69 protein-coding genes and 1 pseudogene (1 of these 70 running past the window's edge) are annotated in these 54,929 nt (G+C 45.6%); 26 read left to right on the top strand and 44 right to left on the bottom strand.

The features are described from left to right. Positions 1–287 precede the first annotated feature (287 nt). Complete coding sequence (locus tag AC0VXY_RS05020) at positions 288–941, bottom strand: hypothetical protein (RefSeq protein WP_475527141.1); 654 nt, start codon at positions 939–941, stop codon at positions 288–290. 374 nt (positions 942–1,315) lie between these two features. Between AC0VXY_RS05020 and AC0VXY_RS05015 the strand changes: the two genes are divergently transcribed. Beyond that, complete coding sequence (locus tag AC0VXY_RS05015) at positions 1,316–1,507, top strand: hypothetical protein (protein ID WP_435992800.1); 192 nt, start codon at positions 1,316–1,318, stop codon at positions 1,505–1,507. A gap of 42 nt (positions 1,508–1,549) precedes the next feature. On the opposite strand, the gene AC0VXY_RS05010 is transcribed toward AC0VXY_RS05015, so the two are convergent. The 9 genes from AC0VXY_RS05010 to AC0VXY_RS04970 all read right to left on the bottom strand — a co-directional run bounded on the left by AC0VXY_RS05010 (position 1,550) and on the right by AC0VXY_RS04970 (position 7,270). Further along, positions 1,550–2,188: a hypothetical protein gene (locus tag AC0VXY_RS05010; protein WP_435992802.1), complete on the bottom strand. Its 639-nt coding sequence runs from the start codon at positions 2,186–2,188 to the stop codon at positions 1,550–1,552. After that, complete coding sequence (locus tag AC0VXY_RS05005; protein WP_435992804.1) at positions 2,181–2,756, bottom strand: sigma-70 family RNA polymerase sigma factor; 576 nt, start codon at positions 2,754–2,756, stop codon at positions 2,181–2,183. The genes AC0VXY_RS05010 and AC0VXY_RS05005 overlap by 8 nt, the downstream gene beginning before the upstream one ends. A gap of 408 nt (positions 2,757–3,164) precedes the next feature. Then, positions 3,165–3,344 carry a hypothetical protein gene (locus AC0VXY_RS05000; RefSeq protein WP_475527140.1) on the bottom strand — a complete coding sequence of 60 codons (180 nt, stop codon included), beginning with the start codon at positions 3,342–3,344 and terminating at the stop codon, positions 3,165–3,167. 19 nt (positions 3,345–3,363) lie between these two features. Next, on the bottom strand, positions 3,364–3,771 hold the full coding sequence (locus tag AC0VXY_RS04995) for a YbaN family protein (protein WP_435992806.1): 408 nt from the start codon (positions 3,769–3,771) through the stop codon (positions 3,364–3,366). Positions 3,772–3,866: 95 nt separating this feature from the next. Next, positions 3,867–4,889, bottom strand: a complete 1,023-nt coding sequence (locus tag AC0VXY_RS04990) for an ABC transporter permease (RefSeq protein ID WP_475527139.1) — start codon at positions 4,887–4,889, stop codon at positions 3,867–3,869. Further along, positions 4,886–5,752: an ABC transporter permease subunit gene (locus AC0VXY_RS04985; RefSeq protein WP_475527138.1), complete on the bottom strand. Its 867-nt coding sequence runs from the start codon at positions 5,750–5,752 to the stop codon at positions 4,886–4,888. The genes AC0VXY_RS04990 and AC0VXY_RS04985 overlap by 4 nt, the downstream gene beginning before the upstream one ends. A 433-nt stretch (positions 5,753–6,185) precedes the next feature. After that, the gene (locus tag AC0VXY_RS04980; RefSeq protein ID WP_201712882.1) at positions 6,186–6,755 is read right to left on the bottom strand and encodes a manganese catalase family protein; all 570 of its coding nucleotides are present in this window, start codon (positions 6,753–6,755) and stop codon (positions 6,186–6,188) included. A gap of 27 nt (positions 6,756–6,782) precedes the next feature. After that, a complete protein-coding gene (locus tag AC0VXY_RS04975) occupies positions 6,783–7,043 on the bottom strand; it encodes a spore coat protein CotJB (protein WP_475527137.1) in 261 nt (86 codons plus the stop codon). Continuing rightward, on the bottom strand, positions 7,043–7,270 hold the full coding sequence (locus AC0VXY_RS04970; protein ID WP_475527136.1) for a spore coat associated protein CotJA: 228 nt from the start codon (positions 7,268–7,270) through the stop codon (positions 7,043–7,045). Before AC0VXY_RS04970 ends, AC0VXY_RS04975 begins: the two co-directional genes overlap by 1 nt. A gap of 157 nt (positions 7,271–7,427) precedes the next feature. On the opposite strand from AC0VXY_RS04970, the gene AC0VXY_RS04965 reads away from it, so the two are divergent. Further along, positions 7,428–8,132 carry a YetF domain-containing protein gene (locus AC0VXY_RS04965; protein ID WP_475527135.1) on the top strand — a complete coding sequence of 235 codons (705 nt, stop codon included), beginning with the start codon at positions 7,428–7,430 and terminating at the stop codon, positions 8,130–8,132. A gap of 168 nt (positions 8,133–8,300) precedes the next feature. Beyond that, positions 8,301–8,816 (top strand): DUF3231 family protein, encoded by a 516-nt coding sequence (locus tag AC0VXY_RS04960; RefSeq protein ID WP_430337955.1) that lies wholly within the window; start codon positions 8,301–8,303, stop codon positions 8,814–8,816. 111 nt (positions 8,817–8,927) lie between these two features. Here AC0VXY_RS04960 and AC0VXY_RS04955 read toward each other — a convergent pair. The 6 genes and pseudogenes from AC0VXY_RS04955 to AC0VXY_RS04930 form a co-directional block, all read right to left on the bottom strand. Further along, positions 8,928–9,766 (bottom strand): annotated as a pseudogene (locus AC0VXY_RS04955) (MBL fold metallo-hydrolase). After that, complete coding sequence (locus AC0VXY_RS04950; RefSeq protein ID WP_475527809.1) at positions 9,763–10,956, bottom strand: MFS transporter; 1,194 nt, start codon at positions 10,954–10,956, stop codon at positions 9,763–9,765. The pseudogene AC0VXY_RS04955 and the gene AC0VXY_RS04950 overlap by 4 nt, the downstream one beginning before the upstream one ends. Positions 10,957–11,187: 231 nt before the next feature. Beyond that, on the bottom strand, positions 11,188–11,577 hold the full coding sequence (locus AC0VXY_RS04945; protein ID WP_435992821.1) for a VOC family protein: 390 nt from the start codon (positions 11,575–11,577) through the stop codon (positions 11,188–11,190). A 190-nt stretch (positions 11,578–11,767) separates the two neighbouring features. Continuing rightward, positions 11,768–11,932: a hypothetical protein gene (locus AC0VXY_RS04940; RefSeq protein ID WP_475527134.1), complete on the bottom strand. Its 165-nt coding sequence runs from the start codon at positions 11,930–11,932 to the stop codon at positions 11,768–11,770. A 56-nt stretch (positions 11,933–11,988) separates the two neighbouring features. Then, positions 11,989–12,201 carry a hypothetical protein gene (locus tag AC0VXY_RS04935; protein WP_475527133.1) on the bottom strand — a complete coding sequence of 71 codons (213 nt, stop codon included), beginning with the start codon at positions 12,199–12,201 and terminating at the stop codon, positions 11,989–11,991. A 186-nt stretch (positions 12,202–12,387) separates the two neighbouring features. Beyond that, complete coding sequence (locus AC0VXY_RS04930) at positions 12,388–13,710, bottom strand: ATP-binding protein (protein ID WP_475527132.1); 1,323 nt, start codon at positions 13,708–13,710, stop codon at positions 12,388–12,390. A 182-nt stretch (positions 13,711–13,892) separates the two neighbouring features. Here AC0VXY_RS04930 and AC0VXY_RS04925 point away from each other — a divergent pair, with 182 nt between their 5' ends. Then, entirely contained in the window at positions 13,893–14,606 is a 714-nt protein-coding gene (locus AC0VXY_RS04925; RefSeq protein WP_435992829.1) for a DUF421 domain-containing protein, read from the top strand. A 54-nt stretch (positions 14,607–14,660) separates the two neighbouring features. Then, positions 14,661–14,861: a hypothetical protein gene (locus AC0VXY_RS04920; RefSeq protein ID WP_475527131.1), complete on the top strand. Its 201-nt coding sequence runs from the start codon at positions 14,661–14,663 to the stop codon at positions 14,859–14,861. Between the two features lie 78 nt (positions 14,862–14,939). On the opposite strand, the gene AC0VXY_RS04915 is transcribed toward AC0VXY_RS04920, so the two are convergent. The 4 genes from AC0VXY_RS04915 to AC0VXY_RS04900 form a co-directional block, all read right to left on the bottom strand. Continuing rightward, positions 14,940–16,343 (bottom strand): sensor histidine kinase, encoded by a 1,404-nt coding sequence (locus AC0VXY_RS04915; protein ID WP_475527130.1) that lies wholly within the window; start codon positions 16,341–16,343, stop codon positions 14,940–14,942. Further along, complete coding sequence (locus AC0VXY_RS04910) at positions 16,333–17,040, bottom strand: winged helix-turn-helix domain-containing protein (RefSeq protein ID WP_435992835.1); 708 nt, start codon at positions 17,038–17,040, stop codon at positions 16,333–16,335. Before AC0VXY_RS04910 ends, AC0VXY_RS04915 begins: the two co-directional genes overlap by 11 nt. A gap of 226 nt (positions 17,041–17,266) precedes the next feature. Beyond that, on the bottom strand, positions 17,267–18,154 hold the full coding sequence (locus tag AC0VXY_RS04905) for a peptidylprolyl isomerase (protein ID WP_475527129.1): 888 nt from the start codon (positions 18,152–18,154) through the stop codon (positions 17,267–17,269). 299 nt (positions 18,155–18,453) lie between these two features. Next, positions 18,454–19,725, bottom strand: coding sequence for a S1C family serine protease (locus AC0VXY_RS04900; RefSeq protein WP_475527128.1), 1,272 nt, complete (start codon positions 19,723–19,725; stop codon positions 18,454–18,456). 125 nt (positions 19,726–19,850) lie between these two features. Here AC0VXY_RS04900 and AC0VXY_RS04895 point away from each other — a divergent pair, with 125 nt between their 5' ends. After that, positions 19,851–22,049: a peptidoglycan D,D-transpeptidase FtsI family protein gene (locus AC0VXY_RS04895; RefSeq protein WP_475527127.1), complete on the top strand. Its 2,199-nt coding sequence runs from the start codon at positions 19,851–19,853 to the stop codon at positions 22,047–22,049. Between the two features lie 78 nt (positions 22,050–22,127). Here AC0VXY_RS04895 and AC0VXY_RS04890 read toward each other — a convergent pair whose 3' ends face one another. Beyond that, positions 22,128–23,042, bottom strand: coding sequence for an aminoglycoside phosphotransferase family protein (locus AC0VXY_RS04890; RefSeq protein WP_475527126.1), 915 nt, complete (start codon positions 23,040–23,042; stop codon positions 22,128–22,130). A 111-nt stretch (positions 23,043–23,153) separates the two neighbouring features. After that, on the bottom strand, positions 23,154–23,513 hold the full coding sequence (locus AC0VXY_RS04885) for a DUF3862 domain-containing protein (protein ID WP_475527125.1): 360 nt from the start codon (positions 23,511–23,513) through the stop codon (positions 23,154–23,156). A gap of 143 nt (positions 23,514–23,656) precedes the next feature. Here AC0VXY_RS04885 and AC0VXY_RS04880 point away from each other — a divergent pair, with 143 nt between their 5' ends. From AC0VXY_RS04880 to AC0VXY_RS04845, 8 genes are all read left to right on the top strand, one after another. Then, the gene (locus AC0VXY_RS04880; protein ID WP_475527124.1) at positions 23,657–24,286 is read left to right on the top strand and encodes a lysozyme inhibitor LprI family protein; all 630 of its coding nucleotides are present in this window, start codon (positions 23,657–23,659) and stop codon (positions 24,284–24,286) included. 164 nt (positions 24,287–24,450) lie between these two features. Beyond that, a complete protein-coding gene (locus AC0VXY_RS04875; protein WP_435992849.1) occupies positions 24,451–24,774 on the top strand; it encodes a hypothetical protein in 324 nt (107 codons plus the stop codon). A 158-nt stretch (positions 24,775–24,932) separates the two neighbouring features. Beyond that, a complete protein-coding gene (locus AC0VXY_RS04870; protein ID WP_475527123.1) occupies positions 24,933–25,070 on the top strand; it encodes a hypothetical protein in 138 nt (45 codons plus the stop codon). Between the two features lie 34 nt (positions 25,071–25,104). Next, positions 25,105–25,989 (top strand): YitT family protein, encoded by an 885-nt coding sequence (locus AC0VXY_RS04865; protein ID WP_475527808.1) that lies wholly within the window; start codon positions 25,105–25,107, stop codon positions 25,987–25,989. 181 nt (positions 25,990–26,170) lie between these two features. Beyond that, on the top strand, positions 26,171–26,467 hold the full coding sequence (locus AC0VXY_RS04860) for a spore germination protein (RefSeq protein ID WP_435994641.1): 297 nt from the start codon (positions 26,171–26,173) through the stop codon (positions 26,465–26,467). Beyond that, positions 26,442–26,684, top strand: a complete 243-nt coding sequence (locus AC0VXY_RS04855) for a spore germination protein (RefSeq protein WP_224520951.1) — start codon at positions 26,442–26,444, stop codon at positions 26,682–26,684. Before AC0VXY_RS04860 ends, AC0VXY_RS04855 begins: the two co-directional genes overlap by 26 nt. A gap of 24 nt (positions 26,685–26,708) precedes the next feature. Continuing rightward, positions 26,709–27,143: an Hsp20/alpha crystallin family protein gene (locus AC0VXY_RS04850; protein WP_475527122.1), complete on the top strand. Its 435-nt coding sequence runs from the start codon at positions 26,709–26,711 to the stop codon at positions 27,141–27,143. Positions 27,144–27,220: 77 nt separating this feature from the next. Continuing rightward, positions 27,221–27,580 (top strand): hypothetical protein, encoded by a 360-nt coding sequence (locus tag AC0VXY_RS04845; RefSeq protein ID WP_475527121.1) that lies wholly within the window; start codon positions 27,221–27,223, stop codon positions 27,578–27,580. A gap of 107 nt (positions 27,581–27,687) precedes the next feature. Here the strand turns inward: AC0VXY_RS04845 and AC0VXY_RS04840 are convergent, their stop codons facing one another. Then, entirely contained in the window at positions 27,688–28,929 is a 1,242-nt protein-coding gene (locus AC0VXY_RS04840) for an ATP-binding protein (RefSeq protein ID WP_475527120.1), read from the bottom strand. 217 nt (positions 28,930–29,146) lie between these two features. On the opposite strand from AC0VXY_RS04840, the gene AC0VXY_RS04835 reads away from it, so the two are divergent. Beyond that, positions 29,147–29,977 carry an STAS domain-containing protein gene (locus AC0VXY_RS04835; RefSeq protein WP_435992859.1) on the top strand — a complete coding sequence of 277 codons (831 nt, stop codon included), beginning with the start codon at positions 29,147–29,149 and terminating at the stop codon, positions 29,975–29,977. Between the two features lie 122 nt (positions 29,978–30,099). On the opposite strand, the gene AC0VXY_RS04830 is transcribed toward AC0VXY_RS04835, so the two are convergent. From AC0VXY_RS04830 to AC0VXY_RS04810, 5 genes are all read right to left on the bottom strand, one after another. After that, positions 30,100–30,924: an STAS domain-containing protein gene (locus AC0VXY_RS04830; RefSeq protein WP_475527119.1), complete on the bottom strand. Its 825-nt coding sequence runs from the start codon at positions 30,922–30,924 to the stop codon at positions 30,100–30,102. A 151-nt stretch (positions 30,925–31,075) separates the two neighbouring features. Next, a complete protein-coding gene (locus AC0VXY_RS04825) occupies positions 31,076–32,449 on the bottom strand; it encodes an MDR family MFS transporter (RefSeq protein ID WP_475527118.1) in 1,374 nt (457 codons plus the stop codon). A gap of 383 nt (positions 32,450–32,832) precedes the next feature. Then, positions 32,833–34,692, bottom strand: coding sequence for an ABC transporter ATP-binding protein (locus AC0VXY_RS04820; RefSeq protein WP_475527117.1), 1,860 nt, complete (start codon positions 34,690–34,692; stop codon positions 32,833–32,835). Further along, positions 34,689–36,413, bottom strand: coding sequence for an ABC transporter ATP-binding protein (locus tag AC0VXY_RS04815; RefSeq protein WP_475527116.1), 1,725 nt, complete (start codon positions 36,411–36,413; stop codon positions 34,689–34,691). The genes AC0VXY_RS04820 and AC0VXY_RS04815 overlap by 4 nt, the downstream gene beginning before the upstream one ends. Beyond that, a complete protein-coding gene (locus tag AC0VXY_RS04810) occupies positions 36,410–36,880 on the bottom strand; it encodes a MarR family winged helix-turn-helix transcriptional regulator (protein WP_475527115.1) in 471 nt (156 codons plus the stop codon). Before AC0VXY_RS04810 ends, AC0VXY_RS04815 begins: the two co-directional genes overlap by 4 nt. Positions 36,881–37,063: 183 nt before the next feature. Here AC0VXY_RS04810 and AC0VXY_RS04805 point away from each other — a divergent pair, with 183 nt between their 5' ends. Next, positions 37,064–37,354 carry a DUF4190 domain-containing protein gene (locus tag AC0VXY_RS04805; RefSeq protein WP_475527114.1) on the top strand — a complete coding sequence of 97 codons (291 nt, stop codon included), beginning with the start codon at positions 37,064–37,066 and terminating at the stop codon, positions 37,352–37,354. Between the two features lie 297 nt (positions 37,355–37,651). Here the strand turns inward: AC0VXY_RS04805 and AC0VXY_RS04800 are convergent, their stop codons facing one another. The 6 genes from AC0VXY_RS04800 to AC0VXY_RS04775 form a co-directional block, all read right to left on the bottom strand. Next, positions 37,652–38,044, bottom strand: coding sequence for a DUF3021 family protein (locus tag AC0VXY_RS04800; RefSeq protein ID WP_475527113.1), 393 nt, complete (start codon positions 38,042–38,044; stop codon positions 37,652–37,654). A gap of 113 nt (positions 38,045–38,157) precedes the next feature. Further along, entirely contained in the window at positions 38,158–38,604 is a 447-nt protein-coding gene (locus tag AC0VXY_RS04795; protein ID WP_475527112.1) for a DUF1648 domain-containing protein, read from the bottom strand. Between the two features lie 41 nt (positions 38,605–38,645). Next, positions 38,646–38,957: a hypothetical protein gene (locus AC0VXY_RS04790; RefSeq protein ID WP_475527111.1), complete on the bottom strand. Its 312-nt coding sequence runs from the start codon at positions 38,955–38,957 to the stop codon at positions 38,646–38,648. Beyond that, complete coding sequence (locus tag AC0VXY_RS04785; protein ID WP_475527110.1) at positions 38,938–39,534, bottom strand: hypothetical protein; 597 nt, start codon at positions 39,532–39,534, stop codon at positions 38,938–38,940. Before AC0VXY_RS04785 ends, AC0VXY_RS04790 begins: the two co-directional genes overlap by 20 nt. Continuing rightward, positions 39,531–40,070, bottom strand: a complete 540-nt coding sequence (locus AC0VXY_RS04780; RefSeq protein WP_475527109.1) for a GrpB family protein — start codon at positions 40,068–40,070, stop codon at positions 39,531–39,533. The genes AC0VXY_RS04785 and AC0VXY_RS04780 overlap by 4 nt, the downstream gene beginning before the upstream one ends. Next, positions 40,060–40,551, bottom strand: a complete 492-nt coding sequence (locus AC0VXY_RS04775) for a GNAT family N-acetyltransferase (protein WP_475527108.1) — start codon at positions 40,549–40,551, stop codon at positions 40,060–40,062. The genes AC0VXY_RS04780 and AC0VXY_RS04775 overlap by 11 nt, the downstream gene beginning before the upstream one ends. A 120-nt stretch (positions 40,552–40,671) precedes the next feature. Between AC0VXY_RS04775 and AC0VXY_RS04770 the strand changes: the two genes are divergently transcribed. Then, positions 40,672–41,166, top strand: coding sequence for a hypothetical protein (locus AC0VXY_RS04770; RefSeq protein ID WP_475527107.1), 495 nt, complete (start codon positions 40,672–40,674; stop codon positions 41,164–41,166). A 167-nt stretch (positions 41,167–41,333) separates the two neighbouring features. Here AC0VXY_RS04770 and AC0VXY_RS04765 read toward each other — a convergent pair whose 3' ends face one another. After that, the gene (locus AC0VXY_RS04765) at positions 41,334–41,507 is read right to left on the bottom strand and encodes a hypothetical protein (protein ID WP_475527106.1); all 174 of its coding nucleotides are present in this window, start codon (positions 41,505–41,507) and stop codon (positions 41,334–41,336) included. A gap of 146 nt (positions 41,508–41,653) precedes the next feature. Here AC0VXY_RS04765 and AC0VXY_RS04760 point away from each other — a divergent pair, with 146 nt between their 5' ends. Together AC0VXY_RS04760 and AC0VXY_RS04755 are read left to right on the top strand one after the other, a co-directional pair. After that, on the top strand, positions 41,654–42,166 hold the full coding sequence (locus AC0VXY_RS04760; RefSeq protein ID WP_475527105.1) for a hypothetical protein: 513 nt from the start codon (positions 41,654–41,656) through the stop codon (positions 42,164–42,166). Between the two features lie 13 nt (positions 42,167–42,179). After that, positions 42,180–42,650, top strand: a complete 471-nt coding sequence (locus tag AC0VXY_RS04755; protein ID WP_475527104.1) for a GNAT family N-acetyltransferase — start codon at positions 42,180–42,182, stop codon at positions 42,648–42,650. A 235-nt stretch (positions 42,651–42,885) separates the two neighbouring features. Here AC0VXY_RS04755 and AC0VXY_RS04750 read toward each other — a convergent pair whose 3' ends face one another. From AC0VXY_RS04750 to AC0VXY_RS04730, 5 genes are all read right to left on the bottom strand, one after another. Further along, a complete protein-coding gene (locus AC0VXY_RS04750) occupies positions 42,886–43,575 on the bottom strand; it encodes an alpha/beta fold hydrolase (protein ID WP_475527103.1) in 690 nt (229 codons plus the stop codon). Positions 43,576–43,923: 348 nt separating this feature from the next. Further along, a complete protein-coding gene (locus AC0VXY_RS04745) occupies positions 43,924–44,880 on the bottom strand; it encodes a hypothetical protein (RefSeq protein WP_475527102.1) in 957 nt (318 codons plus the stop codon). Between the two features lie 268 nt (positions 44,881–45,148). Beyond that, on the bottom strand, positions 45,149–45,652 hold the full coding sequence (locus AC0VXY_RS04740) for a DUF3995 domain-containing protein (protein WP_435992897.1): 504 nt from the start codon (positions 45,650–45,652) through the stop codon (positions 45,149–45,151). A gap of 596 nt (positions 45,653–46,248) precedes the next feature. Then, entirely contained in the window at positions 46,249–46,425 is a 177-nt protein-coding gene (locus tag AC0VXY_RS04735) for a hypothetical protein (RefSeq protein WP_475527101.1), read from the bottom strand. 295 nt (positions 46,426–46,720) lie between these two features. Next, entirely contained in the window at positions 46,721–47,974 is a 1,254-nt protein-coding gene (locus AC0VXY_RS04730) for an MDR family MFS transporter (protein WP_475527100.1), read from the bottom strand. Positions 47,975–48,073: 99 nt separating this feature from the next. Here AC0VXY_RS04730 and AC0VXY_RS04725 point away from each other — a divergent pair, with 99 nt between their 5' ends. The 4 genes from AC0VXY_RS04725 (at position 48,074) to AC0VXY_RS04710 (ending at position 51,202) form a co-directional block, all read left to right on the top strand. Further along, positions 48,074–49,726: an ABC transporter substrate-binding protein gene (locus tag AC0VXY_RS04725; protein ID WP_475527099.1), complete on the top strand. Its 1,653-nt coding sequence runs from the start codon at positions 48,074–48,076 to the stop codon at positions 49,724–49,726. Positions 49,727–49,858: 132 nt separating this feature from the next. After that, a complete protein-coding gene (locus AC0VXY_RS04720) occupies positions 49,859–50,416 on the top strand; it encodes a DJ-1/PfpI family protein (protein WP_475527098.1) in 558 nt (185 codons plus the stop codon). 133 nt (positions 50,417–50,549) lie between these two features. Beyond that, entirely contained in the window at positions 50,550–50,900 is a 351-nt protein-coding gene (locus AC0VXY_RS04715) for a potassium channel family protein (RefSeq protein ID WP_475527097.1), read from the top strand. A 20-nt stretch (positions 50,901–50,920) separates the two neighbouring features. After that, on the top strand, positions 50,921–51,202 hold the full coding sequence (locus AC0VXY_RS04710; protein WP_475527096.1) for a YkvA family protein: 282 nt from the start codon (positions 50,921–50,923) through the stop codon (positions 51,200–51,202). 136 nt (positions 51,203–51,338) lie between these two features. Here AC0VXY_RS04710 and AC0VXY_RS04705 read toward each other — a convergent pair whose 3' ends face one another. Together AC0VXY_RS04705 and AC0VXY_RS04700 are read right to left on the bottom strand one after the other, a co-directional pair. Continuing rightward, on the bottom strand, positions 51,339–51,845 hold the full coding sequence (locus tag AC0VXY_RS04705; RefSeq protein ID WP_475527095.1) for a GNAT family N-acetyltransferase: 507 nt from the start codon (positions 51,843–51,845) through the stop codon (positions 51,339–51,341). A gap of 17 nt (positions 51,846–51,862) precedes the next feature. Next, positions 51,863–52,255 carry a hypothetical protein gene (locus AC0VXY_RS04700; protein WP_475527094.1) on the bottom strand — a complete coding sequence of 131 codons (393 nt, stop codon included), beginning with the start codon at positions 52,253–52,255 and terminating at the stop codon, positions 51,863–51,865. 379 nt (positions 52,256–52,634) lie between these two features. Between AC0VXY_RS04700 and AC0VXY_RS04695 the strand changes: the two genes are divergently transcribed. Next, positions 52,635–53,258, top strand: coding sequence for an HNH endonuclease family protein (locus tag AC0VXY_RS04695; RefSeq protein WP_475527093.1), 624 nt, complete (start codon positions 52,635–52,637; stop codon positions 53,256–53,258). A 94-nt stretch (positions 53,259–53,352) separates the two neighbouring features. Further along, positions 53,353–53,595, top strand: a complete 243-nt coding sequence (locus AC0VXY_RS04690) for a hypothetical protein (RefSeq protein ID WP_475527092.1) — start codon at positions 53,353–53,355, stop codon at positions 53,593–53,595. Between the two features lie 73 nt (positions 53,596–53,668). On the opposite strand, the gene AC0VXY_RS04685 is transcribed toward AC0VXY_RS04690, so the two are convergent. Further along, on the bottom strand, positions 53,669–54,049 hold the full coding sequence (locus AC0VXY_RS04685) for a VOC family protein (protein ID WP_435992916.1): 381 nt from the start codon (positions 54,047–54,049) through the stop codon (positions 53,669–53,671). A gap of 249 nt (positions 54,050–54,298) precedes the next feature. Between AC0VXY_RS04685 and AC0VXY_RS04680 the strand changes: the two genes are divergently transcribed. Next, on the top strand, positions 54,299–54,661 hold the full coding sequence (locus AC0VXY_RS04680) for a VOC family protein (protein ID WP_475527091.1): 363 nt from the start codon (positions 54,299–54,301) through the stop codon (positions 54,659–54,661). 40 nt (positions 54,662–54,701) lie between these two features. Here AC0VXY_RS04680 and AC0VXY_RS04675 read toward each other — a convergent pair whose 3' ends face one another. After that, positions 54,702–54,929 carry the 3' end of an HAAS signaling domain-containing protein gene (locus AC0VXY_RS04675; protein WP_475527090.1) on the bottom strand. It continues 786 nt past the right edge of the window, so the window shows 228 of its 1,014 coding nt (coding positions 787–1,014); its start codon lies off the right edge, out of view; the stop codon is at positions 54,702–54,704.

Raw genomic sequence — 54,929 nt, 5'->3', positions numbered from 1 at the left:
AGGATTAACACAAACCTCTGGCGGGAATAAACCCGGACATCCCTTTGGGGGGAGCTGGATTCGACATGAAAGACTGTTCTTTTGTTCCTTCTTTTTCACAATACAATACCTACTTCCTTATAACTTGTCAGAATAGTGTATGCTCACTAACATAGAAAGTTCGCGTATTATAGGAAGTTGAAGGAAAATTATGGGTTTCACCTAATTAAAAAGAGAATAAACCATGGATGAGATTGAAAGGAAATTTTTTGAATGGTGAAGCTGCTACAATAGAAGGTGTAGTTTCCTTATAAAACCCGTTCCCTCTCCCCATCCGTAATCTTGAAGTGGACGTTCATGAAACCTCCCCCATCCACGTGATAGGGGACATCTGATACGTCGAGTACCTCTTTGAACTCTACCGTTTTTTCATGATCGGCTTCGACCGTGATTCTATAAGGACCACCCTCATTCATCAAGGAGGTCCTACGGTGATCCTCGTTCGGAATGTATGAATCCAGGAATTCGATTTCAAATGTCACCGGAGCACCACTATGGTTGGTGATTAGCAGCCGACATTCCCCCTTTAATTCGTCCTCACTGACCCGCTCGAAATCACACGTCCCCGTCCCATCGTACGAAAGAGCAGCAATTCCTTCGGCAACCGTATCCTGGTAAACGGCCACAATTCCAAGAGGCAATAAGGTATAGGCGAATAACACGATGATCACTGTTCGAACATGGTATTTTGACATTCCCTTTACAAGTAAAATCATCGCAAAGATAAATAGGAAAGAACCAACGATGGCGAGTAGATTGTATCCGTCCTGGTCGATGATCGGAAAGGACATAAATGTTGCCCGCTCGAACATGGTCCGGTTATTGGGATACGGGAAATAGAGAGACATACAGATAATGAGGATCACGCCAGAGGCAATGAGGTATTTTTTATTTTTTATCATGGTTTTCAACTTCCTTTTATAAAAAATCTGTTTATGACACTACCAATTATTTCAAATAAAAGAATTTTATACAATCCTTTCAAACACAATTTCACCTCATCATGCGAGTTTCAGATTTATCGGGCGTGAATGGGAATAATCGTGCGGGATTATCAATATTCATGCCAACTTATCGAATTACCTATATTTCACCCATCCTCTATACATCTTTTATTAAAATATTAATATCTCGACAGGGTTTCGATAGCTATCCCGATTTTAACCGGTGATTTCCCCATCCCATAACCCTATAAATAGAAAATGTATCCAGCAGTTTTATAGTATGATAGTCATGTATTAAATTAATGGTATTAACTAACAAAAGGAGTTGGGCTATGATGAGTGACGGAACAAAAGTCATTGAAGACGGCGGAGGTCAAGGTGGCGTCACCTGGAAAGAAGCTTCCCGGAGTACTTCGGGGAGCTATACAATTGTCTTATATGTAAGTGCAAATGATGGAAGTCAGTGGAAAAAAGTCACTTATGACAAAAGTGGAAAAATCGTGAAAGTGGTCTACGGTAACTAATAGTAAAAGGATGATGGTGCAGGAAACCATCATCCTTTTCCCTTAACGGAAGGACTCCGCCATCTGGATCATGTCGTTTTTAGTGAGAGTGATGCCGGATCGTGTCGACATATATTTCAGTTCATACATAGCCTCACCCTCTATCCATGTCAGCCTGTTTGACTTTAATGGGCCCTCTGTTTCAGAATAGCTTCCTTTAGAAGAACCGACTGTCACCGGTTCCTCTGAGAAGGTCAAATCGGTCCCGGGCTCAAGGAGCTGAAAAGACATCGTAATCGTCTGTTTCTCTGATCCCATCAAAGTGACAATTTGCGTATGACCGAACGGGCCTTCCTTCTCTTCCGTGCTTACATTTTCTACCTTGAACGGCACCTTGGTGATGAACTTGAACTCTCTTCCAAGGAACTCCGGACGATCGCTTGCTTCATATAACGGGGCGCTCGCATTATTCCCGATGATGCCCAGCTGTGTTCCTCCGAAGTAAACAAAGACCGAAAGGCAGGCGGCGAAAAATAGGACAGACAGGATTGGGGCAAAAATCGGTTTCTTCGAGATAGAAAACGACTTGGATGGTTTAGAATGGACTTCATTCAGGATATTCTCTCTCATCTCATTGGTGAAACCCCGGCCTTTGAACGTTTCTTCTTTCATCAATCCACGCAAAGATTTCAGTTCATCCATTCTTATACACCTCCCTGCGTTTAATCGTGGAACCGAGCAGCGCCTTGCCCCTTGTCAGACGGGTCTTCACCGTATTCGTATTGATGTCGAGACTCGCTCCGATCTCGGCTAACTTCATTTCCTCAAAATAATAAAGAAAAATGACTTCCCGATATTTGAGGGGCAGGGCCAGGACGCTTTGGATCAACTCTGAATTCTGCTCATTTTTGATCACGGTCTGTTCCGGTGCCCCCATCTTCCCTTTCACCAAATCGTTGATCTTATTGGAGATACTGACCATCCTCGTATCCCATCTCCTTAAATAATCCTTGCAGTGGTTAATGGCAACAGAGATGATCCAAGTCTTGAGGGAGGAATCTTCCCTGAACGTATCCATTTTTTGATAAAACTTGATGAAGATCTCCTGTGTCAGATCCTCGGCCAGGCTATGCTCTTTTACATAGGAATACACAACATAATAGACATCATTCCCGTAATCAGTCATGGCTTCCTCAAGGAGTCGGTCTTTCTCGTATTTCGTCCGCTCTTCCATTTTAGAAAATTCACCTGCTTTGTATGTATCATTCATTAGACGCAGCTCAAATGATAAAAGTTTTATTATTTACATTTTTACCCAAAAATAAAAACCTGTCGAGTCTCCTCGGTCAGGCTTTCACCGGGCAGTGCCCGCTTTCATTATTACAGAACATTCCATATCATACAATTGTTTCTTTTATTTAGCCTACTAATCTAGGTTTCGAGCTTATATATTATTTTTCAGCATAAAAACCGCTCATCCTCACTTCATATATTCAAGTCATGTCACTTTCTCTTATGAATCATGCCGGTTTTTAAGACAATCATGCGGGAATGTAATAAATCTAGCGGGCTACAGAATAATCAAGCGGGATTCCTACTTTTCATGCCGTTTCTGACCATAGTCATGCCAGGTTATTCGGCAACAAAAAAAGCCTCGTCTTCTCGACGGGCCCTCCCTTTATGTCATCCGGACAAAATACTTCTCCATTTCTCTTTCAGAGATGATCATTCTCCTTGAGAAATCCTGCGTTCGTACCACATATTCCTTGATGCCGATATATTCGGATTCAACGACCAAATAGAAACAGGAGCCCTTTTTGACTCCTCTGAAATCACGTTTTAATTGATATCTCTTCATTTTGACTAAAGCCTGTCGCTCACTGGCTCTCCTCCACTTGATACGACTGCGGCGGAATCGTCTTGATCTTCTTGATAAAATAATAATGTTTATATAATGCCAGGCCGATGAGGATGATCCGGACAGCAAGGATGTCGACGTAAAGGACGGAAAGCAGGATAAAGAAGTCTGCTATCAGATTGATTCTGATCTTTTCTTTCATGGTCATGCCCTTTTTTTCGAGAAAGGAGACCACGTATTTTTTGTAAATATACGTGTTTTTAAACCAGGCATCCACGCGCTTTGAGCTCTTGGAGAAAAAATAAACCGCCAGCAGATAAAACGGTCCACCTGGCAGGACGGGCAGGACTGTGCCGGCAACCCCGCACACCAAGGCTATGAACCCGAGCAGCATGAACAGGATGCTTTTCATTTTTTTCAATGTCATGACTCATCTCCCCTACCCTCAACCGTTTTCCTTCATTGTACTATAAATATAGCAGAAAGTCGGGTGTGACGGGTTAGGAGATTATTGTTAATCCATCACCTGTTGTTATCAACACCCCGCTCCACCAAAACAAAATCACTCTCCACCAAAATCCCTTCCACTTTCCCTGAAGCAGACCCTACCTCAGTAGAACTTACCTTCACCTCATCCTCCTCCAACAATTTCTCAAGTCCCCTCGTAATCCCCGTCAAGGACAGGATCGTCAGGGCGAAGAAGAACATCGGGATCATGAAGATCCACCAGGCGTTGGTCAATTCGACAAAGCTCATGGACATGATGCTCGCCCATTCCTGGACGAAAGGCTGCGGCGGCGGGCACATGGGACCGTAACACACATCGGTTCCACCGAAGTACAGCTCGAAAAATCCGAGGTGGGCTATGATGAGAAGCGCCTGGATCATGATTTTCGGAAAAATGATAAAGAGCCGCGGCTTCAGATGTGGAAGTACATGCTTCTTGAACAGGAAGGATTTACTTCCGCCAAGGACCCGGGCACACGTCACGAACTCTTTGTCGAGAACCTGACGTGTTTCGTTGGAAAGGAGAATCGCCGTGGTCGGAGCCATGAGCACGGCCACGGCGATGGACTGCCAAATGACCCTTTCTGTGAAACTTGTCTCAAATCCTTGCCTGGGTTCCCATAGCAAGGGGTAGAGCATATTGTAGGCGATGATCGATTGCGGGATGAAGTAAAAGGACGTAAAGATCGATTGCGTCCATTTTTTTGCCCGGGATTTCGTAAACCCTCCCAGTACCCCGATGACGAAGGAAAGAAGGAAACTGAGAAGGGAGATTCCGATTGCCGCCCCAATGGTATACTGAGCTCCCTCCAAAACTTTATAAAACAGGTGATCTCCTTCCCGGTCCGTCCCGAACGGAAAGTCAGCTGAAGGGGGAAACGGCGCGTCCCCGATGATATTGGCTTCATCATCATAAAGGATATATGTATTCGGTATTTTCCCATCCCACAGATTAAAAATCATACTCCACCCAACCAGCACGACGATGAACAGTAAACAGATGCTAATGGTGACATGATGCCGATTCCACTTTCTCATAGACTCATCTCCCTGCCTATTTTTCTCGTGATCACGAGCTGCATGAATTTTAATAGAAGATAGAGTGGAACGAATAGCATGATCGACGTAATCGCGAATATCGCAGGCGTGTTATAGGAAAATAGAAACGACGTGACCCCGAACACATTGAATAAGTATTCCAAGATTAATAGATTCGACAGCATCATCCAGATGATCTGCTTGCCGTGATAGGTTAAACTGACGAGCACATTCCGCATCATATGGATGAACATGATCCGGAATCGGCCGAGTCCCTTTCCCTTCGCAAGCTCCACATAAGGAAGTCCCTCTTCTTCTTTCAAAAAAGACACCATCGATCCCAGAAAAAAGAACGTTGGCAGGATCGAGAGCGTGACCGCCGGGAACAGGATGACCTGATTTTCTCCGAGTGATGCGACGTCGACGACGAGAATGCCGGTCTGTTTAAAAAACCAGATCACAAGCATCTGAAGGCTCCCGATGACAAAAATATCAGGAAGCGAGGCGAGATAAAACGATACGGCTTCCATCCCTTTCCGAATCCTTTTCCCCACTGAAAAATAGAGGATCATCAGTAAGACTGAACATGTTAACGCCAACCCGATTGCCAGGAAAAAGATGCGCGCACTGCTCATGAAAGCCTTCAGGATGATGGGAAAGAGAGGACGTTCGATATGCGAGACAGGATTTGTATAGACGAGATGTTGAGGCTCGACTAATTCCCTGCATACAGCCATTAATTCCTGTCCATATGTAACGAGGGAAAGCATTTGTGTTTTGAACAGGCCGGATGTGGCACTGACCAAAATGATTCCAATGATAATAAGAACGGCTTCAAGGCCGGATTGTTTGAGTTGTTTCATCTTGTACCTCCAATAATGATTCCTGCTAATCATTACCAATATACCAGATTTGAAAATTCTGTCAATTAAACCCATTGCCCGATAGGTTGTTTCGGCAAAAATGATCGGGGATGCAATTATTTCTGTGCTATTTTCTTCTCGAGGAACTCAACCCTCCCTTTCAACGATTCTATCTCTCTTTTCATCTCTTCTTCATGAGTTCCATTGAATTTTGAGCGTTTATATATAGTTGTCAAACCCCAATAAATCATTAAAAAACATAGTCCCAATATAAAAAGAACAATAATGATTCCAACTGCAGTTTCTAAAATGATCGTTCATCCTTTCCTGCATGTGACAAATGGATGATGAGTGAGTTTTTTATTATCCATTTTTTGTAATGATACCATAAAAAAACCAACGGGAGCTTCCCCTGTTGGTTTTTTCACCTCATTTAAAAAATCACCTTCCGATCCCGCTCATCTTTCAATATCTCCACCGCTTCTCGGAAACGTTGCGAATGGATGATTTCCCGTTCCCGCAAAAATCGCAGTCCATCATTCAGGTCGGGGTCATCGCTCATATTGATGATCCATTGATACGTGGCCCTTGCTTTTTCTTCGGCGGCAATATCTTCATAGAGGTCTGCGATCGGGTCACCTTTTGCCTGGATATAGGAGGCTGTGAAGGGGACACCGGCTGCGTTTTGGTAAAAAATAGCATTGTCGTGATTTACATAGTTCGCATCGAGACCCGCGTCTTTCATTTGCTGAGGTGTGGCATCTTTGACGAGTTTATACACCATGGTGGCGATCATTTCCAAATGGGCGAATTCTTCGGTCCCGATGTCGGTCAATAAGCCGATGACTTTATCGGGAATCGTGTACCGCTGATTCAAATATCTCAGGGCTGCCGCAAGTTCTCCATCGGCGCCGCCGTATTGTTCGATCAGAAATTTAGCCAGTTTCGGATTACATGTACTGACCCGTACAGGATATTGAAGTTTTTTTTCATAAACCCACATAGTGTCGATCCTCTCCTTTATTCCGTATTAGACCTGCCATGGCCAAGGCGTATCTTTCCAGTCCCACGGATAGTTTGAGTAGCTGTATCCGAACCCGGTCAGGGGACCGAATTCCTTTTCGAATTTCTTTTTGATCTTTTTCCTCATCCGTACGTATTCGTTGTACTGTTTGATGGCTTCGTAATCTTCAGGATGAGTATCTAAGTATAAGGTCAGTTCTACGATGACGAAATCAACGGTCTGAAGTTCTTCCATCACCTCATAATAATGCGCCGGAAGCTGTTTCATCAGGAGTCACCATCCCCATTCAGTTCATAAGGGCTGTAGTAAGGATCGTAGAACGCCTTCCAGAGCGTCCCGTTCCGCAATGCCTCCCGAGGGGTGAACTGCTCGAGATTCGCAGGCTGGAATCCCATATAGAGATTAGGCGGTGTCGAATACACCTTCTTCGTGATCGGCGGACAAGGATCAAAGGGACTAACGTATGGATGATACACTTTATAGTTCGTATGCAAGGTACTCCCTCCTGATTTGGCAATATCTTTCTATTGTTATGCAGAAGATTCTTCACCCATGACGGGTAAATGGAAATGGAGTCCTTTTTAAATAAATTATTCTCTAACTGCACATCTTACAAAAGTAGCATGAAAATATGAGAAGAGGTGCAGAAATATGACCATCATCGAACTTTCCTTCAGGCTTATCCTTTCCTTCCTCCTGTTGCTTACCCTTACCCGCATCATGGGAAGAAAAGAGATTTCCCAGATGACCTTCTTCAACTTTGTATCAGCCATTGCCATCGGGACGTTGGGAGCTTCCCTTGCAATCGATTCATCGATCAGTGTACGGAATGGAGTGATCGCCTTGGCAGGTTGGACCATTTTCACGGTTTTCATGGGCTATGTGGACCTTAAGTCGAAAGCATTCCGGAAAGCAGTTGAGGGGGTGCCCCGGGTCGTCGTCCGAAAAGGGGAAATCATGGATGCTGAACTGAGTAAGGTGCGGCTGGATCTGGATGCGTTGAATGTCCTGTTGAGAAAGAAGAATGTTTTTTCCATCAAGGAAGTGGATTATGCCATCTTTGAAACCGATGGGACTCTCTCAGTCATGAAAAAGGAGAAGCATCAACCCTTCACAAAGGGGGATCAACAGGCTTTCAGGAGTCCGGGCTCCACCCATCAGGTGGCTATACCGACAGCCGTGATTGAAGATGGGAAAATTGTGATGAACAGCCTGCGCGAGCTTCATGTGGATGAAGACTGGGTGAAGAAACAATTAACTTCACAAGGCATCACTGACATGACAGATGTGTTCTATGCAGAAATTCAAAAAGACGGGACGCTTGCAGTAGATCGATACAATGATGTCCTAAACTGACTCATAAGAAGCGTGAACCACTTCCCGGGTTGTGCAATCTATTCAAAACGAATCAAATGAATCACCAACTGATACATACTTTCCTGCCTTTTTGAGAAAAATATTCCTTGTGCTCGTACAATCGTTTTCGAAAGGTGGCACACAAATATGACAATCAGGAGGATAATGATGGGTATTTTAAGTGGAAATCCACAGGAAGAACCATTGCATTACGGTGAAGTATTTGGAACGTGGAACTATTTATTGACGGCTAAAGCCACTGTGGCTGGGTATCAAATGCAGCTTAATCACGCAGGCGATGATGATCTGAAGAAATTACTGAAAGATAGCATTGAAGGCGGTCAGGAAGAAATCAAACAAGTGGAGAAACTGTTAAAGGAAAATGGGATCGGACTTCCTCCCACTCCACCTGAGCCTCCACATGCCTGCCTGGATGATATCCCGACTGGCGCCCGGATGCCGGATCCAGCCATTGCAGCAGGAATGTCGGCTAATATCGCTTCAGGCTTAGTGGCCTGCAGTACGGTCATGGGACAAAGCATCCGTGAAGATGTAGCGATGATGTTCGGCCAATTCCATATGCAAAAAGCCCAATTGGGTGCAAAAGTCTTGAAGCTCAATAAAGAAAAGGGATGGTTGATTCCTCCCCCGCTTCATAAAAACAAAAATGAACATTGTGAGTAATCTATGAAATAAAGAGATTCTCAGGTCTGATATCCAGTCAACCTGAGAATCTTTTTTCATTACTCATGAACATTTAAATTCGAGGGGAGAGTACCTTTTTCGAATGAAGGGTTAATGCGGGTTCCGGTCAGCAGGTAAAGCAATGTCGTCAAAGTGTTCCACCAAATATCGCAATGCCCCTGAAAGCTCTTCCCCCTCCATCCCTTCTCCATGTCCAGTGACTGCTGCTTCTGGATTCAGACAGGATAAGGTCACCACCGATTCCCTAGCCGCTCCCAATCCATCGTGAAGTATTTCGGAGGACCGCTGATTTCTTTCTTTTGAATCATGACCCTGTATAGGGATTCCTGCCTGACTGTGACAAATGCATCTCCAGCCATCAATATCCCATCGGACTCACGGTAAAAGGAGACATGTCCCGGTGTATGACCTGGTGTATGGACCCATTTCCACCCAGTCATAAAGGGGACCTCACCATTTGCCGGTAGCACGTGAAGTCTGTCAGAAACATCGATGCCGTGATGTGGATATAGTGGGGACAATTCGCTCACCAATCCCCCATCCACCGTTGGATCTCCTTTTGGGTAATTCTTTTTTCCGGTGAGGTAAGGAATTTCCAGTTCATGTGCATACACAGGTACATCCCATTCCTCAAGAAGAGGCTCCAGTGAACCGACATGATCGAAATGTCCATGAGTCAATACAATCGCCCTTGGTTTACCGGAATGTCCGAAGCGTTCTGTTGCCGCTTCCATGATTTTCTCCTTTGAATGAGGCATCCCACAATCAATCAGCACCCAGTCCCTGCTTCCCGGAGTCCCGTAGAAACAGACATTGACGATCTGATTGGTCCAATAATACAGGTCATTGCGCACTTCCTTCCCTTTCCCACTGTTTACACTGTAGAAAGGGAGATGGGAATCGGAAAAATCGCTATCTAAAGGTCTCATTTTTTACCTCCTTTTGCCGTTGAATCAGACTTTTCAGGCTTAATAAAAATCAACACAAGCAGAAACATCAGAATACCAAGGACTCCCGCTCCAATGAGACTTACATTCAGGAGGGATTTCATCAATACCGCCATCAACGGCGGACCGGCAGCCACCCCGATGAACCTGGATGAACTATAGAAAGAGGAAATCGTCCCCCTTTGTTCTTTCTCGATGTTTTCGGTGATCAACGCGTCCATCGTCGGCAGGAGAGCTCCAATCGAGAGGCCGAGGAAGCTTGTGACTGCGAGGAGCAGAACCAGTCGCTGATCGACAAATCCTATCAAGGCGACACTGATGCTCATCAGAATCAAACTCACCGTCATGATTACCTTCATGACCTTCAGCTCACCCATGATCTTCCTGCCTGTAATAAAGGAAGAAATGCAAAGGGCCAGTAACGGAATGGCGAGCACAAAGCCTTTTTTCACCCCATACAGTCCATGGGTTTTCTCCAATGAATCCGATAGGAAAAACAAGACCGCAAACAGGACGAGCATAATGTAGATCCCGACAAGAAAGACAGTAAAAATCCATTTTCCCTCCTGTTTGAAGATCTTCTTCGTACTCTGGATGAAGGCTGAAATGGCAACGGGTTCTTCCTTCTTCTTAGGAACTTTAATGAAAAAGAGGACAAGGACAATCGAAATGAGACTGAATACAGAAATAGAGAAGAATGGAAGATACCATAAATACGCAGCAAACAAAGCCCCCAATATGGGACTCAGCACCTTGCCGAATGTGTTGGATGTCTCGATCAACCCAAGACAGGAACTCGTCTTTTCATCGTCATCCTTATACAAATCGCCGACCAGGGGCAAGATGATCGGAGCCGCCCCGGCTGCCCCGATTCCCTGGAGAACACGGCCGATAATGATCCAGGTAAAGGGATCATCCATTTTCCAGGAGGCATACCCTGCAACCAATCCGCCAATTAACGCAATCAGCAAACTCGGCAAAATGACCACCTTCCTGCCGAAGCGATCCGACAAATATCCAGCCACTGGAATCAGAAAGATCGACGCAATCGAATAACTTGTAATAATCATACTGGTCTGAAAAGAAGTGATCCCCACCTCTTTTTCAAAAATCGGCAGTACAGGAATCAGCATGGAGTTCCCCAAGGTCATGACCAAAGGAATCGATGCCATGCTCACCACACACCAATTACTAATCTTCGTCGTGCTATTGCATTGTTCTTTCAACTAAACCACCCTTTTGGATTGATCTGCTATTTATTCAGTATTTGAAAAAGGGGGGAAGAACATTCACTGAAACGATTGGCAAATATGAAAGGTAATTGGATGATTAGAATCATGGCACAAAAAAAGAAACCAACAAGAGACCCCCTTTATTTAGGGGTATGCTCCTGTTGATTTCATCTACAACTCTTTTTGATCCACATTTAATTCAATCAGATTCCCATCCGGATCTGCACAGAAGATCTGGGCAAAACCGCTTTTAGAATGGGGTTTCTCGAGAACCTCCACGCAATTTTCCTTTAACCATCGAAGCGTATCATGGTAGTTTTCCACTCTGAGGGCAAAGTGACCTTCCCGGCTGGATAGATGTTTGTCTTCCCGGATCGTCTGGGAAGACGCGTCCGCGATCAAGTGAAGCTGCTGGCCCTCAATATCATACCAGGCTCCGGGAAAATCGAAATCCGGACGTGGGATTTCCTTTAAGCATAGGGTCTTTCCGTAAAACTCCTTCGCTTTCTCAAGATCCGTCACATTCAAACTTACATGATGAAGACATTCGTACTTAATCAATCGGCTCACTTCCTTCAACTTGTCTTTCTTTTATTCTACAGAAGAAGCGGCCGTTCGGCGAGAGGGACGGACCTCTTTAATTTAAATGAAAAGGCGGATTTTAATGGATTTCACCCGTAAAAAGGGCACAAAATTGAGGTCCGTCCCTTAACGTTATCTTTAGCCGGGGCGCGTTGCCGCGGACCATTCTTCAGGATCCTCCCGAATTCTTGTGCATATTGGCATTCTTATCCGCTTCATCGATTTTTATCGCGTGTTCTGTCAGATCAGGAGGTGTCATCCCTGACTTTTTCTCCAAGTAAATCGCTATGCCTGAAACGAAAATGATCGGACCCAGTATGAATAACCAAATCATGTGTGACCTCTCCTTTCTTTTTCGCTTGCCTCATTTCAAGAGACTCAACCCGCTGCCTAAAACGCTTCATAACATTCCCTGCAATGCTGCCCATTCATCTGACGCTCATTCTCCGCCCCGCAATTCGGACAAGTGATGATCGCTGACTGCTGATCAATTCCTTTTCGGTTGTGCATGTAGTGAGACAGTGCTTTATTCACAAGAAAGACCGTCCCCACGATGGCACAACCGATTGCTCCTAATATGATGACCAGTAAGATTCCATTCACAGGATCCATTCCTTTCTGGATTACTCTTACTTATCTATACGGTCGGACATGTAAAAAGTTTCAAATCGCGAGGGACGGACCTCTGAAAACCCACCCGAAATCCCCATTCCAATGGGTTTCACCCTCAAAACAACTAAAAAACAGAGGTCCGTCCCTCGCCCTTTTAACAAAAACAGAGGTCCGTCCCTATCGCAGTGAGGGACGGACCTTTGTTGTGTGGGCCGGGTTTGGGAGGGTGCCTTCTCCTTCTTCTTTGTAGATGGGGAAGGAGAGGATGACGGAGGTTCCTTTGCCGGGTTTGCTTAGGACGTTGATGGTGCCTTTCATGCCTTCTGTGAGTTGGTAGGCGGTCATCATGCCGAGGCCTGTCCCGTTTTTGCCTTTCATGGAGAAGTATGGTTCGCCGAGGCGCATGAGTTGTTCTTTCGTCATGCCGACTCCCGTATCGTTGATGACGATGAACACCTTTTCACCTTCCTGATAGCTGAAGACCCGGAGCGTTCCCCCGGCTTCCATGGCCTCCAGACCATTTTTCATGATATTGATGAGAATCTGTTGGAGCTTGTTGGGATCCCCCTTGATGGAGTGATGATGTAAAATGTTCACCTTCAGGATGATTCCTTTTTTCACCGCCAGGGGCATAATGATTTCCTTGGATCGGTTCATCTCATCCCGGATCTCCACTTCTATCTCAAGCTCCGGGTGAGGCCGGGCAAAGTCCAAGTATTGATTGATCACCTCTGTCGCCCGGTCGATCTCCCTGACGGCGACCTTCGACAGCTCACGATTCGTGCTGACGTTGGTTGGATCTTCATTGATCAGCTGAAGGAATCCCTTCACAGTCGTAAGCGGATTCCGCACTTCATGACTCATGCTCGCTGCCAGGTGACTGACCACCTGCATCTTCTCGTATTTGATCGCTTCCAGCTGAAGAATATAGATCGTCCGGATGATTTCACACAGATAAAAGACGAAGAACGTCGATCCACTGAGGACAGCCGAATAAATCAAGAACGAGTTGTCATACGTGAAGTGAAAGATCAGGGACGGGATCCATAATGAGAGGACCGAGTACCCGAACGCAAAGAGCGTATACCAGTACACCCTCGTCATCCAGGTTTTCCCCTCCCACCTCGGACGCATATACAGGATCAATAGCGTAAAGAGAACCGCCATGACCACGGTCACCCACAATCCAGGACCCATCATCGGGGCACGGACCGCGATCATGGTAACAGCAAGCCAGGGCAGGACCCGGTTCCCTCCATAGATTCCCCCGAGCAGAAACGGAATGAACCGCAGATCATACACAAATCCATCTTCCAATCGAACACTTAACGCAAGGCTGAGTAACAGAAGAAGCGAACTGGCCAAATAGATCGATAGCGGCTTAATGTGAAGTTTATGTACTTTATTTCGGGAAAGGTAATGAAAGCTTATCAGTAAAATGATGATCAATATGGCAAGGAGGTTAAGAAGGAGACCGGTCAATAACTCAAAGTGATTCATCGGTATTGCTTCCCTACTTTCAGTAATTTTAAAAGATTAAAAAAAATCAAACTTTACATTCTATTATAACTGAAATGAACAGATTGTGTTTTATTTTTATTGGACAGGATTTTGCATGCTCGTCTTCTTTCTCCATCCTTTGTCCATAATGGGAATGAATACTTTGAATAAGGAGATACCCTATGGATGGAGTTTTAATCGCTGTCGCAAGAACGATGATCAGTTTTCTATTATTGGTCATTGTCACGTTAGCTATTGGTAAACATATCAATTCACACAAAAATCATTACAGCTTTGCCCTGTCGATCACGGTGGGTTCCTGCATTGCCAATATGGGATTTGATACGAACATCGATTTTTTAAATATCTTCATTTCTTTTATAGTGCTGGTCTTATTATTTTATCTATTTCTGATACTGTCTTCGAAAAAACGGCTATTCAGACGATGGTTATCAGGGCGTCCCACGGTTCTAATGGAAGAGGGAAAAATTTTGGATGAGAATATGAAAAAACTAAAGTTCACGATGGATGACTTGAATCAGCACCTCCGGGAACTTGGTGTGTTTGACATAAACGAAGTGGAATATGCCCTGTTGGAAGTGAGCGGAGTACTGTCCATCAAAAAGAAAAATCGTTTCCTGCCCCTCACAAAGACAGACATGAATATGGACCCTTCCCCCTCTGCTTCCATTCCCATTGAGTTGGTCATGGAGGGCAAGGTCATTTCGAAAAACCTGATTCCTCCCTACTCATTACAATGGCTGGAAATTGAAGCGAACAAGAGAGGAATCACATTGGAAGACATCTATTATGCCGTGATCAACAGCAATGGCACCTTGTTCATCGACCTTTTTAAAGATCATCTCCCGGGCGACAGTGAACGAATGGACAGATGAAGGCATATAGTATCTCAACGTCCGAATATACCAATTAAATGGGAGAGTGACCGTATGTTCCAGTACCGAACACCGGGGAATCATGTTGTCTATCCGCCTGACCCCAGGTACCGTCCTTATCACAGACAATATACAGGAGGGTATGATACCCATGTGCATATGATCGAAGCACACTATTCCCAGTTGAATCGAAAAGTACAGCGACTTCTCGAAAGGGTCGAACATATTGAGAGGTATCTTGGGATCAAGCCGTAGTCAGCTGATGAAAAAAACAGGAACAGGTACCTCGTCTCAGGAAGGCCAAGGTGCCTGTCCCCGTGGCTTTACAACCCGTCAAAGCGGCAGCCGGATCACAAACCTCGTCCCCTCCCCCTTCTCACTGAACACATCAATCGATCCTTCATGCATAAGGACCAATTGCTTCACGATGGAGAGTCCGATGCCGAATTCACCATATGGATTATTCGTGCGGGACAGGTCCGCTTTATAAAAACGGCGCCAAATGGACTTGATTTCCTCAGGGTCCATGCCGATTCCGTTGTCTTCGATTTCAATGACCGATTCGTTTTCGGAAGAGGATCCCTTCAAGGTGATCGTTCCTCCCGTGGTGAACTGGATGCTGTTTTTTGTGATGTTGATCAGGATTTGGACGAGACGGTCGTAGTCGGCATGCACCACTGCATCTTCGTCTGCCAGAACCGTGATGGAGTTCCCTTTTTCCTCTGCCTGCAGGTCGAGCTGGTCCTTGATGACTTCGAATAGATCGAGTAACGGCAGGGTCACTTTCGAGAGGACCACCTGATTGGACCGGATTTTCTCATAATCCAGATTCTCGTTCACGAGGCGGATGAGCCGCTTCGTTTCCTGACTGACAAGACCGAAGCTTTTCTCTTTCTGTCCCTCGGGGATCATGTCGTTCCGGATCCCTTCGATGACACCCCTGATCGTCGTCAGCGGTGTTCTCAGTTCGTGGGAGACATCGGCCATGAACTGCCGTCTCCGGTTTTCCAGGGCGTCGATTTCTTCTTTTGATGCCCTGAGTTTCGTCACCATTCGATTGAAATCTTCGGCAAGGTCACCGATTTCATCGAAGTTCGAGCTCGGGACATGAACATCATAATCTCCCGACGATACCTTAGACGTGGCATCCCTCATCCGCTGAATCCGTTTCACGTGGAGCTTTGATAAGAACAAGCTGACAAGCACAGAAATGGCAAGCGCCAACAACACGATATACAGCAGGTAATGATTGATCTCACTCAGCATTTCCCTCGAACCGCTGATCGGGGAAATCAGGATCAGTCCGCCCGTTAGCTGCTCATTGACCACCCGGGGCATGATGACGAGTGAAACCGCTTGATCAAAGCGTCCGAAATCTTTTTTCAACGGAACGGTTTCACCGCTCTCGATTTTCTGCCACTCTTCTTTCGAAAGCTCGATCCGCGGATACACCCCGCCACTTGAAAAGGATACTTCCCCCTGACGATTGAATGTGATCACCTCAATATTCCGGGCATGCAGCAGGTTACTGTATTCATCCAAATAAAGGGGACGTCTCGGACTTGGCCTTTCAAGGTCTGATAAAATTTTATCCCCATACGTCCGCAGCTCCGTGACCTTATTTTCATACACCAGGTTTTCGACATAATGGGAAAACAGGAGGCCGAGGATCATGAAGGCGATGATGAGGACGCTCGTATGACTGAGGAGCAGCTGATACAGATACCTAAACTTCATCCCCGGCCGCCGCCTCATCGAATTTATATCCTACGCCCCACACCGTATGAAGATACGGCTTGTCCTTGCTGCCGATCTTATTGCGGAGCCGCTTGATATGTACATCCACCGTCCGCTCGTCCCCGTAAAAATCATAGCCCCATACACGCTCCAGAAGCTGTTCCCTCGAGAACACCTGCCGCGGATGCTTTGAAAGATAATAGAGAAGTTCAAACTCTTTCGGCGTCAGATTGGTAAGAGGAACGCCTTTCAGGAAAACTTCACGGGTTTCCTTGCTGATCCGGAAGTCGGACGTGTCGACATCCTGAGTTCCTGTACTATTTTTCTCCCCTTGACCTTGATAACGCCGGGTCACCGCCCGGATCCTCGCCATCAGGGCAAGGGGTGAAAAGGGCTTCGTCACATAATCATCGGCCCCGAGTTCAAGACCGAGCACCTGATCGGACTCACTGTCCTTCGCCGTCAGCATGATGACCGGAACCTGTGATCCTTCCTCCCTGATCTTCCGGCAAATCGTCACGCCGTCCATCCCGGGAAGCATCCAATCGAGAATGACAAGATCCCACTCGCCTTCCTGATAACGACGGTACCCCTCAGCGCCGTCATGGACAAACTCACCCTTTATATCTTCTTTAGAAAAAAACATCTCAAGCATGCTTGTGACGCTTTGATTGTCTTCTACGACCAACACGTTCATGACCATCGCTCCTTTTTGAATCAGGTGAGCCGCGGGGACAGGTCCCTTGGCCACCTCTCTCTACCTAAAGTATAGTCGTTTTACCCGATTCGTTCTATGTATTTCCCTTCATACAAAAACCCCCGCAATGTAAGCGGGGATTTCCTTCCTTATAATGATTCACTTTGAGTTTTCAGTTTGATAGGCGAGGTCCTTTTTCGACTGTACCGTGATGGCCATGACCGGTTTATGAATCTTTCAATGTATTTTCAATCTTATACTCTTTCTTCTTCTCAGAAAGCCACGTTCCATACTCCGTCTGAAGGGCCTGATCAAACAGGATGTCCTTGATTTCATCTTTATGATCGGCAAGGACCGCCTCTTTCGCTTCTTTCTTGCCCGTCACCTTGATGATATGGTAGCCGAATTCCGTCTTGACCGGCTCACTGATTTCGCCTTTCTTCATAGAAAACGCCTTATCATCAAACGCTTCCACCATTTCACCTTTGCCAAAATAACCAAGCTCCCCGCCTGAATCGGCATTCGACGTATCCGTGGAATACTCTTTCGCAAGCTCGGCAAAATCTCCGCCGTTATCGAGTTTCTTCTTCACTTCTTTTGCTGTTTTTTCATCGTCCACCAGGATATGACTGGCTTCAACCTGCTCTTTTTGTGCAAACGTATCCTTATTCGCTTCGAAATATTCCTTGATCTGATCATCCGTGATCTTGATCCGGTCCTTCAGCAGCTTCTCCGTCAACAGGTACGTCTTGATATTTTCTTTGACACTATCGAGATCCGCTCCGCTTGAAGCGAGAGCCTCATTGAATGCCTCTTCACTGTCATATTGCCCTTTGATACTCTCCAGTTCTTTCTTAATTTCACTATCTTTGACCGTTAAATCCTTCTTCTCACTCTCAAGCTTCACGATCTTCTCGGCAATCAGTGTGTCCAGGGCGCCATCCCCGTATTGATCCACAAGCGTCGTGTACAGATCCTCTTTACTGATGGACTCGCTTCCCACTTTGGCGACTGCATCCTCTTTGGAAAATCCAAACACCGCAAGCAGCGATCCAATGAGGACAACGCCTCCGATAAGACTCCATAATGTGATTGATTGTTTCTTCTTAGTCACTTATTCGTACTCCTTTATGTTCATTTATTTATAGTGTGGTTGTTTTGGTACCTGGTACATTTTGGTGTGTTTGTGCCTGGTACATTTTGCTCTAGTTGTACCTGGTACACTTTGCTCTGTTTGTACCTGGTACATTTCGCTCTAGTTGTACCTGGTACATTTCGCTCTGTTTGTACCTGGTACATTTCGCTCTAATTGTACCTGGTACACCTCACCAAGTTTGTACCAGGTACATTCCACTCGTTTTGTACCTGGTACATTCCACTCGTTTGGTACCAGGCACCCTACAACCTCAAGCCTCACCCATTCATCATCGCATTACTAGTAAGAGTCAAACTCACCGTCATTTTTTTACCGTCACGGTAGATGGTCAGGTCTATTTTATCCCCGACTTTCGGGCCGTCGTACAGCTGTCTTCTCAGGTCTGCGACATTTTCGACCGACTTGCCGTTCATCTCGGTGATCGCGTCCCCTTCTTTGATCCCGGCGTCCGCTGCTGCGGAGGTTGGATCGACATTGGCGATGACCACTCCGGATTCAACGGATTGAGGCAGATTCGGTAAGTACGAACGAGGGATATCTGCCAGGTTCTTCATCCCGATCCCAATATACGGGCGCTCCACTTTGCCTGTTTTGATGATTTTGCTGACGATCGGCATGAAGTCCTTGCTTGGAATCGCAAACCCGAGTCCCTCTACACCGGAGTTCGAGATCTTCGCGCTGTTGATCCCGATCAGTTCACCTTTTGAGTTCAGAAGCGCCCCTCCGCTGTTGCCAGGGTTGATCGCTGCGTCAGTCTGGATGACGTTCAGTTCAGATTTCCCTTCAGATGTCTGCACGGGAATCGTCCGATCGACTGCGCTGACTATTCCCTGTGTCACAGTCCGTGATAGGTCGAGTCCAAGGGGGTTCCCAATGGCGATGACCTTTTCACCGGCGCGCAGAGCACTCGAGTCGCCGACTTCCAACAGATTGTCTGCATATTTCCCGTCAATCTTCACGACTGCCAGATCCGTCAGCGGGTCCGCTCCGATGAGCTCACCCTCGGTCTTTTCCCCGTCGTAGAGAGAGACTTCAATTTTGGATGCACCTTCAATTACATGGTTGTTCGTAATGATGAAAGCACTGTCCCCTTCTTTTTTAAAAAGAACGCCGGAACCTGTCCCCGCAGGAGTCGCCTCTCCTGCTCCCATTCGGCTCTGATTCTGATAATTGACGATTCCGACGATGGATTCAGAAGCATCCTCCACAATATCCGCTATATCGCCGCTTGTCCCGGTTGAAACCGATGTGGGCGTGATTTCTGAATTCGCCTCCGAGTCTGCTTGTCCGTTATCTGCAGACTGCTCGACGCCCGGCTGAGCCAGGTCCTGATAGTAGTCCGTTTGAGGCAATACCGTCAGCGTCAGGACCGAACCGATGATACCCGCACCAACTGTGTTAAGCAATCCCCTTCCTTTGAACGGCTTCTTCTGCTTCGGAGTCCGTTGCACTTCTTCTTTTTGAGTGACTTCTGTATCGTTTGTTTCCGTATGTTTCATTTCTTCATTTTGATTGTCTTGTTCAAACATGTTTTTTCCTCCTCGATTGATTTTGTCAGTTAATCTTTGCTGTTGATTTCATCTTAGAGGGTAAATGTTACGAAACTATTAACAATGTGTGTACAGGATGGGAAGTTTTTTGGAAGAGGGACTGAATGAAACGATTTCGTGAACGATTCATCATATCCCTTGGGTTTTTGTCATGCCTTTGTTTTAATTGTAATAAGTCAAATATATTAAATGGTGATCTTATGAAAGAAAAAAACAAAACAGAACAAATAAAGAAAATGGTACTGCCGAAGCGAATGAAGATTCTCTTTGTCACCGTGTTTCTCTTATTCAGCACGCTGATTGTCAGGCTCGGGATGGTTCAGATCGCGAACGGACAATCTTATGAGAAGGTGGTTGAGAAGAAAGAAAGCCTGACGGTGAATTCACCCGTGCCGAGGGGCAGCATATATGACCGGAACGGGAAGTTGATTGTCGATAACAAACCAGAGAGGGCCATCACTTTCACCCGGACGTCGGATTCGAGTCAGGAAGAATTGATGAAGGTGTCCAGGAAGCTGGCCGATATGATTGACGTTGAGACCGATTCACTCACGACACGTGATAAAAAGGATTTCTGGATCTTGATGAATCCTTCAAAGGCGGATAAGAAGGTCTCCGCGTCCGAAGTCGATCGCATTCAGGGAGAGAAGGATCTCTCAACCAAAGAAGCCGATCAAAAGATTTATCAACTGAAGCTTGAGCGCATCGGTGAAAAGGAATGGTCTTCTTTTTCAGAAGAAGAATATGAAGTTCTCGCTATCTATCAAAGTATTTCCAAAGGTTACGCCCTTTCCCCTCAAATCGTGAAGAATAAAGGGGTGACCATCACGGAATATGCACAGGTGAGTGCACATCTCGATGATCTGCCCGGGGTGAACGTGACCACGGATTGGACCAGGTCTTATCCCCTTGACCACACTCTCCGTTCCGTGCTTGGAGACGTGTCGTCGACCAGGGAAGGGATCCCTAAAGATCTGCTCCAGGAATATCTGGCAGAAGGATATAACCGGAATGACCGCGTGGGAACCAGCTACCTGGAATTAAAGTATGAAGACCTGTTGAATGGTCAGAAAAAGAAAGTGAAAAACATCATAGAAGACGGGCAGGTCGTTGGCACGAAGGTCATCCAGCAGGGGCAAAGCGGAAAAGATCTCGTACTCGGCATTGATGTCGAATTGCAAAAAGCGATCGAGAAAATCGTCCAAGAAGAACTATCGAAGCACATCGGTACAAAGGGATCTCCTTATCTCGACCGTGCCTTTGTCGTCATGATGGACCCTCACACAGGGGAAGTCGAAGCGATGGTCGGTCAGAAAGTGAAGGAAATCCACCCAAACGGGGAAATCGAATTCGAAGATTATTCATTAGGGACATACACGTCGTCCTATGAATCGGGCTCCGTTGTCAAAGGGGCAACACTCCTGACCGGTTATATGACGGATCATATCGAACCGGGGGAAATGATTGTGGATGAACCCCTCTACATTAAAGGAACGCCTAAGAAAACGTCATGGTTCAATGTATGGGGAAATCAAACGAGACCGATCAGTGACCTCTATGCGCTCGAGAAATCCTCTAACTCGTATATGTGGAAAGTGGCTCTCCGGATTGCCGGGAACCGCTACGTCCCTCACGCACCGATTGAACTGAAAGGTGACGCATTCCGTACCTTCAGGGAGCATTTTGCCCAAATGGGACTGGGTGTGCCGACAGGAATCGATCTTCCCGGGGAATCTCCGGGATATCAAGGAACCGCTGAACATCCGGGACTGCTCCTTGACTTTGCGATTGGACAGTATGACACGTACACCCCCATGCAGCTGGCTCAATACGTATCGTCGATCGCAAACGGAGGAAAACGCGTAAAGCCCCATTTGTTAAAAGAAGTACGTGAACCTTCGAACCAGCCACACAGGTTAGGAAGTGTCGTGTACAAGAAGGAACCAGAGGTACTGAACCGGATCGATGCATCTCGTAAAGAAATCGAACACGTTCAGAAAGGGTTCTACCGGGTCTTTCACGGTCCAGAAGGTACGGCCAATCTATTTAAAGATGCCCCGTACAATGCAGCGGGGAAATCAGGAACAGCAGAAGCATTTTACAAAGGACCGGACATGGAGAGTGCACAACCAACCTACAACACGACTCTTATCGGATACGCACCATTCAACAATCCGGAAATCGCCTTTTCAACCGTCGTCCCATGGTCCCATCAGAAGCATGACCCTTACATCAATAAAGTCATTTCCAAACGGGTGATGGATAAATATTTTGAATTGAAAAAGGAAAGAGCGAATAAATGAAAAGAGAGGCCCCCGAGCGGAACGTGCTGCTTGGGGGCCTCTCTTTTTGAGAAAAGCCACGGGGACAGGTCCCGTGGCTCATCCATTATATTTTTTATAAAAGTCTTCCACATACCACGTCGGTACCGGATTCTTCATCCCGTCAAACCAGCCCAGCACTTCCTTCGCCTGCTTCTTCATGACGGCGAGTTCCTCTTCACCGAACTTCATCGCCCACGGAATGGACGAGAGCATATTACTGCTGATGTAAAAGGCCATGAGCTTGAAGAAATCCTCCGGCGGACGACCGTTGAAATAGCCGTTCAGCTGTCCCGTGGCAAAATGGGGACTCGCCGACGCACTGAAGGCGATGCGGTTGAACTCTTCCCACGGATCCCCGAAGTCATGGCGGTTGAAATCGATGACGGAAAGCTCCCCTTCATTTGAAATGACCATATTCCCCACGTGATAGTCACCGTGATGGAACGTTTGCGGGCGCCCCCGAAGAAGATGCCTGTTTGTCTCTATGTATTCTAAAATAAGATCGCCGGCTTCGATCTTGAGCGGACACTCATGGTACTGTTTGATCTTATTATCCACTTTACGATTGAACTTCGTTTCCCACTTTTCATGATCCGCGGGTGCAGGAGTGGAATGGATTTCCCGGAGATAACGCCCCGACTTCAGGCCGAGCTCATATTGCTCTGTATCCGTCAGCTTAGGCAGCACTTCAGCCGCGTCAGTCCCTTCACACCATGTAAAGAGCGAATACACTTGATCGCCGTTTTCACACAACCCGAACTCAAGTGGCACAGACATTAGAATCCCTTTGTCAGCCAATCGCTTCATTGCCGCGAACTCGCTCTTCTTACCCTCATACTCAGAACGATCCGCCGTACGGAGCAGCAGCCTTTCCCCGCTCTCCGTTTCCACAAAATATTTCTTATCACTCGACCAGCCCTTGTTGATCGGGTCGACTTTTTTAAACACGTAATCCGTTTGAATATCAAGCATGTGGCACCTCCAGTGAGCCATGGGTCCCCCGACTCCATTTAAGTTTACTAGATTCATAAACCTAATTTTACCAGAAAGAGGACCGAACTGAGAATGTTAAAAAATGATTCCCTACTGTAACCCTACCTGTTGTTTCGTTGACAACTTCCCTTTCAGGAAGGTAACAGTAATAAAGGATTTTGGCTGCTCCCCATCCCAGACATACGTTTTATTGTTACTGTCGCTACTCTCATCAGACATCGGATTCCCAGGAAAGCCTAAGATATCTGTTGCCTCCTCATAACTCATCCCTTTTTCCAGTTGGTTATACTTTTCAAGTGTCGCTTCAGGCGTTTCCTCCTGCTCTTCTTCTACGATGGTTTCTTTTGCTTCATTTGTTGGTCCCCCAATCCGGCAGCCACTCAGGATGACGGCAGATAAACCTACGACGAGTAACATGATGAAAAAGGTACTGACTTTTTTAATCTTCATACTCCACTCCCCTTTTTTAACATTTACGGTCTAAACTGGAAAAAGTTTCATTTTAGTTTAAAGGAAAGTAAGTTCGAAGGAAATATCTGCTTATGTTAAAATAATCCAAGTGAGCACTTTTATAATAGATTGGAGCTGTAAAAATGAAGAAAAGGAATTGGTTGACCGTCATGACTTTATCAGCGATGGTCTTCGTCGGAATCTCCGCCTGTAGTCAATCTTCTGATGAGGACGCCGCTGGTAAACCTGAATCCGAAGCGGCTGCAGCAAGTACTGATTCGGATGATTCACAGACAGAAGAGACCCCGGCAACAGAGGAAAACGAAAAGGCTCAGTCAGATGAGACATCCGTTGAAGAGAGCAGTCCTGATAGCCCGGTACAGCAACCTGCCGTCACAAAGGTGGAAGGAAAACAGGCATACATAGAAAAATTGGACAACCTCCAGAAAGAGCTGGATGCCATGCCGGATAAGAAGTATTCAGATGAAGGTGTCACGAACGCCATGAAAAACTACTACGGAGTATCTTACGAAAAATATGATGATGCGTTGAATGAGATCTATGCCCTTCTGAAAAAAGAGCTGTCTCCAGAAGTCATGGCTGAGTTAAAAGCGGAGCAAGTGAAATGGATTGAGGAAAAAGAAGCGAAGGCGGAGAAAGAAAGACTGAAGTATGAAGGCGGCACGTTCGAAAATGTGGCTTGGTACATTTCGTTGTATGAATCCACTAAAGATCGGTGTTATGAGTTGGTGGAGGAGTATATGACAGAATAAGAGTTAGAGATCGGGTGGGGTTTTACTTAGCCCCCCAGCCCTTCTAATTTTTCACAACCATCTCTTCCTCCCCATCAGGGATTTCAAAAACGAGTTACCAAAGGGCCTGTCCCCACGGCTCCTATGATATAATGAACATATACATGGAGAGGAGGTGGGGAAGGATGAAAAAAGCTTCAATATGGTTCTTACTATTGATTTTAATCGGTTTCCAGCATCCACACGGGTTGGAATATCACAATGGCAATATGGATGAGGATGTATTAAAAGCGGATGATTCACATCTGACAAGTATTGATGTTTTGCTTTCTCCCCCCTCTTCGCTCCCTCATCATGTTGATAGTGTGGTACCTCGTAAAATTTTCTTAAGTGAGAAGTTGAAATCTTTCGCCTCCCCACATGCAACGGGGTATTTAGCCATGGACATTTCTCCAGATTCTTTTGGTTTCATTAAAATTGTCATGTCTCAATCCAATTACCTCTCTTAAACTATGTTTCCCTTTCATTCACATACTCACTCGAAAACTCTATAAGAATAGGGTTTATTAAAATTGGCGTTTTTCGTCATAATCGTTTGGAGGGTCTTATGAAAAAGAACACATATGTTAGGGAATCATTAGCATGTTATCTTTTTTGTGCTGTGTTTTTGATTGTTTTTTTTGGCGTCATGTTTATAACGGCAGAGCTTTCAGGGAATTCCCTCTCTTCATTCATACCGGAATTTTCCTGGGATATGATCATTAAATGGGAAGATGTTACAGCCATTTTTGACTTTAAAGAATAAAAGGCAGGAGGAACATATTTTGACTGAAGAAACAATAGAACAACAGATCAAATCGGGTCTGCAACACCCGAAGCTAACGAGATTAAAGATTGCGAAAAGAGGCTTTTTCATCATCTTAGGGGCTATCATGATGGCCCTCGGGATCGAGGTCTTCCTTGTTCCGAATATGATTATGGACGGAGGAATCGTTGGTATTTCGATTATTCTCTATAACTTGACCGGCATCAGTCTCGGTGTCTTCATTTTCTTCCTGAACATTCCGTTTTTCTTTCTGGGATATAAACAGATTGGAAAGACCTTTACGATCTCCACGATACTCGGGATTTCGATCCTTTCACTAGCAACGAATTACCTTCACCATGTGGCCGCCTTCACACAGGATATGCTGCTTGCCACCGTGTTTGGCGGGATTGTCCTTGGTGCCGGAGTGGGACTTGTCATCCGGTATGGAGGGGCGCTTGATGGGAGTGAGATCCTCGCCATCCTTTTAAATAAAAAATTCCCCTTTTCCGTTGGGGAATTCATCATGCTGTTTAACGTATTCATCTTCACATGGGGAGGCTTCGTCCTCGGCTGGGATCGTGCCATGTACTCCGTTCTCGCTTATGTCATCGCCTTTAAAACCATCGATATCGTCATCGACGGCTTTGATGAATCGAAATCGGCATGGATCATCAGTGATAAAGACACAGAAATCGGTGAAGCGATACTTGCCCGCCTCGGACGCGGTGTCACCTATTTAAAAGGGGAAGGCGGATACTCCGGGGACGATAAAAAAGTCATCTTCTGCATCGTTACCCGACTGGAAGAAGCCAAATTAAAATCGATTGTGGAAGAATTGGATCCCACGGCTTTCCTTGCTGTCGCAGATATCAATGAAGTACGCGGGGGAAGATTTAAAAAGAAGGACATCCACTAAAAATAGTGGTGAGAAAGGGAGCGTCGACTTAGTGTCGGCGCTCCCTTCTTTCTTTCATGCCCTTATGTACACTCCCCGAATAAATTCATAAAGGGTCGAACGGATGGGCTGATGAAAGCATATAGTATCCCAAAGACAAAAGAGGTGGGAAACTGTGCAGACTGTAGTAAACCTATACTGTATGAAGGTAAATAGCGTCTCGGGCAATGGTTCGATCACCATTGGAGAAGCTGTCCATAACAGTCATACGTCGAATAATAAGTCCCAGGGAATCAACTCTTCCTATGGTGATACCTCCCCTACAGAATCAATGATGGAAAATGTATATATCGATCCTGATGTGAACGATCAATCAGATTTAGGCAATGCGGATTCAGTAAATGCTGGAGCACCTTTGCCGGTCCCTGTTCCTGTACCGATTGACCAAAGAGAAACCGAAGAGGAGGATCCACATGCCGTATCAGATCAACATATTTAATATCAAAGTCAATGGCGTTACGCAGAACGGGAATGTCGATATCGGTCCGACGGTTCACAACAGTCATACCGCCAACGCGAAATTATTCGGAGCCAACTTTTCATTCGGTGATTTCTCACCTACAGGCTCACAGATGAATACAGGGGTACTCGATCCGGACGTCAGCGACCAAGACCAAATCGCCAACCCGGCCATCCCTTATACCGTTCAAGTTTAGGCGTCCCATAAGAGGTGATAATCCATGGATATGGAAAAAATGAAAAAATGGCTGGAACTGACCAACCAATACAAAAGCGATAATTTCTGGAACAGCGTATTCGAAAACAATAACCCTTCCCAGTTCTTTTCTACAGATGACGAATTCCCCCGGTATGACGTGTATCAGAACGAGTCCCATGTGTGCATCATCCTGGATGCCCCGGGGATCACCCAAGATGATATTAAGTTTTCATTGAGTTCCAATACGAAGCTTCTCATAAAAGGGATGATCAGACCCGTATACCCGAAAGAAATGGAAGTCAAAGCAGAACGGTTCTCGGGGGAATTTGAACGAACGATTCCCCTCCCGGAACCGGCCGAGGCTAAGTCCATCAACATCCAATTTCTCAATGGCCTCATTCAAGTGGCCTACCCCCGGAAAATAGAAGACGTTTCATTACACGGAGGCTCACAGTGAAAAAATACTAAAAAGAATGTGAGAACATGTTGTATACTTACTTTCAGAAAAAACTAACTTCATACATTCAAAAAAGCATGAATGCTGAGCAAAATGAGATGAAAGATAAAATCCAGGCCCTCGAAAAGGAAATTCAATCCTTGAAAAAGGGCTTAGCAACAGACGCCAAAGACACGATCTCGTGCCAGCAGGAACCTGCAAAAATAGTGATTGAGCACTTATCCATTGAAAATGTAAACATTGATCACGCTGACCTGAGTAATAACTTTGGGAATCTTGGCATTAAAGACCTGAAGGGACAATTATACATCGGAACCACGTATGACAAGTTAAAACCTCCTGTCAGCAAAGAAGCATTGCCTTCCCATGTTAATCAGACGACACCATCCACACATCCCTCTCCCAAAGTAAATGTAACATCCAGAACAAATTCCTAAAGGGAGCACGGGGACGGTTCTTCTGCTTCCGTTGTCACTATTTTAGAAGCATGAGAACCGTCCCCATGCTTCCGGACCTTTGCTAAGAAGCAAGAGGTCCGTCCCTCTTATGTACTACCTGGAAAAAAGACCTTGAATGTCGTTCCCACACCAGGCTCACTTTCCACCTTGATCTCCCCCTTCATCCGCTTCACAATCTGATAACTCACCGTGAGTCCGAGTCCCGTTCCTTTTTCTTTCGTGGAATAATAGGGCCTCCCGAGTACCTTGAGCTGTTCCGGAGGCATGCCGGTTCCGTTGTCCTGAACGATGATCAGCATACGCCCGTCAGGATGGCGACTCGCAGCTGCCGTGATTTCCCCATTTTCCTTCACTGCCTCGATGGCATTTTTCAGAAGATTGAGGAGGACCTGCTTCACCTCTAACCTCATTCCCCTGATCATCAGGTCATTTTCAATATTTTTATTGATTTTTATGCTGTTCATCACCGCATACGTAGACATGACATCAACGGATTCATTCATGGTGTCACTCAGACTGAACACCTCGTATTCTTCCGTCTGGGGCTTTGCCAGGGAAAGGTATTGATTGATGACGTCCTGGGCGTGATCAAGTTCTTGAATGGAGATGTCGATGAAGCTCTTTTGCTGCTCCGTTAATGTTTCTCTCTGCAAGAGTTGCATGAACCCTCTGACGGTCGTCATGGGATTCCGGATTTCATGGGCAACAGATGCCGCCAACTCGCTGACGACGTTAAACTTTTCTGCTTTGATGAGCTCTTTTTTGACCCTGACCTGTTCCAGGTGATTTTCAATTAGATAAATCGACAGAATCAACGTGATCCATATGATGAAAGTGGAGCTTGCCATAAACAGAAGCTGCTCCGTTTCATGATGCGTGAGTAAATAAAGGGACCTGGTAACCGGAATGAACAAATAAAAACCGGAAACCAGGAGCATTTTGTTTTTCCGGGTTAACCTTCTATACCATTTAGATAAAGGGATCAGCAGCACACTGTAAATCGCATAATTCACAAGCAGAAAGGTCCAAACATGATTTGTGAACCAGCCGATGACGAGCATGGCGACAAACGTACTGATCCCCACTCTCTTCCCTCCATAGAGAAAGGCAAGAATCACGGGAATCACTTTAAAATCATATACATATCCGCTTGAATAAACCTCGGGGAATGCCATCGTAAACACTAGAACAAGTAGATTCATCAGAAAGAATGGAACGGGAAAACCTCTCGTATCGCTATCCGATTCACTCGTGAACATTTGAAAAAGAAGAATCGTAAACAGGATAAATACCACATGTAAAATTAAATGATGCACCGTCTCTACCATACAGAATCTCCTTCAGGAAAAAATATCTACTCTAATTTCTTCGACACTTTCCCGGGAAATCCTTTCCAAGACGAGGAGGTTCGACAAGATTTGTAACATAAAGGAAGATTCCACTCGTGTCAGTTCATGTTGCCAAATAGCCCCATTACGTCCCTGACACTCTTGCATGTGTTATGATAATAACGGTAAATAACCACAAAGGAGTGTATTGGACGAGATGAATGACCAAATGACCCTCGAATACACACATGCAATATCCAATAAAATAATGAGTAAAAAGCAAGAACTGATTCTTCAAAAAAACAACCTAAGATCCACCCAATACAAAAATATCGAATCTCAGCTTCATAGCTGGCGTGAAAATATCATTGACATTTATGCAAACTCAATCAAAATTGACCTGGATACAACCTTCGAACTCCTAAAAGAATGGGGAGCAGAGGCCGTCGACACACTGGTTAATTTCAATCTTCCATTGGAGATTGCTCTCAATGAAGTAAGAGACTACCGAAATCTGATCGGGCGGATCATCAAAGATGAAGCCTCGAGTCACCATTTAACATATGATCAATTTTATGACCTGCTCTCAAATTTTGATGCAGTGGTCGACCGGGCCGTGCATTGGCTAAGCATGTCTTATTCCAGAAAATTTTATACACGGATCAATGCGGCAGAAGCCACCGCGTTAGAATTGTCCATCCCTGTCATTAAAATATCAAAGCAAATAGGGGTACTTCCATTAATAGGGGATATCGACACCCAAAGAGCTAAAGAGCTAATGGACAAAGCACTCTCAAAAGGAAGTGACTTATCTCTGGAATACATGGTGATCGATTTATCAGGAGTGCCGATCATCGATACCATGGTAGCCGATCGTATTTTCAAAGTGGTGGACGCCTTATCCCTCATAGGAATTGAAACCATCCTATCCGGCATCAGACCCGAAATCGCCCAGACCATGACCCACCTGGGAATCGATTCCACCACCATAACGGTCACACCAAGCCTCCACATCGCACTGGAAAAATTCCTGAATATAAAAATCTAATAACAGATCAAAAACCCCCGGCTGCCATTATTGGACAGCCGGGGGTTTTTGGAGGGAAGGACCTCTATTTTCTGGTTTTGGATGTTGTTTTGGTGCTGGTGGGAGGTCCGTCCCCCGGCATTTTACAGATGTTCTTTCAGAGTTTGCTGTAATGTTCCCTTTATCTCTACCATATTGTCAATTTCCACGCCGGAATCCACAATATTTCTGACAAGTTCTACCCGCAGCCCTGTGAGGATCGCTTTGCACCCCATCATATTGATTCCGTATAGAATCTTTTTAAATTGAAAAATGACATCCAGTTCCATTTCGGCAGTACCCGATAGATCGATAATAAGGGTTTGAATCTTCATCGAACTGATTTCCATCAACACTTTTTCTTCTAATGCATTGACGCGGTAAGAATCGATCATTCCGATCAACGGCAATACTGCAATGGTGCTATTGACCGGGATGATCGGTGCTGATAGATTTTCCACCAGTTTTTTCTGCGACAACAGCTGTGCATCTTTGTAATCCGAGTAACGGATAAAGAAATTATTCAGGAATTGGTCCACGTTGTCATTAATTCTTTTTTCCAAGTCGAAGAATGTCTTTCGTTGAGATTCAATCTCTTCATTCTGCTTATCATATTGATAAAGGAAGTACCATAATGTTCTCCTGATGGCATGGACCCATTCCAACTTGAATGCAAGTGTAAGAGAATGCTGTGCCCAGGCAACTCCCTCCACTTTAGCAAATTCAATCAGCTCTTCTTCTCTATTTTCAACGATATAGTGAGCGACTATTTCTGCATTCTTTAACAGATCTATGTTTCCTTTTTCAAGAATATCATTGATTTTGCTGCTGACAGTTACAGCTTCAGATAATAGTTTCTGCTGAAAATCCTCTCTATTTTCCTTAAGGAAATCCGTTACACATTCCTTATTCAGGTAGTTGTTACTCATCTTGACTCGCTCCTTTTTTTATCTGAATATATCCCTTATTCGATTCTACTAATAAAAATCCTTCTATAAAAGGAAGGAAATTCAAAAAAGAAGCAGAGGGACGGTTCTGGTGCTTCCCCTTTGGAAGCAGGAGAACCGTCCCCATGCTTCCCTAATTCAATGAAAGTTGTTTCCCTTTTTCGCCTAGTAAGACTCCTGCTGTCACGATGGCGCATAGTGCTAATACTACGAGGAGCATGAAGACGGTGTGGAGGCTTGACTCCAATACGTGGCCGCTTAACTGATCACTCAGCCATAGGCCGGACACGGCAATCCCGATGGACTGGCCGAGGTTTCGCATTAAATTGAACGTCCCCATGGCGGCTCCCCGGACCTTCCATTCAACGGAGGATTGGACGGCCACAGTGAAGGCTGTAAGGGACAAACCGAAACCAAAGCCAATGACGGCGGTGACCACCATCATCAACGGAACGATCGTATGTTCCGTAAATAACACCAACCCGAGACATCCCGCTGTTATGACGGATATTCCCATAACGGTGATTCGTCCGATGGAGGTTTTCGCCATCAATTTACCTGACAGCACTGCAGCGATTGGCCAGGTAATCGACATCGGCAGCATCGTCACACCGGACATGGTGGCATTTAAACCGGTGACGCCCTGGACCCATAAAGGGATATAGAACGTAACGGCAACCAGAATGAAGCCAAGGAGGAAACCGGCAATCGTCGAGATGGTGATAAAGCGATTCTTGAACAGAGTCAGTGGAAGCATCGGTTCTTCCGCCTTGGTTTCAATCCAGAGAAACACACTGATCCCAATGGCAGCCACGATCAGTAACGTGAGGATTCCACCTGTCATGTGCTCTTTTTCCTTTAAAAGAGTCAAAGCATAAAGAAAAGCGGTAATACTGACGGCAAACGTAAAAATCCCGCTATAGTCTATTTTGTGTTTCTTCTTTTCAATGTTTTCCTTTAACGACGTCCATAATAGGAAGAGAGAGACGATACCAAACGGCAGATTCATATAGAAGATCCAATGCCATGAAATGGTATCAACGATAAAACCTCCGGCAAGGGGTCCCGTTATGCCGGCGATCCCCCAGACACTGCTCATCCAGCCCTGCATTTTGGCCCGCATTTCAAAGGTAAACACATCGCCGATGATGGTAAACGGCAGCGTGGTGAGCGCCCCTGCTCCAATCCCCTGAATCAATCGGAACAGAACCAGCTGTTCCATCGATTGGGACAATCCCGAAAGCATGGAACCGGCCAGAAAGATGCTGACACCGATGGTAAACATAATCTTTCTTCCGAATAAATCAGCCAGTTTCCCAAAGACGGGTGTACTGATGACAATGGCTAATAGGTAGACCGAAATGACCCATGTATATAGCTCACTTCCGCCCAGATCCTCTACAATCTTCGGCATGGCCGTACTGACGATCGTTCCTTCGATAGCCGTGAGGAACGTGGCGATTAATAGAGCAAATACAACGGATTTTTGTTTGGTTTCTTGATTCATTTTTCTTTTCCCTTTCTTTTATGTGAATTCATGAAAATGATAGAATAAGACCCGTTTTTATTGAAAAATATATGAGAATCTCACCTCCATCTTATCACTTACGAGAGTAAAAGACAGGAGATGGAGTTCCCAGGAGGCCTCCCTCTCATCGCTTCGCATCATTCATGCGGGAATCGGGCATCATCGTGCGGGATTTGAGATAATCATGCGAGATTCAAAACAATCGTGCGGGATTGACAAGAATCATGCGAGAAATACGATTTTCATGCCACCGTGTCGAATTTTCTTTATATGAGAGACCTGATCAAAAAAAGATGCCGGAACCCCGATAAGCTCATCAGAGGACCGACACCACCATTTTCTATCCTGAAAGAGGGTGACCCCTATCCAGCCACCTCACCAAACTGACTATTATACAGATCCGCATAAAAACCGTTCTCCCTGAGAAGTTCTGCATGCTTCCCCTGTTCAATCACAGATCCCTGATCCATGACAAGAATCAAATCCGCATCCTTGATCGTCGAAAGTCGGTGAGCGATGACAAAGCTCGTTCTGTCTTCCATCAAGCGGTTCATCGCCTGCTGGATCAATAGCTCTGTCCGGGTATCGACGCTTGACGTCGCTTCATCCAGGATCATGATCGGAGGATTGGCGAGGATCGCCCGTGCAATGGTGATCAGCTGCTTCTGTCCTTGTGAGATGTTCGATGCTTCCTCATTCAGGACCGTATCATAGCCTTCCGGAAGCGTCCGGATGAAATGATCCGCATGGGCCATCTCGGACGCCTGCATGATTTCCTCTTCCGCAGCACCCGTCTTCCCGTACGCAATATTTTCCCGGATCGTCCCCTTAAAGAGCCACGTATCCTGCAACACCATACCGAAGCTCCTTCTCAATTCACTTCGAGGGACGGACCTCGTATCGATGCCGTCGATCTTGATTTTCCCATCATTCAATTCGTAAAAACGCATGAGCAGATTGATCAGAGTCGTTTTCCCCGCTCCCGTCGGTCCAACAATCGCAACCGTCTGACCGGGCTTTACGTCAATATTCATATCGTTGATCAACAAATCTTCGCCATATCCGAAGTTTACATGTTCAAACGCCACCTCGCCTTTCGGACGGGATAAGTGCGCGACTGTTTCTTCTTTCATTTCTTCTTCCTCATCCAACAGCTCAAATACCCGTTCCGCCGCTGCCACGGTCGATTGGATGATGTTCGCGATGTTTGCCGTCTGGGTGATCGGCTGGGTGAACTGGCGTGTATATGTGATAAACGCCTGGATGTCCCCGATGGAAATCGCGCGGTTCGTAACAAGGATCCCCCCGACGACACTGATCAGCACATAGCTGATGTTTCCGATGAACATCATGATCGGCATGATGATCCCTGAGATGAACTGGGCTTTGCTTCCCGCTTCATACAATTCATCGTTCACCGAGTCGAACTGGACGCCTGCCTTTTTTTCATGTCCGAACGCTTTCACGACCTGGTGTCCGGTGAACATTTCTTCAATATGGCCATTCAACTGTCCAAGCGTCCGCTGCTGATCGGCAAAATGCTTCTGGGACCGCTTCAGTATCGGACGAATCGCAAACACGGAAACCGGCAAGCTCACGATCGAAATCAACGTCAACAGGGGACTGATCGATAGCATCATGATGATGATCCCGACAATCGTCACGATCGACGTGATGAACTGGGTGAGACTTTGCTGAAGCGTACTGCTGATCGTATCGATGTCATTCGTCATCCGGCTCAGAGTCTCCCCGTTCGCACGTCCATCATAATACTTCAATGGAAGCGTCTCGATCTTTTGATTCACATCTTCCCTCAAGTCATACGCCGTCAGCTGGGCGACGCTCGACATGATATATTGCTGGATAAAATTAAAAATACTGCTGAATACATAGAGTCCCGCTAACAACAACAGGATCTCACCGATTTTTTCAAAGTCGATCCCGGCACCGGGCACCCCTTTGAACTTCGCATAGGCGCCTTCAAATAATTCCGTGATGGCGTTCCCCATGATTTTCGGGCCGATGATGGCAAAGACGGTACTTAAGATCGCGGCAAATAGAACAGCGATCAATTGCCCACGGCGCGGCTTTAGATAACCAAGCAGCCGCTTCAAGGTGACCTTGAAATTCTTCGGCTTCTGCCCCATCATCATCATGTTGCCGCCACCCGGTCCGAATCCTCCATGTCCTCCGCCTCTTTGAGGTTTACGATCTTTACTCATGCCGATTCCTCCTCTGAAAGCTGTGATGCGACGATTTCCTGATACACTTCATTGGTGTCAAGCAGCTCCCGGTGAGTTCCGATCCCGGCCACTTCACCTTTGTCCAACACGATGATCCGGTCGGCATCGATCACCGTACTGACCCGCTGTGCGACGATGAGCACCGTTGCATCAACGGTTTCCTGTTTCAATGCGGCACGGAGCCTGGCATCGGTTTTGTAATCGAGGGCTGAGAAGCTGTCGTCAAATAAATAGATATCCGGCTTCCGGACCAGGGCTCTTGCAATCGACAATCGCTGTTTCTGACCTCCGGAGAGATTGGATCCGCCCTGTTCGATTTCTGCCTGGAATCCTCCGTCCATCCGGCTGACGAATTCTTCCGCTTGAGCGATCCGGGCCGCCTCCGCCACTTCTTCATCACTCGCATCTTCTTTTCCGAAGCGAATATTCTCCGCAATCGTTCCGGTAAAAAGAGTCGCCTTCTGCGGGACAAGTCCAAGCTTTGACCGGATTTCCTCCTGAGAAGCTTCCCTTATATCCACACCATTGACCCTGATCGTCCCGCTCGCGATCTCATAAAATCGGGGGATCAGGTTGATGAGGGTCGTTTTCCCAGAGCCGGTCCCGCCAATGATGGCCGTCGTTTCACCGGGATGTGCTGTGAAACTGATACCAGACAGGGCAGGCTCTTCGGCACCGGGGTAATGGAACGTGACAGAGTCGAATTCCAGCGTCCCCTGTTGAATGTTTGCTGCTTTCGTTCCTTTATCTTCAAAAGAAGGCTTCATTTCAAGCACCTTGTTGATCCGTTTCGCCGATACATCGGCACGCGGCACCATGACGAACATCATAGACGCCATCACTAAAGCAAACATGATTTGCATGACATATTGAATGAACGCCATCAAGTCTCCGATCTGCATCCCGCCGTTATCGATCCGGATCCCTCCGAACCAGATGACCGCGACAACAGTCATATTCATGACGAGCATCATCACAGGCATCATGAAGGCCATGATTTTATTCACCTTGATCGATACATCGGTCAGTTCATGATTCGTCCGCTTCAGGCGCTCCTTCTCTTCCGGTTCCCGGTTGAAGGCACGGATGACCCGGATACCGGTCAAGTTCTCACGGAGCACGAGATTCAATTGATCCAATTTTTTCTGGACGGTTTGAAATAATGGAATCCCTTTATACAAAATCAGCAGGATCGACCCGACCAATACCGGCATCGTCAGGATAATGACCAGGGATAATTTCGCATCCATCAACACCGCCATGATGATCCCGCCGACCAGCATGATCGGTGCACTGATGATCATTCGGAGCAGCATGATCACGACCTGCTGCACCTGGGTGATATCATTCGTCGTTCTCGTAATGAGGGATGCCGTCCCCACTTCATCAAATTCCTGCAGCGAGAACTTTTCAATATGATAGAAAAGCTTCCGGCGGACATCTCGTCCCAACCCGACGGCTGCTTTAGAAGAATAGTAGCTCGCAACGATGGAAGCCACCGCACCGAGAGCGGAAACGACGAGCATGAAACCGCCAATCTTCCATATATACGGGATGTCCCCGACGACGACCCCTTTGTCGATGATGTCCGCCATGAGGGTCGGTAAGTAAAGCGTCGACATGGATTGAATGAAGATCAGCGCGAAGATCCCCACGATCATCCATTTATACGCCGATAAGTGTTTCAGAAGTTTGATCATGTGGCATCCTCCTCTTTCTCTTTTTGATCAAAATAGTCGGCAATCTGCTCATGGGCCTGCAAGAGACCGGCAAACTGTTCTTCCGACAGCGTCGCCACCGCCCCGGCCGTCAGCTGGTGAATGCTGCCTTCCTGTTTGTGGATCCCTTTTAACATCGTCTCCCCCTGTGGACTGAGGGAAAGAAGCATTTCCCGGCGATTGTCTTCCACCTGTTGCCGGTGGAGGTACCCTGCCTGAACTAGCCCGTCGACGGCTTGACTGAGCGTGCTTTTCGGCAGGAGGGTCCTCTCCCCGATTGTCTTCTGAGTCAGCTCTCGCTCAGGGGCAATCGTCACCAATATCGTATATTGCGGGACCGATAATCCGTTGTCTGCAGCCGTCTTCTGGACGAACCGCATCATCGTCTTATTCACCCGTGAAAATGAACGCAATAATTGCAAAGCAGGAGTGATCTGCTGACTATCCATTGTTATGCCCTCATTTCTAATGGTTAATATAATGAACTGTTCATAATGGAACTATCTTATTCTATTCTTTTTGTGGGAGATAGTCAAAGGGATGATTTCGACAAGATATGGATAGGTATGGAGGTCCGTCCCTCACGTTTTACCATGGTGGAATCATATACTTTTCATAAGGAGGAGTGAGGAATGAATGATGGGAACGAGCTAGAGAGAAAAGGCTTGAATGGAAAAGCCGTGGCGTCTATCTTATTTGGGATCTTATCCATCGTGATGGTGATATTTCCCATTGTGGGGGCGATTCTCGGTCTGGTGGGTGTACTACTTGGAATGATCGGGCGGAGTGAAGTCAAACTGAGTGGCCTGGAGGGGAAGCATCTGGCCATTTTAGGGATCATTTTTAGTTTGGCCGGCATTGTGTTCTCGATCTGCTGGGTGGTCATGCCGTATATGACATTTTCGAGTATGATCTCTTCTTGAAAAGATAAGGGAACCTCTTTATTGGACGTTCCCTTTGTTATTTTCCTGGTGGGGCCGGTTCTTTTCTTCTCTTTTATTTAGCAGAATCAGGGTTTCTTCCTTTTAGGAAGCAGAGGAACTGTCCACGTGCTTCTATAAAATAAGGTTATATATGAATCATGCGGGAATGGGACTATTCGTGCGGGATAAAGCATAATCATGCAGCTCACAAAAAAATCATGCCGGATTCAGATTATTCATGCGGGAAATCCAATAATCATGCCGCCCTGTCGGATTTTCTTTATTAGATCTACTATTCTATTCGCCCTGCTTCCTTATATACAGCCGATTCCGCCATTTAAAAATAAAATATGTAGTCAAAAATAAGATCAGCCCCATTTCATTAAAAAGGAAATATACGCTCACTAAATCCCTAAATGAATCAATTGGATAAGTACCACCCAGGAGTAACGTCGGGAAAACAGTAAGCAGCATGACCACATAATGTACCGCAATCTGTTGGATGAAGCTCCATCGTTCCACTTCATAAATCACGCTTGCCACCCCGAGGAAAAAAGCGATCAGACCGTAAAATAAGAGACTCTTTGAAATCGCTGATCCCCCTTCGAATTGCGTCCATATCAGCGAAGTGACGGTGAAAAGAATAAACGGGATGAGACCTCTAATTAATCCTTTTTTTAGTAGATTCATCGATTTCCTCTCTCTTCTTAAAAGTATTGAAGCATAGTGAAGCATGGGGACGGTTCTCTTGCTTCCAAAACCACCGGGACAGGTACCGTGGCTCTTTATACTAATTTCATCTATTAATACTTCAACATTGCCGCCCAGAACAAATGATACATTGGTGCAAAAAAACATATAGCCATTAGCATGATTGCAATTGAATATGGCAAACCCGACTCCATTCCCACTGCATTTCTCAGAGTTGCTTCGTTAGCACATACAAAGACTAGAGAGCCAAGATACTGAATGACCGCCATTCCCTTTTCAGCCTTCACATATTGTATTTGTCTGTTTTCCTCTGTTAAATTCACATAGTTCAACTTCTCTGGCTTTTTGACTACTAAACCAATAAGAAACCAGATTACTAAACTTACAGCAGGCATGATAAACAGAAAGTATCTTGACCCCCAATGATCAGGCTTTCCTTTACTAAAATGAATAGGGATTGTATTCGGAATCTCTGACCACAGGGAAAACAAATGAAATACATGATAAATAAGAATAGTAGTTGAGATGATTACTAGCATCCATTTAAACGTCTCTGTTCTCCCCTCACCCGCCCCCAGCATTATTTATATAGAAAAAATTGAATTCCCTGCCAAACCAGGATACCCAACCCAGCAATGACAAAGACAATGTTAGCAATCATCGACTTCTTATTATCTTTCCTTCTATCTTCAACCGCATCAAACAAACCTTTAAAGGTCCAAAAAAGAATCATCACAGACCACCCAATGCGGTCATTAAAAGGATCTTCATCAAATAAATACCTTATAAAAATGAACAGGATGATAACCAAAGAGATGTCCCGAAGAGTATTCCATATTTTCACTGAAGCTTCTTTCTTCAATAAAATCCTTCTATCCACTAATCTTCCCAATCAATTCCACAACCTCTTGTTCATCCCCCGCATCAACCGAAACCTTCTCCGTATCATCCACAATCCCTTGCGTATACTCTTCCATCGACTCCTCTATCTGTTCACTGCTCGGCCAGTGTGATGGCACATCGTACACATTGATCGTGCCGTCTCCGTTGCCGCTATACGTGACGGTTCCATCTGCCATTGCTTTGCCGCTTAACACGATGACGTCTTCTGGATACGCGACGCTGGTGTCATCATAAGGATTCAGCTGCTCTCCGGCTGAAATCTGTCGGACGTTCAGTTCTTCAACGTCTCCATTCCCGATCACCTGCAGCCAGACGCGGGCGTATTCGATTTTTTCTGAAGGGTATGTAGAAAGTGGATCTTCCTTAGTATCCGATTGATCTTGGGACGTTGCTTCTACTAAATCTACTGTATCAACTTCTTCTTCCGTTTCTCCTGATGCAACTTCCCCGCTCTCGCTTTCCTGTTCGGGCTGTGCCTGTTCCACCACTTGTTGCTTTCCACCGCTGCAGGCCATTAAAAGGAATCCTATGGCGAGTATCATGATCATCAGTATGTTTTTCTTCATTTTCCTTCCCCCAATACTCTTTCTATAAATGTTGCTTTCCCTTCCGAATACGCTTCGCGGTCGTCAGGAAATTGGTTTGCCAGACTTTTTTTCAGTTCTGCGTATTTTTCCCTCAAAGTAGGGTGCCCGTTCAACTGGTCCCTGAATAACCGCTGCTGGTCCCACCTCAGTTCCCCTTCCAGCATGAGATGTAAATGGGCGGCACGCCTATCATTTTCAACCTTGATAAAAAATCTTCTCCACGGACGGTTATCAAGCTCCACCGGCACATAATGCCAATCATCCTCAGCAAGCTTTCCCGCGACCTCTTCCACTTCATCAAAGGACGGAATCTTCGCCATCACATCAATGATCGGTTTTGCCGGAAGGTCGCGGATCGACGTGCTTCCCACATGCTCGACTTCCTTGACACCAAAGGGACTTAAACGCTGCATGAGTTCCTGTACCTCTGCTCTTCCCGCATCGATCCAGTCCGGATTTGGAGGAACGACCTCTATCGATTCCACAGCCCATTTTGGCCAGTGACTATTTTTCATAACCCGTCACACCCTTCTCCAGTTCAATCTCATCCCGAATCGGAATCCCGTTATTCCCGATCATCGGAATCTCAGGCTTTAGCCGTCTCGCTTTCTCCACGGCATCCCGGTTGATAGTCGATATCCTGAAGCCTCTCTTTTGGTAAAATTTCAGCGCCAGCAGATTGTCATTCGTCGTAATCAGTGTGATGCGTCTACACCCGTTCTCCGCAGCCACCTTTTCTACTTCTTCCATAAGCGAGGTGCCAATCCCCTTTTTTTCTTCCAAACTATCAAGTGAAATAATCTCGCATTCGGCATCTTTAAACACATATGTAATCAAGCCAATGACTACCAGATTTCTATTCAAAACGGCAAAGCCATCTAAATCAGCACAGTCATAAACCCCGCTTGAAATAACCATCTTCGCACTTCCCCAATGCTGGTTAAAAAAAGCGGTGATCTTCTCTCTCGGTAATTTTTCTAGTGATAATATGTTCATTCGTTCTCTCCCCTTTTTCAGGCACTCTACTGCAAGATACCATAAATTTAATTGTAAAAAAAGGAAAATAAGAGATATTTTATGGTAAAATAGGGGTATTTCAAAGAGGCGGTGATATCGTTGAATCGTCTTGTTTTATCCTTCTTACTGATTACTTGTTTCGTATTGAGTGGATGCAGGGTGATTATTTTCGCCCCAACAGAAAAAGCCCAATTCAACTTCACGATGGACGCACACGTATACGTAAAGCGCGCCAAGCTCCTCGTCCGAACAGAAACCACCCTTCCACCAGAGACGCCTCTAACCATCACAATCCAACCATACTCGGACAATCATCTTTTGGGGAAAATACAATCCTATAAAGTAGACCCAGAGCATGAGAATGTCGCGGAAACAACCGTCTTCGTGGATAAAGATGGAAAGGTTAAACCCGCAGTAATCGACAGGCCAGACCCTACTAAGAGATATAGGATAAAAATCTCTGCAGACATGATGGTGAAGTACATGAATCTCATGAAAATCGAAGACCCTGATGGTATCGGAGCCAATCTTACCTTTTTGTCTATGGAAGAAATAAAGGAACGTTATCAGACGGCTGTTCGGGTGAAAAAATAGAAAAGGGTGCGTGCCCCCGGAACGACAAATGTTCCAGGGGTACGCACCACTAAACAGCTAACGATCTTTTGAGACTCCAACATGAACAGCCTCCAACAACAACTAGAGATTATTTAAAACCATATCTTAATGTACTGGTTTTGAAAATCTATAAAACTCACTGCCTGTTAAAAAGAAAGACTCTGAAACAGCGAAACCGTCAAAACCAGCGTGAGCAATGACCCTGACGCCGTTGAAATAATGATGATTCGGTTATTCTGATGTCGTTCAGGTTTTTGAAACTCGTGAATGGCGACAAGCCAGGTCACCGTCGTAAGTAAGGCGATGATTCCAGTGGACATAGGCATATCTCCTTTTCGATCACTATACTTGAAGATATCATAGATTTAATTGTAAAAAAAGGAAAATAAATGAATCAATATGATAAAATGGATGAGCATTGTTACCGCTTCCTCTATTTTAAAATATCTAAGGAGCAATGAGGCTATTGACAAAGTTACGATTCCTTATTTTAGTGATGAGCGCAGTCTTACTGGCAGGCTGTAATGACCAAGACCTGAATCTAACGGATGGCGGCAAACAGATCACACAGCAGATCGATGAGGCGATTTCTCATTATATTGTCCAAAAGTACGCCACCTCCTACAACGGCACAGAAAAGCAGTTTGAAGTCCATAAAGTCTATGGAACGAGCGAAAAGGATGGGTTCCTGAGTATCTATATGTGGTCGTATTACGGTGGATTCAACCAAGCCAACGGTTTAGAGGCCCAATCCGGACATTCACTGCCTGCCGTGATCCGCTTAAAACAAGATGGCGGCACCTATTCGGTCATCGACTATACAGAACCACAAGACGGCAGTATGTACCAGTCCTCCCTGGAAAAAATGTTCCCGGCGAAATACATCAAATCCGCTCAGCGGGACATTGGGAATGTCGGGGGACTAGAAAAAGAGATGAATAAAAAAGTGAAAGCATGGCTTAAAAAGCCGGAATCCTAAGGGGGAAATGAACATGGAACTGACCATCAGAAGACGGACACAGGAAGATATCCACGAATTCATCACGTGGACGTATGAAGGCATCTATTCGTTTTATAATAATAATAGCCAAAAAGAAAAAATCGAAGGATTGAAAGAGAGCGTCCATTTGGAAAGAGCCTTTTCCGTCGTTGACGAGAACGAAAATCTTGTAGGAAATTGTGAGTTTTATGATGTGGAAGAAGACGGGGAAACCATCCTGGTCCTCGGGGTTCAGATGAAGCCATCCATGACAGGAAAGGGACACGGCCAGGCCTTTGTACAAGCAATCATAGAACAAGGCAGGGAACGGCTGAAGTTCTCCCATTTGGAATTGGCCGTCGCGGATTTCAATGAACGGGCGATCAGAACGTATGAGAAAGAGGGATTCAGAAAACGGGGATCATTCGAAAATGAGATAAGGGGAGAAAACTATCAATTTAGTATTATGGCGAAGGATTTTTGAAAAAATAAGGGTCAGGCTTAAAGGCCAGACCCCCATCTCCTCAAGTAACAGTAGAATCTTCCTCATAAAGAAAAGGCGATCCACTTTGCTGCAATCGCCATGCTTAATACCAGTTATTTCAAAACGAAACATTTTTACACAATACTTGATAACATTAAATAAGACGCTATCCTTGTTTCAGATAAGCGCCCGTTTGTTTGTTATGAATTAGGCTAGCAGTGATAGCGTTGGAAATTCATGAATTAAGAAAACTTTTTACGGCGGCTAAGAAGGCTGGTAAATTATCATCATGCACAAAGTGCCCGGCATCTTCTATCGTCACCAGTTCGCAATTCGGTATAAGCTCAGAAACTTCCTGCAATTTGTTTTGAGCAATATGACTGGACCCACCGCCTATAATAAGAGTCGGCATAATAATGTCCGAAAGACGCTCCCACCATTCGGGATTAGGTTCATTAAGTTGCTGTAGAATTGAAGGCACTACCAGCCAATCAAACGGTAGGGGATCAGAAGGTTTGGAAGGAACTTCGAACGTCTTATCTGGAACAGGAGGAGGAGTGTCTTCAACAATCAACCTTTCTATTCTTGACGGATATGTTTCCGCGAAAAGATAGGATACTGTTCCTCCCATGGAATGACCAATTAGCGTAAACCGTTCCAATTTCATAGCATTCGCAAAATGAAGCAAGTCATCGGACATCAGTTCAAAAGTGTATGTACTAGTTCTCGCACTCCCACCGTGCCCCCGTTGATCTAAAGCTAAAACTCGGTATTTTTCTCCTAATACAGCAGCAACTTGATCCCATGTTTCTGCACTTGTCCCCAGCGCGTGAAGTGCAACAAGTGGTGGGGCAGAAGGTTCTCCACTCTCGCGATATTGAAAAGTGAGTCCATTCAGTTCAATTTGATACACCCGTGTTTCCATCTCTGATCATCTCCTAGGGTAGGTATTATTATATCAAACCCGATTTATTTAATCTCTGTACCTATATATTCAGCGAACGTGTGAATATTCCTTTTTAAACTCTTTTTCCCGTTAGTTAAATATTCTCTGCTCATCTTGAACTATATAGCCCATAAATTAAACTAGACGCATTTCTTATTAGAGAAATGCGCCCTTTAAAAGAAGACTCGATTTAAAGATAATCTTCACAGACATTAATAACGATCTTCAGTTATTGCCCTCTTACATATCCTAGTGACAGGGTTCTTGGTTTAACTATTTTTATGGGTAATTCATTTCCGTGGTTCTGTGTAACCAACTTCAGTTGGACTAATCTCGAAGGGCTCGACGGCGCTCGTGCAGCACCAGCAGGATAATCATCCCCATTATTACACCTAAGACGATGCCGGCCTGAGTGGTCAACAACCACGCCAAAGGATACTCTGGGGAGGGTGGCGCATCAAGTCGAACTGAAGATAAGGCGGAATAGAGGTTGTTGGAGAACAACGCTCCCGATGAAATCCATGCCGCTGCCATAGGCGGTAGAAACCACCTCGAACCACGACGCGATGCTACCACCAGTATGCCCCACGCACCTGCAAAGGACCACACACCTATACTCAATGACAGCACGTGCCACCACACATCGCGTTCACCCATGATTGCCGGGTCGATGCCGAAAGAGCCGCCTACCGCCCAAAACACCTTGATGACACCAAGCAGAATACAGCCGGCAGCGACGATCCTAGCCAAGATGATCTGTAGTTGTCGAGTATTTCCCGGCAACTCCTTGTAGTCGGTTGTGCCACTCAGCGCCTCTGGCCAACGTGCCTTTGCATACCCCGCCAAAGCAAGCGGCAGGAAGATGCCGATCCCGAAAAGTGAGATCATGACGAAGATCTGCTCGTATACCCAGAAGTCGGCGGCACCTGCCTCTTGATCCCGGATCATAGCTGCAGGGCCCAGAAATGGTGCAATCAACACCATGGGAACGAGGAAACCGGTACCAACCCAAATGGGTAGAGCAACCAACCACGCAGGTAGCCGCTCCCCCCACGGCCTGCAGAACGCCAGTGCAAGAAGGATACCAATAGCAGCGAGAACGGCGGTTACTGCGTTTACAATGCGCCAGCTGGCGTCACTCATTTGCTCGGTTGGAAGGAAGAGACCGAAAGTCCACACGATTTTGATCAGCAGGTAAGGTGTTACTGCTATTGCGGCACCATAACCGCAGATTCTACGCAACCTCATCAATCTTGTGGCCTGCCTCTCTGCACTAATAGTCACCTTCTCATCTCCTCTACAAGTTCTAACTCGCTTTGCTTCAAAATTATTTATTCACTCCTACCCTAATGCCTTTAACGCTTTTAAACCTTTCACATACAACTTTCAAGCACTTTATATTTCAAAGACTCATATTAGTGCCTTCCTTACATAACATAGTTACTCTAGATTATCGAATAAAATATCATAACTCTAAATTAACTTCGATTTTCGTTTGAGTAATCCCTTCCTTAATTCCATTAAATTGCCCTTTAATGGAATAACTGTAGGTTCACCTCATATTTATCTCATTCTGTATTATTTTTCTCCCATTATTGGAGGTATTAATGTAAAGAAAAGCAAGAAGTCCATACAAGATACCTCCTAACAAGAAAAACGGTTCAACTATTATTAATAGTAAAGAAAGTGGTTCTGCTTCCAACAAGCTTTGAATTATCCCTGCACCACCGCGCAAACCCAATACCACACACGCTCCCCATGCTGAAGTGAGCAATAACCAGGATGGAAACCTTCGTCCCCATGCTTGAACAAATGCAAGTGCAGTAAAAGCAGCAATTACACATAGGGCAATTGCAACCAGATTAATGATGAATAACACTTCGCTCATCGTCCTGCCTTCAAATCCTAAAGTGCCTCCTACAGCCCAGTAAATGTGGATTAACCCGAATAGAGTCGACCAAACAAACGCTGCATAACCAGTAAAAACCAACCAACTCCCTTTTTTGTCCAGAGGATGACGTTCATTATTTTTTTTGATTGTAATAACTCCTTTCATTATGAGGGATAACAGAACTCTCTTTAAAATACGTATAGTTTTTTATATTGTTTCATTCAATAATTTGTTAAGTTCAATTAAATTTTTCTGAATATCCAGATTATACTTGTGCATTTGTACAATCAGTTACTGCATTATATGGCCAGTTTGTTAAATAAGAAGATTATTTAAACTTAAAAAGCAAAAAAAAAATTCCGAGTTGGCACAAAGTTGGCACGACACTAATTTACACACAAAAAAGCCTCGGTATAAACCTTTGACGCTTCATTTCTGGTCCGTATTTTAATGGTATTGCATCTGGATTTACGGCTTTTTACTTATCAAATTTCTTGCCGTCGATGATTACACCAATATTTGGGATAGGCTCTGTTCCTTTGTCGTAGAACAGATGCTTAGAGCTCCCTCTCTTCCACAAAACACGTATTTGCAAAATCCTTAATTGCTTTGTTATTGGTAGGATTCTTCTTACCTAATCTAAATGAAGTTTAGTGGTTTTCTTTTGTGTCGTCATCTTGGAGTTGGGCATTGCGCATTTTCGAGAGCCCGAACCAAACTCCGCAGATAGCTAGTCCTATTATGGAAACCCATAAAGCCATTCAATACCCAAATCCATCGGCTATTCCCCCGCCTAGTGGACCTTCCAATCCCATGGCAAAACCGTAATGGAATTGACCTATCACAACCATTATCAGTGCATTTGTCTGCAGATTATCTTGGATAGCTGGTGTGCTAGGACAATCAGAATTATCGGTGGAATATACAGAATTCGTCAAAAAGTCAAGACTCCTCCAATACCCCATCGCTGACCTGCCCGAGTGGAGAGCGATCTTCCAAGTACAGCACCAATACCTGCGGCAGAGAATACAAGCCCAAGGATTTACCTGGATCCATATTTCAACTGGGCCGGTAACAGCGTTAGATTAAAATGCACATTGAAATCGTCTATAATCCGTGGGGACACACGGTACATCTTTCTTCGGTAGATCATTATGATTCCTCCTCTCCTTTATTGAGGGACGGACCTCCCTCACCTTATTTTGAATGAAACGATTTAGATGTCCGTCCCTCTTACTTCCCTCCACTCATACCCAATACCTTCGCCTTCACCCAGCTCCCGCCAAATAATCCCGTGTAAACAAGGACGGTGCCAAGCATGACGATGAATCCGATATAGACACTCATCATCGTTGGCATCAGGAAGGCACCGATGATGATGGTGGATCGTGCGACAAGGTCCGCTCCGCTGAAGGACAGGTTGGAGAATGCGGAGTAGGATCCCCGCTTGTCGCTCGGGATCATGTTCGCCTGCTCTGCATTGCGGATCGGCGAGTAGATGAGCTCTCCCATGGTCGCGATCAGATTGAAGGCGATCAGGACGTACCACGTGTTGGCGGATGTGACGGTCACATAGCCAATGCCGTACAGGATCAACCCGATCAATAAAGCGTGCTTTTTATTTAGCTTATCTGTATAACGATTGATGATGAACGTCAGGCACACAACGAGCAGCATGTTCTCGATGTTCAGGATACTGAGCATCCTCACCCCGACAATTTCGAAACTCCCGATGTTCACCGCCTTGAAGGTTTCTGCCAGCCTGATCCCGATATAGCTGTTCAGGGAAAATTCCGCTGCGAAAATGAAGGTGGACCCTGCCACCACTTTTACAAACGCGGAGTCCCTGAAGGCAATCCGGTAATTATTGACGAGATCGACGAACACATTTTCATGTTTTTTCTGAAGCTGATCTTTAAAATGGTCCTGAAGCCAGATTCCATACGCAATCGGAATCGTTGTCGACGTGAAGGTCAGCATCATGAATAATTCTGTTTGATGGTTCAAGTACAGCAGTCCCCCAAGGGCGGCCCCGATCGCCATACTCAAATTGACCAGCCAGTAATCCAGCGCGTAGACAGCTTTCCGGTTCTCCGGAGTCGTCGAGTCGATGATGATCGCATGCATCGCCGGGCGTCCCAGGCTGCTTGTGATGATGAATCCGATATACGCACCTGCGAACAGCAGGATCAAGTTATCTTCCGGAAAAAGACTCACCGTCATGATGAAAAAGAACAGTGCGTTCAGCCAGGACGTCGTCAGCAGGACTTTTTTCCGGGGAAAGCGGTCCGAAATGTATCCCCCGACGAGATTGACACAGAATCCGATCACCACGGTGACGATCAGGAAGATCCCTGCCCAGATTTTATTCAGTTCCTGTGCAAAGAACAGCGCCATGAACGGCATGACGGCGGATGAAACGGCACGATTGAAGAATGAGGTGATCATCCGTACTTTAATGTTTTGAGGTAATTCCTTCCACTTCATGTTGTTCCCCCTCCTCTATTTACTGTATAGTAAACTAGACGGAACATTATAAAAATAGACATTTTTCAAATTGATGTCCCCTTTTAGGAGGGAAAACATATGGAGAACAAATTACTCACCCTTTGGAGGTACTATCCCTCAGGCAGCATCCGCGTGGAAGAAATCTCCGAAACCCTGCAATTAAGCCATAAACAGACCTCCCGCTATTTGAAAAAATGGGATAAAGAAGGCTGGATCGCTTTCACCCCGGGACGCGGACGGGGAAATGTCTCGACACTCCAGTGGAAGAAAGATGTGGAGGATGCGTTCGAAGAAGAAGTCGAGAAGCTCATGGAAGAGGAACCGATCGAGCAGAGCAGCAAGTATCTCATGTACAACTGGTCCACCGATAGCAAGATGAGGCTGATGAATACTTTTCACAGCAAGCTCGGATTTGTGAAGGAGTCCAAGGACAAGCTGATCGTGCCGAAGCGATATCCCTTTTTCTCGATCCATCCCTTGGAGGCAGCCGACGTCATGAGCGCCCATCTCGTGGCAAACGTATTCAACCGTCTTGTCTCCATCACAGAAAAAGGAGACATCCTGCCGGAACTCGCTCACAGCTGGGACGTGTCCCCCAGTAAACTTCGACTCTATCTAAAAAAGGATGTCCGGTACCACGACGGCTCCATCCTGACGGCTAAAGATGTCGTTCAGTGTCTCGAACAGCTTCGGACCTGCCCTCACTACCAGGAACTGTGGGCTCCTATTGAAATGATCGAGGTAAAAGCCCCCCTCATCATTGACATCCACCATCCTGGAGGCTGCAGTTACACCCTCCCCATGCTCAGCATGATGTGCGCAAGCATCTATAAAGAATCCAAGGGACGGACCTTCGGGACAGGGTGCTTCTCCCTTGAAGAAAATACCGAGTCCAAGACGACCCTCGCTGCCTTTAAAGAACACTTCCAGGAAAGGCCGCTCCTTGACGCAGTCGAATTTGTCCAGGTGCCGATAGACTTCAAGGGAATCTATCACTCTCATCTAGAAGAGAGTCAGTCTTCGTCCGTCGAAGTCGAGAGTGACTCAGGATTCGGGATTATCGTCATGAATGCCGTCCCCGGGCGAGATTCCCAGATTCAGAGAAAAGAAGTGCGGGATTATCTGCATTGGGTGATCGCGAAAAACCGACACACCCTCCGTGACCTCGATCCTCGCATGACACCAAATGGCAAGAGCATTCTCGTCGGCCAGGATCAAGGCATGACGATCCCGGAAGTTGACCGTTCCCTGTTCCCCGAGCCCCTCGTGATCCGCTGTGCCAATCATACAGCGAAAACAACCGAGTGGCTTGTGAAGATTCTTGAAAAAGAAGGGATACCCGTTGACGTACAGTGGTTTTCCTTTGCCGACACGCTGACGAGGCATCCGGAGACCTTGGATGTGGATCTTTTCATACACGGGGAGATATTTGAATCGAATCAGGATTTTTCGTTTTATCATTTTTTGAAAAACGGTTATTCCCCTCTTAATGGACTATTCGAAAAAAAAGGCATCTGGAATTCACTCCTGGACGAATATCGGCATACGCCATTTGAGGACTGGACGTCGTTGAATATGAACTTAGAAAACTTACTGATGAAAGAATCGATCATGATTCCACTTTACTATGAGAAACGCTACATCCCTTTTTCGACGGATATTATGAATATCGAAATCAAGCATTTTGGGTATGTGGACTTTGCCAAGCTGTGGGTGCGGCCGGAGATATAGGAGGAAGCGGGGGGGACCGTTCTTGTGCTCCCTCAGAAAATAGTTAAATAATCCCAAACCAATCATTACTTCTGATAATATAAGCTTAGGAAGTTTTTTTCAGAAAATCTTTGTAAGGAAGGGGTTGAGTCTATGAAAGCTTTATTCTTGTTATATGATCACTATGTGGATTGGGAAATCAGTCCATTATCGTACATCTTCAGTGTAACCAATGTGGAGATCGAGACGGCAGCACTCCAAGAGGAAGTGACCCATAGCGGTAAATTCAGAATCAGAGTCGATCGGACCTTGAACGAGTGCCGAGTGAGCGATTATGACATATTAGTCATCCCCGGCGGAGACCCTGAACCACTTTTAGAGGAAGAAGCATTACTGAATCTAATCCGAGAATTCGATCATGAAAACAAGTGGATCGCTGCCATTTGTGGAGCTTCCACCCTACTAGGGAAGAGCTCAGTATTGAGAAACAGGCAGTATTCCACTTCCATTGATATTTCTGAATTCCCTTCCTGTTTCGATCCGGGGTATCAAAGTCAAGCCGATACCACAGTTTGTGAAAACCTCATCACGGCAGAAGGCAGCGCCTATGTTGAGTTTGCGGTTGAGGTTGGAAAGCAGCTGGGGCTCTTTAAAGATCGGGAAGATGAGTTGGAAACCGTGTTGTTTTTTAAAAATCAGCTCAGGGGATAGAAAGTGATGGCCATGGTGATATATTTGCCGTGGCTTTTTTTCAGTGTCTTCCCATCCCCTCTCAACAGACTCTTCTCAACCCATCCCTCCATCTGTTATGCTATCAAAAAAACAGAATTTCAAAGGAGTCACCATGATTTCATTCTTTCTCACACTAAAACGGCTGCTCAAAGCCCTATGGCAGGCCTTTAAGCTAAAAAACTTCCAGGTTCTTTTTACATTGGTGTTAGTCCTGTTGTTCTCAGGAACGACCTTTTATGTGAAGCAGGAAGGGCTGTCTGTGATCGACGCTCTTTATTTTTGCGTGGTGACCTTGAGCACCATCGGGCATCCAAGCTTCGAACCTCAAACGACATTCGGCAAGATATTCACCATGATTTATATTTTTGGCGGGAACGGGGTTTTCATTGGGATGATCGGGTATGTGGCGTATGCGATGATTCAGAAACCGGAAAAGTTGAAAAGGAATGGTAATAGGGAGTAGCATTCCTTGGGAGGTCTCCTATGAATACCTTATCGAAACTAAAGAACTATGCCAAAACCGTAAAGCAGGATCTTATCGTGCTTTATCTATCCTATAAAGATCCAAGAACCCCTCTGTATGCAAAAATTTTGGCCATGTGCGTCGTAGCCTATGCTTTCAGTCCCATCGATTTGATCCCTGATTTCATTCCGATCATCGGGTATCTTGATGATGTGATCCTGGTTCCCCTGGGAATCATCGTCACCCTGAAATTGATCCCGTCCGAAGTACTCAAGGAGAAAACGGGAACAGGCAAGACATAGGGTGAAAAGCGACAAACATAAGAACTGGTTTGTAGGAGCTGTTTTTATCATTATTTGGATTCTATTAGCTGTATGGATAGGGAGACTGTTGTTTGTGTAGTGTTTTGGGAAGCACGGGGACGGTTCCCGTGCTTCCTCAAATGACACGACAATACCTCAATGACCGATACTCCCCCTCCTCATTTCCATAAACAGGCTGTTCGCTCTCATAAACAAATCCCCTCGCTTCATAGAACGGAATCCCTTTCTCGTTCCCTTTTTGCACAGACACCCACTGCTTTTCGGCATGGAATTCTTCCTTCTGCTGCTGGGTGATCGCATCCAGCAATCGAGTCCCGATGCCTTCATTGCGCCTCGAAGGATCCAAGTATAAAACATACACTTCTCCCTCAGTCTCATTCATCATCCCGCCTCCACCAGCACCAATGACCTTATCGTTTTCAACAGCGACAAAATAGCCACCCCACTCCCGGCTCGATGTGGTCACTTCTTTCAGGATTCGTTCGTCATTATAGAACTCTTTTATCACTTTCTCTATATAATTTTCAGAATAAATATTGCGGTACGTCGCCCAATAACCATCGGAGCAGACTTTTTTTATCCCTTTTACATGATCCTCGTTTGCCTTCAGAATATGTATCATGATCTATCCTCCAATTTCTATTTCAATAATAACTGTACGATTGTATCCGTTTGTTTCTGCTTGATTTTGTAATAATCTTCATTACGATCACTCGAAATCAATGTTTCATTTGTGTCGAAACCTTCGTGAATACATAACACTTCCTTATCCTCTTTGTATTCCAGTTTAATTTTGTATGTAGGTTCTACGGCAAGCTTATAGCGCGTATTGGATATTTTATTCGACCGATTAAGAATTCCCGTAACGGTCGAGATGATCTCGTGATCGGTAACCGGTTCAGCGCCCTCAAATGATTCATCGTATTCTTGAATCGTTATGCTTTTCACACCAGAGAAGCCGTTGTATAGCATGGAATAGCTTATAAAACCAAATAGAATGACGAAAATGATAGTCATTATGATTCTTTTCATTTAACCCCTCCTGGCAGACGCCTTATATCCAATTATTTCAAATCCACTCTTGCATATCCACTTATTTCTCACTACTTCCCCCAAAGATGACGTCCATATAGTGATAATTACACAGACTGAAATCAATTTTTATGAAGAAATGATCCTGAAGGAACAGGAAGAAAGATCCAACTTGCTAATGAGACCCTGATTTACAAAATATTAACTTGTTGAAGCTTATTTCATCCCCTATCATTTATGGTAGAAGCGAACACAACTTATGCAAAATCCTCAATAAGAATCCTTTCTCACCGCCTGAGTTCATTGTTTTACTATTAACATGCCATTCTCTGAGGGAATGACATGTTGATATAAAAAAATACATACAGGAGGCATCCCCATGCTAAAGAAATCATTGTTGTTTGTCGTTGGTTTACTTCTCTCATTCGCTCTATTCCTGCCCTCGGCACTGGCATTCCCGCCCGGTACACCATCCAAGTCCACGGCCCAATCTCAATTGAACGCGTTGACTGTAAAAACGGAAGGCTCTATGACCGGATACTCCCGTGATAAGTTTCCCCATTGGATTGGCCAGGGGAACGGATGTGACACACGCCAGCTCGTCTTGCAGCGTGACGCTGACAGCTACAGTGGCAGCTGCCCGGTGACATCTGGTTCATGGTACAGTTATTACGACGGAGTCACATTCAACGATCCATCCGACCTTGACATCGATCACGTTGTCCCTCTTGCAGAAGCATGGCGCTCCGGAGCCAGCAGTTGGACGACGGCTAAGCGCGAAGACTTCGCAAATGATCTGAGCGGTCCCCAACTGATCGCCGTCAGCGCAAGCTCCAACCGCTCCAAAGGAGACCAGGATCCATCCACATGGCAGCCACCGCGTACCGCCGCAGCCTGCGGTTACTCCAAATGGTGGATCAGCACGAAATACAAATGGGGCCTAAGCCTCCAATCTTCAGAAAAAACCGCCCTTCAAGGCATGCTAAACAGCTGTATTTACTGATTGAGGGAAGCACGGGGGGAGCACGGGGACGGTTCTCGTGCTCCCTTTTCATTCAACATTGATTAAATCCACACATCGAAAGGGAGGAATGCATATGGAAAAGAAATCAACAGTTTTCACGGCAACACACGGGGTCATGACGTCTGAAGTAGGCGTGATCAGTGGAGAACTTGAGTTGGTGACAACATGTGATGAAGATGGTGTGCTACAGCTTTCTATCACCTACGTTGGGGCCGAGGAATGGTATTCGCTACCCGGGGAGGAGTATCGCTTACATGATGTCCGGGATCATGAGATTGTTCATAAGATGCTTGTTGCTGTGTTGGAGCGACCTTAAAAAGGAAGCACGGGGACGGTTCCTGTGCTTCCTTTCCTGATTGAGAAGAAGCAACAGAACCGTCCCCATGCTTCTACTTCCTCTCCATCACCGCAAAATAATTTTCTTCATGATCGGCAAAGTTAAATACTCTTCCCCCAGGCATGTCGACGATTTCCCCGATTGTGACCTTCTTATTGGATAAACCGCTATATAACTCATCGAATTGGTCTGTGAAAAACATCAAAGAAGGAGTACCCAGATTTAAACCAGGTGACATTTTGGCCACGAATTCCTTGTTATGAAGAATGATGCTGGTTTCAGCCTCTTTCGTCGGGGCCACTTCAATCCATCTCATTCCCTGACCGTTATCTTCCTCAGCCTTCACTGTAAATCCTACTTTTTCCGTCCAAAAATCCACTGCCTTATCTTGGTCATTGACGTATAACATGACTTGACCGACTTTATGAATCATTGATTGCTCCACTCCTCATGATTATATTAGGAACCCATTGTAGTATTCTCCAGAGAATCCTTGACTCCTTCTCTTTTTCTAACTTTATTTCTTAAGCCAAATGAAGGTTTCAATTTCTTTTAAACAAAATATATATCCATAATAAGTAAATCTTATCATACATAATAAAGTAATCGTCATTTACTTATTAAAATGGGAGAGATAGGATTGGATTAAGGTTAAGTTCCACTCACATTAGGGGGAGATACTATGATTCTAGGTCTACACCACGTACAGATCACGATTCCAAAAGGTTCTGAAAAAGAAGGGAAAGACTTCTATTGCGGTCTTCTCGAATTACCTGAAATTGAAAAACCCGACTCACTAAAAGGTCGGGGAGGGTTTTGGTTAAAAGTCGGAGACAGAGATGTTCACGTCGGCACGGAAGATGGGGTCGACCGTTCCAAAACGAAAGCCCATTTGGCTTACCAGGTTGATAATATCTCAACTTGGAGAAATGTGCTAGAGAAAAATAACATTCAAATCCTTGAAGGGATCCCGATACCCGGATTCGAACGTTTCGAGTTCAGGGACCCCTTTGGGAACCGCGTGGAAATGATTCAAGCGGTTTGAGGGAGAAGCGCGGGGACGGTTCTCGCGCTTCCTATTTCAATCAAATGGAAGCAGCAGAACCGTCCCCATGCTTCCAGGCTTTTTTAAATCCATCATAGCTGTTGGTCACAGCCGCGATTAGTAACGCAACGGATATGGTCAGGTAGAGCCACTGGAAGTTGAAGGAGCCGTCAAACAGTTCCTGGATCCGATCTGTGAATCCCGCATTCAGCAACTCCATATTCCTGAACATAAACATAAAGGCTAGAACAGGAATGAACTGATAGAC

The organism is Rossellomorea sp. QJM3NY_18 (assembly GCF_056173145.1).
Note: the sequence above shows the minus strand (reverse complement) of the source record. Positions and strands in the feature narration are given on the sequence as shown.

Bases quoted from the DNA above. Each gene is read 5' to 3' on its own strand.
- AC0VXY_RS05020 (WP_475527141.1), bottom strand. From the start codon at position 941: ATGATAAAAAATAAAAAATACCTCATTGCCTCTGGCGTGATCCTCATT.
- AC0VXY_RS05015 (WP_435992800.1), top strand. From the start codon at position 1,316: ATGATGAGTGACGGAACAAAAGTCATTGAAGACGGCGGAGGTCAAGGT.
- AC0VXY_RS05010 (WP_435992802.1), bottom strand. From the start codon at position 2,188: ATGGATGAACTGAAATCTTTGCGTGGATTGATGAAAGAAGAAACGTTC.
- AC0VXY_RS05005 (WP_435992804.1), bottom strand. From the start codon at position 2,756: ATGAATGATACATACAAAGCAGGTGAATTTTCTAAAATGGAAGAGCGG.
- AC0VXY_RS05000 (WP_475527140.1), bottom strand. From the start codon at position 3,344: ATGAAGAGATATCAATTAAAACGTGATTTCAGAGGAGTCAAAAAGGGC.
- AC0VXY_RS04995 (WP_435992806.1), bottom strand. From the start codon at position 3,771: ATGACATTGAAAAAAATGAAAAGCATCCTGTTCATGCTGCTCGGGTTC.
- AC0VXY_RS04990 (WP_475527139.1), bottom strand. From the start codon at position 4,889: ATGAGAAAGTGGAATCGGCATCATGTCACCATTAGCATCTGTTTACTG.
- AC0VXY_RS04985 (WP_475527138.1), bottom strand. From the start codon at position 5,752: ATGAAACAACTCAAACAATCCGGCCTTGAAGCCGTTCTTATTATCATT.
- AC0VXY_RS04980 (WP_201712882.1), bottom strand. From the start codon at position 6,755: ATGTGGGTTTATGAAAAAAAACTTCAATATCCTGTACGGGTCAGTACA.
- AC0VXY_RS04975 (WP_475527137.1), bottom strand. From the start codon at position 7,043: ATGAAACAGCTTCCGGCGCATTATTATGAGGTGATGGAAGAACTTCAG.
- AC0VXY_RS04965 (WP_475527135.1), top strand. From the start codon at position 7,428: ATGACCATCATCGAACTTTCCTTCAGGCTTATCCTTTCCTTCCTCCTG.
- AC0VXY_RS04960 (WP_430337955.1), top strand. From the start codon at position 8,301: ATGGGTATTTTAAGTGGAAATCCACAGGAAGAACCATTGCATTACGGT.
- AC0VXY_RS04950 (WP_475527809.1), bottom strand. From the start codon at position 10,956: ATGGCATCGATTCCTTTGGTCATGACCTTGGGGAACTCCATGCTGATT.
- AC0VXY_RS04940 (WP_475527134.1), bottom strand. From the start codon at position 11,932: ATGATTTGGTTATTCATACTGGGTCCGATCATTTTCGTTTCAGGCATA.
- AC0VXY_RS04930 (WP_475527132.1), bottom strand. From the start codon at position 13,710: ATGAATCACTTTGAGTTATTGACCGGTCTCCTTCTTAACCTCCTTGCC.
- AC0VXY_RS04925 (WP_435992829.1), top strand. From the start codon at position 13,893: ATGGATGGAGTTTTAATCGCTGTCGCAAGAACGATGATCAGTTTTCTA.
- AC0VXY_RS04920 (WP_475527131.1), top strand. From the start codon at position 14,661: ATGTTCCAGTACCGAACACCGGGGAATCATGTTGTCTATCCGCCTGAC.
- AC0VXY_RS04915 (WP_475527130.1), bottom strand. From the start codon at position 16,343: ATGAAGTTTAGGTATCTGTATCAGCTGCTCCTCAGTCATACGAGCGTC.
- AC0VXY_RS04910 (WP_435992835.1), bottom strand. From the start codon at position 17,040: ATGAACGTGTTGGTCGTAGAAGACAATCAAAGCGTCACAAGCATGCTT.
- AC0VXY_RS04900 (WP_475527128.1), bottom strand. From the start codon at position 19,725: ATGTTTGAACAAGACAATCAAAATGAAGAAATGAAACATACGGAAACA.
- AC0VXY_RS04895 (WP_475527127.1), top strand. From the start codon at position 19,851: ATGAAACGATTTCGTGAACGATTCATCATATCCCTTGGGTTTTTGTCA.
- AC0VXY_RS04890 (WP_475527126.1), bottom strand. From the start codon at position 23,042: ATGCTTGATATTCAAACGGATTACGTGTTTAAAAAAGTCGACCCGATC.
- AC0VXY_RS04885 (WP_475527125.1), bottom strand. From the start codon at position 23,513: ATGAAGATTAAAAAAGTCAGTACCTTTTTCATCATGTTACTCGTCGTA.
- AC0VXY_RS04880 (WP_475527124.1), top strand. From the start codon at position 23,657: ATGAAGAAAAGGAATTGGTTGACCGTCATGACTTTATCAGCGATGGTC.
- AC0VXY_RS04875 (WP_435992849.1), top strand. From the start codon at position 24,451: ATGAAAAAAGCTTCAATATGGTTCTTACTATTGATTTTAATCGGTTTC.
- AC0VXY_RS04860 (WP_435994641.1), top strand. From the start codon at position 26,171: ATGAAGGTAAATAGCGTCTCGGGCAATGGTTCGATCACCATTGGAGAA.
- AC0VXY_RS04855 (WP_224520951.1), top strand. From the start codon at position 26,442: ATGCCGTATCAGATCAACATATTTAATATCAAAGTCAATGGCGTTACG.
- AC0VXY_RS04850 (WP_475527122.1), top strand. From the start codon at position 26,709: ATGGATATGGAAAAAATGAAAAAATGGCTGGAACTGACCAACCAATAC.
- AC0VXY_RS04845 (WP_475527121.1), top strand. From the start codon at position 27,221: ATGAATGCTGAGCAAAATGAGATGAAAGATAAAATCCAGGCCCTCGAA.
- AC0VXY_RS04840 (WP_475527120.1), bottom strand. From the start codon at position 28,929: ATGGTAGAGACGGTGCATCATTTAATTTTACATGTGGTATTTATCCTG.
- AC0VXY_RS04835 (WP_435992859.1), top strand. From the start codon at position 29,147: ATGAATGACCAAATGACCCTCGAATACACACATGCAATATCCAATAAA.
- AC0VXY_RS04830 (WP_475527119.1), bottom strand. From the start codon at position 30,924: ATGAGTAACAACTACCTGAATAAGGAATGTGTAACGGATTTCCTTAAG.
- AC0VXY_RS04825 (WP_475527118.1), bottom strand. From the start codon at position 32,449: ATGAATCAAGAAACCAAACAAAAATCCGTTGTATTTGCTCTATTAATC.
- AC0VXY_RS04820 (WP_475527117.1), bottom strand. From the start codon at position 34,692: ATGAGTAAAGATCGTAAACCTCAAAGAGGCGGAGGACATGGAGGATTC.
- AC0VXY_RS04815 (WP_475527116.1), bottom strand. From the start codon at position 36,413: ATGATCAAACTTCTGAAACACTTATCGGCGTATAAATGGATGATCGTG.
- AC0VXY_RS04810 (WP_475527115.1), bottom strand. From the start codon at position 36,880: ATGGATAGTCAGCAGATCACTCCTGCTTTGCAATTATTGCGTTCATTT.
- AC0VXY_RS04805 (WP_475527114.1), top strand. From the start codon at position 37,064: ATGAATGATGGGAACGAGCTAGAGAGAAAAGGCTTGAATGGAAAAGCC.
- AC0VXY_RS04800 (WP_475527113.1), bottom strand. From the start codon at position 38,044: ATGAATCTACTAAAAAAAGGATTAATTAGAGGTCTCATCCCGTTTATT.
- AC0VXY_RS04795 (WP_475527112.1), bottom strand. From the start codon at position 38,604: ATGCTAGTAATCATCTCAACTACTATTCTTATTTATCATGTATTTCAT.
- AC0VXY_RS04785 (WP_475527110.1), bottom strand. From the start codon at position 39,534: ATGAAGAAAAACATACTGATGATCATGATACTCGCCATAGGATTCCTT.
- AC0VXY_RS04780 (WP_475527109.1), bottom strand. From the start codon at position 40,070: ATGAAAAATAGTCACTGGCCAAAATGGGCTGTGGAATCGATAGAGGTC.
- AC0VXY_RS04775 (WP_475527108.1), bottom strand. From the start codon at position 40,551: ATGAACATATTATCACTAGAAAAATTACCGAGAGAGAAGATCACCGCT.
- AC0VXY_RS04765 (WP_475527106.1), bottom strand. From the start codon at position 41,507: ATGTCCACTGGAATCATCGCCTTACTTACGACGGTGACCTGGCTTGTC.
- AC0VXY_RS04755 (WP_475527104.1), top strand. From the start codon at position 42,180: ATGGAACTGACCATCAGAAGACGGACACAGGAAGATATCCACGAATTC.
- AC0VXY_RS04750 (WP_475527103.1), bottom strand. From the start codon at position 43,575: ATGGAAACACGGGTGTATCAAATTGAACTGAATGGACTCACTTTTCAA.
- AC0VXY_RS04740 (WP_435992897.1), bottom strand. From the start codon at position 45,652: ATGAAAGGAGTTATTACAATCAAAAAAAATAATGAACGTCATCCTCTG.
- AC0VXY_RS04730 (WP_475527100.1), bottom strand. From the start codon at position 47,974: ATGAAGTGGAAGGAATTACCTCAAAACATTAAAGTACGGATGATCACC.
- AC0VXY_RS04725 (WP_475527099.1), top strand. From the start codon at position 48,074: ATGGAGAACAAATTACTCACCCTTTGGAGGTACTATCCCTCAGGCAGC.
- AC0VXY_RS04720 (WP_475527098.1), top strand. From the start codon at position 49,859: ATGAAAGCTTTATTCTTGTTATATGATCACTATGTGGATTGGGAAATC.
- AC0VXY_RS04715 (WP_475527097.1), top strand. From the start codon at position 50,550: ATGATTTCATTCTTTCTCACACTAAAACGGCTGCTCAAAGCCCTATGG.
- AC0VXY_RS04710 (WP_475527096.1), top strand. From the start codon at position 50,921: ATGAATACCTTATCGAAACTAAAGAACTATGCCAAAACCGTAAAGCAG.
- AC0VXY_RS04705 (WP_475527095.1), bottom strand. From the start codon at position 51,845: ATGATACATATTCTGAAGGCAAACGAGGATCATGTAAAAGGGATAAAA.
- AC0VXY_RS04700 (WP_475527094.1), bottom strand. From the start codon at position 52,255: ATGAAAAGAATCATAATGACTATCATTTTCGTCATTCTATTTGGTTTT.
- AC0VXY_RS04695 (WP_475527093.1), top strand. From the start codon at position 52,635: ATGCTAAAGAAATCATTGTTGTTTGTCGTTGGTTTACTTCTCTCATTC.
- AC0VXY_RS04690 (WP_475527092.1), top strand. From the start codon at position 53,353: ATGGAAAAGAAATCAACAGTTTTCACGGCAACACACGGGGTCATGACG.
- AC0VXY_RS04685 (WP_435992916.1), bottom strand. From the start codon at position 54,049: ATGATTCATAAAGTCGGTCAAGTCATGTTATACGTCAATGACCAAGAT.
- AC0VXY_RS04680 (WP_475527091.1), top strand. From the start codon at position 54,299: ATGATTCTAGGTCTACACCACGTACAGATCACGATTCCAAAAGGTTCT.